We start from the raw sequence: 57,671 nt of genomic DNA, 5'->3' as shown, positions 1-57,671 counted from the left end.
GGTTTTAATAACATAATCCCTCATTCCCTTTCAACTTTCTAACTTTTCAACCTGTAACCCTCTAAGCAGGCACAAAATTAACAGAGTTCTGCTAAATAATGCTAATAATTAATTAGTTTAAACGTTAATTACGTGTGAATTAGGCTGCTGTAATAAATGTTTTGTTTTAAATTATTTTATGCCGAATTTTGTGTCTTGCACCTAATTTTAAAAAAGGAGCTTTTAAGCTAAGAATGCAACAAATTACTGCTCTGAAGGATCTGCTTCAGGAACCAAAGGAGATTCTAATTACCACGCACCATAAACCCGATGCTGATGCCCTGGGTTCTTCGCTGGGTTTAGCCGGATATCTCAAAAAGAAGGGCCACGTGGTAACGGTAGTTACCCCCTCTGATTATCCGGATTTTTTGAATTGGATGAACGGCAATAACGATGTTATTACGTTTGACCCCGCCACCAACGCGGAACTGGTTCAAAAATTAGTTAACCAAGCCGAAGTTATATTTTGCCTCGATTTTTCGTCGTTGAGCCGCATTAACGAAATGGGGCCTTACGTACAAGAATCACCGGCTACCAAAGTCCTCATCGATCATCACCTGGATCCGGAAAATTTTGCCCAGCTTGTTTTCTCCGATACCAACGCCGCTGCTACCGCCGAGTTAGTATTTGAGCTAATCCGCGATTTAGGCGATCAGGATTTGATTGATGTGCACATTGGCGAATGTTTGTACGCCGGCATCATGACGGATACCGGCTCGTTCCGGCACCCCAGTACCTCGCGTAACGTGCATTTAATTATTGCCGAATTATTGCAGGTAGGGGTTAATACCTCTAACATCCACCGGCTTATATACGACAGCCACACCGAAATGCGTTTGCGTTTTTTGGGTTACGTGCTCAAAGACAAATTAACCGTACTGCGCGAATTCCGGACCGCCTACATTGCTATTACTGCCGACGAGTTAAAGCAATACGACTCTAAAACCGGCGATACTGAAGGTTTAGTAAATTTTGCCTTATCTATTGAAGGCGTGGTATTTGCTGCTTTAATCATCGACCGGGGCAATGCTGTTAAAATGTCGTTCCGGTCGGTAGGTAATTTTTCGGTGAATGATTTTGCGCGGAAGCATTTTCAAGGGGGAGGCCATCGCAACGCAGCCGGTGGTATAGCTTACGAACCGCTTTCGGCTACCCTGTCGCGGTTTTTACAAATCTTACCTGAGTATAAAGATCAACTATTAAAAGATAATTAATTCGTAAACCTAAATTTAAAATGTTTAAAAAAGTAAAGTTTTTCGTGCCGGTTTTAGCCGGATTTTGCTTGCTGCAGGCCTGCAACAAAGGGTCGGTAGATTTCAAGAAAGCTGATAATGGCGTTGAATATAAATTATTTGCTAAAAATAAATCCGGGGAATTTGAGCCTAAAGATGCCCCTACCAAAAACGATACCGTAGGCAAACCTAAAGAAGGACAGGTTCTTACGATGCAAATGAAATACTTTACCCAATCAAAATCGGGTAAAGACACTTTATTGTTTGATACCCGCCAGAATGGCTTCCCGGTTCAAATTCCGATTATGAAGTCTACTTTTAAAGGTGGTTTAGAAGATGCTTTTTCGCTTGTTAGACCCGGCGATAGTGCTGTTTTCCGGATTAGCGCCGATTCATTATTTGCTAAAACTTTTCAGCAACCTTTGCCTCCATTTATTAAAAAAGGCTCGCAGTTAACCTTCCACGTGCTGGCGCAAAAAGTACAGTCGCAGCAAGAAGCCATGATGGACCAGCAAAAAATGATGATGGAGTTCATGGAGAAACAGAATAAAAAAGACGAAAAGATAATCCAGGATTACGTTAAGAAAGAAGGCTTAAAAGCAGAGAAAACGGCATCGGGCTTATATTATGTTGTTAATCAACCAGGTTCTGGCGCTCCGGCCAAAGCGGGCCAAACAGTAGCCGTTAAGTACAAAGGCACTTTATTGGATGGTACTGAATTCGATTCGTCGGAGAACCCCCAACTAGGTGGTAAACCTTTCGAGTTTCCTCTGGGTCAAGGCCAGGTAATCCGGGGCTGGGACGAAGGCATTGCTTTATTAAACAAAGGCGCAAAAGGTACTTTATTAATTCCTTCTACCATGGCTTACGGGCCACAAGCACAAGGCAAAATTCCGGCTAATTCTGTGCTTCGTTTCGACGTTGAACTAGTAGACGTGAAATAATTGTTTGTTCTAATAGGATAGTGTAAGATACTGATCCCGAAACAGTTAATGCGCAGGTTATGTTAAATTCAGAATTAAGGGCGGCAATAAACACCCTACCCCACCGTTCCGAATGTAGCTTAGCTTGCGCTAAAAGACCGGGAAATTAAATCCTATTTTCAACAAAATTTTAGTCACATTTATGAACCTCAAAAACACCATCACCTCCATTACCCGTAATCGTTTATTAACTGCTATTTTCTTCTTTTTAAGTGTAACTGTTTTTTACAGTTGCAACGATAATAGCGAGTTAGAAGATGAAGCCCGTCGCCAAGAAGAAGCGTATAAGCGCCAACTAGGCATTGATACCGTTCTGATTCAGAACCATATCTTAACCAACAATATTGCTAACGTGCGCCGTACGCCTTATAAAGGCTTGTATGCTGCCGTGCAAACTCCTGGTACCGGCGATAGTGCCAGAATTGGCCGAACCGTAGTTACCCATTATGTTTTAACTAACTTTAAAGGCGATACCCTGGATACATCCCGGAAAGTACGTACAGGCCAAACAGCCATTCAGCCTTTAACTTTTGTACTAGGCCAGTCTAACATTATTACTGGTTTTCAGCAAGGTGTTTCGCTGATGCGCGTTGGGGAAAGAACTAAATTTTATTTATCTTCTGTATTAGCATACGGGGAGCAAGGCAGCGGCACTTCTATTCCACCGAATACTAATTTGATTTTTGATATTGAGTTACTGCAAGTAAAATAATTTAATTTTATGCTCCAGCCTTTTAAAATGGCCCGTTTTAGTCTGATTCTTTCTTTGCTTTTAGTGCTTGGCTTTGCGGGCTGTAAAAGCGAAGATCCGTATCAGCAATACGCTAACCGGCAACGGGAAGCTGATGATGCGTTCATCCAAAAATACCTGGCTGATAATAAAATAACCAATTTCACTAAATCCACTACAGGGTTATATTACCTGCCGGGTCAGCCTGGTTCGGGGGATAAAGCCCAAAAAGGGAATACTATTACCATGCACTACATTGGCCGGTATTTAGTAAATGGTCAGAAAATGGAATCTACTTACGACTCCGGAATACCATCTACTTTTGTAGTGGGTGCAGGTAGACTTGCCGGTTTGAATGAAGGCGCTACTTTAATGAACAAAGGAGAAAAAGCTACTTTAATTCTTCCTTCGCATTTAGCATACGGTACCGATGTGATTATGTATGAGATTACCGTATTGGATATAAAGTAATTTTTTAAATTTTACTATTAATCATAAAAAGCGTTACCGAAAGGTGGCGCTTTTTTGATTATAAAAAGGCGATTACAGCATTCAGAATTTTAATTTTTTAAAAATTTACTTAACCCGCACCAATTTGCTAATCCGAGATTTATTAATCCGAGATTTGCTAATCCGAGAGAACTTCTGATAATACCTGGAGTGACTTAATTTCGCCGAGTTTTTCTACGTGCAACTGATAATACCGGATTAAGATCAGAAGCAGTTCTTTTCTGATTTTACTGTTCATAAATACATCTTCGGAGCTTTGCAATAGCGCATCGAAGTAAGCTTCAAACATTTGAAAATGCAGCACCGAACCCCGGCTTTGCGTGGCAGTTCCGGCCGAAAAAGCTACCTGCGACGTTATATCGGCTCCGGAGGTAGGCCCAAAGCCCAGGTAATGCGATAAGCGCAACAAAAAGAACAAATGAAAATTGCCAAATCCCTGCTCCTGCTGATCAAAGTAAATTACCGATTCGTACAGAAAGTTAAATAAAGGCAGGTTTTCTTCTTCTTCCAGAATGGTATGCGAGAGCATTTCCGAAAGAAATAATGCAATGCTGCTTTTAAAGGTATTAAACGGAATATTGGTAAACGGATAGCTGCACTTGTACTCCGAAATGCGGGTTAATCCGCCTTTCGGCGACGTATACACCACCATATCCAATAAAGTAAGCGGCTGAAACAAGGCAATACGGGCACCGGGTCCTTTCTTCCGGACACTGTTTACAATGTAAGATTGCAAGCCCAGTTGCTCGGTATACACCCGCGCGATAATAGAGGTCTCCCGAAATTTAATAAAGTTTAGAACAATTCCGCGGGTTTTTACCAGCACCGTTTAAAAGTTTAGAGTTTAAAGTTATAAGTTAAACGAATAGCACCGGAGAAGGATTTTACGATCACGAGCTACCCAACTCAGCTACTTAACAAAACCAGAAGCAAGTTTAACTATTTACCCTTTACCAGCTTCTTCATTTTTTAAATCTGGCTTTAATATAAAAGCTGCTTCTGGCAAAATAGTGTAGTGGCAAATGGAAGAGAACCAGATAAATTTTTAAATTTTTCACTTCCAGCTTTTAAACTGTAAGCTGCCACTTAATCTATAACGGCAATTTTACTCACGCAACTTTGGCTACCATCAGGGGTAGCGCTAAAGACTAAGTATACTCCCGTTTTTACGCGTTTTCCGGCGCCGTTACGGGTATTCCAGGCTACAGTACCGCCCGCGGCTTTGGTTTCATAAACTAACCGGCCGGCGCTATCGGTAATTTTTACATGCGCATTATTGGGCAAACCGGAAATTCCCACTAAACCATCGTACTCGGGCCGAACCGGATTCGGAAATACCGCAGCACATGCCGGTTTCTCTTCGGTAACGGTAGCGCCACCCCGGTAACTAACCAAACCGGCCTCGGTAGCAATAAATACTTCTCCGGATTTATGGTTAATGCTGATATCGATTATTTTATCGGACAGTAAGGGACTATTTTGCGTGGTAAAATTAGCCAGTAGTTTATCGGCCTCTTCGTTAAATAACCACAAGCCAGCATCGGTACCTACCCATTTCCGGTTACCACCATCAACGGCGATGGCCCGTACCACCTGCCCTTCGAGAGCCGGCCGACCGTTAATTATGGGCAACGTTGCGGTAAAATCTGTAGTAAAAGCCTGCGCCGCATCATAAAAACCAGCCAAGCCGTTATTAGTACCTACCCAAACGGTGTTATTCCGGTCTTTAGCTAAAGCGTGTACCTCCAGGCCGGGTAAATTAGCGTTGTTCGGCGTTAAATGCTTAAAGTTATTAGTAGCTTCATCAAATACCAGCATTCCTTTTGCGCTGGTGCCGTTTTTACTTAAAGCCAGCCATTTTAAATTAGAATCATCAATAACTATACGCTCCAGGTTACTGCCATCGGCAAAGCCCGGAAAAGCAAAAGATTGCCAGGTATTATCGGCTTTTAAAACATGCAAACTTGGCAAGTTGGGTAGTTGGTGCCGGTTTAACACCCAGATATTACCCGCAGCATCGGTAGTTACATCGGGTACGCGGGTAAAGTTGTTATTTGCCGCCAGCGAACTTATTAAAGGACTGTTAGCTGGATTGTAAATTTTAAAATTTCCTAATCCGCCCCACTCCAGTAAGCCGCCGCCGTACGAACCTACGTATAATTTGCCCGAAGCCGGGTCCCTGACAGCACGAGTTAAATCGGTAATGGCCGGAAACTGGTTCGGATCGGTTTGTACCCAAGCAGTATAATTTGCCCACTGCCCGTTCGTGTATTCGTACAAGCCAGCTTTGGCTCCCCGCTGCTCGTACGATTGGTTGTATCCGCCTTCAAATACAAAAGTAGATTTGTTATCGGAGTACACGCTAAATGCCTGATTGGAGTACGGTCCGGCTGGCACGAAAGCGGTATAAGTATTATTTTGCAGTTGAATCAAGCCCCGGCTGTAATCCGCAAACCAATAAGTTTTGCTATTACTTTGTAATGCCGCCCTTGGTTGCACCAGTAAATCATCATCGAGAACCTGCAGGTTGTTGTTGGCATTGAGCAAGAGTATGTTGGTTGAAGTAGCAACTAATAATTGCTCCGATGTTGCATTTAACTGAATAGCTTCGGTACCCGTGAGGCTGACGGCGGTAGGAACCCAATTTTGCCCGTTAAATTTTAAAATTTTATCTTGATTAAGGCCCGCGTAAATGCTATTGGCAAAAGCGGCAATGGTTTTACTGGTATACGTTTCGGGTAAGCCATCGGCGGCAGTAAACGTACGCCAATTTTTAAAATCTAAAAGATTAGTGCCCGTCAAAGTCGCGGCCATTAGCCCGTTTGAAGTTGCCAGATAAAGGCTATCGTTCAGGGAAGTGCTGGCATATACTTCTAAAACTTGCCCGGCTGGGCCCAAATTGCTGTACGTTTCTTTAATTTCCAGCTTTTGCAGATCCAGTACTACTACCCCAAAAGAAGTAGCCAGATAAGCCAGTTTATTCTGGAAGTAAATATGGTGAATGGTTTTATTACCCGGAATAGGTTTGCGGGCAATATCGGTGATGGCAATTATTTCGCCGTTACGTAGTAAATCCAGGTGCGTATCTTCGTAGGCAATTACCAGCGTTCTGGTGCCAGGCTCATAAGCCAAAGTACTTACATTGATGTTGTGAAAACCGTCGGATTTGGTTAGGGTTTTTAGTTGATTAAACTCTGGGTCGTAAGAAAAAAAACCATCTTCGGTGGCGCAGTAAATAACACCTTCTTCGGTTTCGGCAATGGCTTTGGCGCGGTTATACGGCACGTGTACCTGCCACTGCCCTATGCCAATGGTACTTTGCTGCGCCCAGGCAACTTGCCCCAAACATAACCCGAGCATTAACCCGAAAAGATATTTAAACGCCTGATTTATCATGTACCGAATGCTTCTTGCACTTTTTAATAACATTTAAATCAGGCAAAAAGTATTTTGCTTATTCCTCTGAAGATACGAATTGAATACCGCCAATCCGGCCATCTTTTAAAATATCCAGCACCACCATTCCGCGGTCGGCATCTTCCAGAATTAAATTTTCTTTAAACTGCCACTCCGAGCCGGGCAAATCCGGATTTTTAATGCTCACAAAATAAATGTAGTTCTTTTTCTCCCACACGCCCCGGGTGCATTGCTTCGCTGCTTCTATCGTATCAACTTTATCTGGTAATTGCTCCTGTAACAAAGCAACCAGCCAACCCGGATTATATTTTACCCACATACTTTTTTAAAAATATCGAACTAATACACTTATGAAATTGCCAATTATTCCTTAAAAATAAATTACCCTAACCTGACCAAGGCGTATAATCAACAACTTAACTAGCAGAAATTTTGATGAACTTATTATTTTAAACCTTGCCGCTGCATGCCCTCCAGAAAACAATTACGGCAACGCGCTTCGTACACGTCGGTTTCGCCGAGCAAGATCTTATCCTGGGCAGTTGCTACCCGGAACGAATAAGACGCAATATCACCGCAGCACACGCACACGGCGTGCACTTTGGTAACGTATTCGGCAATGGCCATTAAAGCCGGCATCGGCCCGAACGGTTTACCCAGGTAATCCATGTCTAACCCAGCGGCAATTACCCGGATGCCCCGGTTGGCCAGGTTAGCGCATACTTCAATTAAGCCTTCGTCAAAAAACTGCGCTTCGTCGATGCCCACCACGTCGCAACTACTGCCCAGCAGCAACATATCGTGCGCAAATTGTACTGGGGTAGAACGAATAGCAGTTGCATTATGCGATACCACATCTTCGAGGTGATAACGGGTATCGACCACAGGCTTAAAAATCTCGACGCGCTGGCGGGCAATCTTAGCCCGGTTCAGCCGACGAATCAACTCTTCGGTTTTACCCGAGAACATGGCGCCGCAAATTACTTCAATCCACCCCCGTTTAAAATTATGCTTTACTCCAACCCGTGGCTCTATAAACACCGTATCAAAATTAAATTAGTTCTTAACTCTTGCTACCAGATCAAATTTTTAAAAAAATTTAATCTGGCGAATCCCCACATCTCGTTTATTCTGAATAATTTATGTGCGGAAACTTGGTTTGCTCTGGTATGTAGCCGCTTACTTCGCCGTGGGGCAACATACACTGGCACAATAACCGTTCGTTATCTTTTAACCGATCTTGGTTCCGAAATTTTTGTTCGGCGGCGCTTAATGCGGTTAAATACTCGTTGCCGCTGGTAACAATTAACCGGCAAGTGGTACAACGGCCTTTGGCCCCGCAAGCGTGCATCCAGTCGAGGCCGCTTTCCAGAATGGCTTGCAAAACTGTTTGATCACTAGCTACGTTTATGGCTTTGCCAAACAGGTTTTGTATCCTTAGTATCGGCATTCTTTTATATATTTACCAGCCAAACCTAGTCTAGTTGTAATGAAAGACAAATATAATCAAATAAGTGTAGAGCGGTATAGTCGGCAATTAGCAAAAGTCTTCTCGGATCATTACTTCAGCGCTTCCGAAACGGTTAACGGGCAGCAACTCATTCACTTTTCGCCTATCAAACAAGTTAATCTTTTTTTGATAAAAGAATTACTGCAACAATGGAACAACGAGATGGCCAACCTAAAAAGTCCTTATTTTGATTTTGAAAATGAGGAAGTAAAAGAAGCCTTGGTGCAGTTTATGAATGTGCTTTCGCGCAAAATACTAATCCGGCGCCCGCATTTCGAACCTTTGTTAGCCAAATCCATTGCCGATACTTTTTACTGGGTTTTAGATCCCATTACTACCTTCGAACAAAAGTTTTTACAAACCCCAGATGCCTTATCGGCCGACGCGCTTACCTCGCAGATTAAGTACCTGAGCATCGATAAAGAATTAATCCGGGGATTTATTAATACCTTGCCCAAACGAGCCAAGAGCAAAGAGTTTATTATTAAAGAACTGGAAGAATACCTGGAAAGCCACGCTACCGAAAGTACCAAATTGGAAGCCTTACTTACCGAGTTTAACGCTTTGCTGGCCATTAAAGCCGAAGATATTCTGGTTGAAACGCCGGCCCCACCCGTGCCCACCACTACCCGCACCGTAGAGGAGATAACGGTAGCGCCAGAGCGGTTTACGCCGCAGCCACCGGCTGCTGTACCTGTAAGTGCCCCCAAAGAGCCGGCACCGGTTCCGGTTGCCTCAGTGAGTAGAGCCAATGGGGTTGCCGAGGGTAATTTAAATGAGCGGTACAAAGCGGAGCGCGCTACACCTACCCTAAACGATAAATTTTTAAAACCCTCAGTAGCCAATATTGCCAATAACCAAATGAGTAAAAAGATAGAATCGTTAAAAGATTCTATTTCTATTAATCAGCGGTTTAGTTTTATTAACGAATTATTTAACGGCGAAAACCTGGAATACTACCAGGCCATTCAGGCCCTGGATAAATTTGAAGATGCTACCCAAGCTAAAAATTACGTTACCCAAGACCTGGCCACCCGCTATAACTGGACCCGCAAAGAAGAACACGTTAATAAACTATTGCGCCTGATTGACCGGAAGTTTGCGGATAATTAAAAACAAAAAATTTAAAAAATAAGGCCGGAGTTAGTTCCGGCCTTATTTTTTAAATTTTTTGTTTTCTGGAAGACGGCTATTTAAATCGCCCGACCTAAATCTTGCTTGCGGTGCGTATCCAGAGCCAGTAAAATAAAGAGCAAAATAGTAAACGACCACAACGAAGATCCCCCATAACTGAAAAAAGGCAACGGAATACCCACTACCGGCGCTAAACCTATCGTCATGCCGACGTTTACCAGAAAGTGGAAAAAGATAATGGACGCCACGCAATACCCGTAACTGCGGCCAAATACCGATTTTTGCCGCTCCGCTACAAAAATTATGCGGGTGAGTAAAGCCATAAACAAGAAAATAAGCAGCATGCTGCCCAACCAACCGTGTTCTTCCCCAATGGTGCAGAATATAAAGTCGGTGCTTTGTTCCGGCACAAAGTCAAACTTCGTTTGCGTGCCCTGCAAAAACCCTTTACCCAACATACCACCCGAGCCAATCGCAATTTTAGATTGAATAACATTCCAGCCATCGCCCAAAGGATCGGCTTCGGGGTTAATAAAAGCATTGATACGGCTTTGCTGGTGCGGCTGCAATACATTGTTTACCATAAAGTCAACGCTCAGGATAATACCAATGGTAGCGGCATAAAGCAATCCAATTAATTTAATTTTGCGCAGCAACCGTTGGTTTAACCACAAATAAGTACCCAGCAATACCGTAATAACCCCAATCAGGTAAAACTTCGGAAAAATTAAGGTTAAGATAAATATAGCCCCAGCTACGGCCACTACAATCAAAATCAGCGGCGACATGCCTTCGCGGAAAAAAGCCAACAAAAAAGCCCCAAACACCAACGCCGAACCGGTTTCGTTGGATAAGATAATCAGCAAAGGCGGTAGTAACGTAATAGCCGATAACTTGGCATGATCGCGCCAGTTTTGCTGTTGCAAATCTACGCTGCTCATAAACTTAGAAACAGCCAAGGCGGTAGCAAATTTAGCAAACTCAGCGGGTTGCAAGCGCAACTCCCCAATAACCAACCACGACCGCGACCCTTTGATAGGCGTAGCCAACACCAGGGTAACAAGCAGCAAAAATATAGTGAACCCGTAAATAAGGTAGGCAAACGAATCGTAAGCTTTATAATCAATCACCAGCAGCACAATAATTAAAATAACCGCAGCGCCAATCCAAATTAATTGCTTGCCCGAATTGATAGTAAAATCAAAAATACTTAAGTGGGTATCAGGATTATAAACAGCGGCGTACACGTTTATCCAGCCCAACACGACCAGCGCGGTGTATAAACCCACGGTCACCCAATCAATATTGCGCGATATTTTATCTCCCTGCCGCATCTCTTAATGTTTCGAGTTTAAATAATCCTGGTTGATCAGCCAATTTTCCCAGCGTTCCCACTGCGCTCCGGTTATTTTACCAGTCAGATATTTCTGGATCATTAAACTAGCCAACGGAGCTGACGAAACCGAACCAAACCCGGCATTTTCGATGTACACCGCAATGGCAATTTTTGGGTTCTGCCGGGGAGCAAAGGCCACAAATACCGCATGATCGCGACCGCGTTTGTTTTGTACCGTACCCGTTTTACCAACAATTTCAATGCCCATACTACTTAAGTTGGCCCACCAGCCCGTGCCCCGACGCGAAGAAACAACCTGCGCCATGCCATTAATTACCGGTTCAAAATGTTTGGGGTGAATGGAGGTGTAGCATTTATCTTGGTACTCCGGTAAAGGTTGTTTGTTTTTACCTATCCCTTTAATAATGTGCGGGGTAATATAATAGCCCTTGTTCGCGATAATAGACATGAGGTTAGCCATTTGCAGCGGCGTCGTTTCGGTTTCGCCTTGCCCAATGCTCAAAGAATAAATAGTGGCGTATTTCCAGTGATTACGGCCATGCACCCGGTCGTAATAAGACGAACCCGGAATATTACCCCGGCTTTCGTAAGGCAAATCAACTCCCAGTTTGTTGGCAAAGCCAAAAGTTAAAACTTGCTTGCGCCAATCATCTAAACCCAAGCGGGTATCCGCAAAAATATTACGCGATTGCCCCCGATTTACCACATTTTTAAAAACCATATAAAAATAGGGGTTGCACGAATTCTCGATCCCAATAGCTAAATTACTGGGGTACGGATGGCCGTGCGCGCATTTAACCAACGATTGATTACAAGGGAAACCAGTTTCGGGCGTAATTACGCCTTTTTCTAAGGCAATAAGTGCCTGCACTAATTTAAAAATAGACCCCGGCGGATACTTAGAACTTTGCGGACGGTTCAATAAAGGCTTTTCCGGATTTTTTAAAAGCGTCATGTAGTTCTTACCCAACTCTTTACCGGTTAATAAATTAGGATCGTAGAACGGAGCCGAGATAAAAGAAAGAATTTCGCCGGTGGCGGGTTCGATGGCTACTACAGTACCCCGCTTACCAGCCATAAGCTTTTCGCCGTATTGCTGCAGTTCTAAGTCAATGGTACTTACTAAGTCTTGGCCCGCAACAGCCAACGTATCGTACTCGCCATTTCTAAAAGGACCTTTATCAATACCGCGCACGTTCACCATTTTATATTTCACTCCCTTTTTGCCCATCAAATACTTTTCGTACTTCAGCTCAATGCCGCTCTTACCAATGTAATCGCCGGGTGTATAATCGGCGTATTCGGGTTTAGCTAATTGCGTAGGACTTACCTCGCCAATGTACCCTAAGGCATGGGCCAAACTTTGGTGCGAATAACCGCGCACCGTACGGGCATTTATGTAAAAACCCGGAAATTCAATTAAGTTATCCTGGATGGCGGCAAATTCCTGGGTGGTGAGTTTGGGCAAAAAAGGCGAAGGTTTTACGTACGAATACATTTTAGCTTCTTTTATTTTCTGCCGGAAATCTTCGATAGAAATGCGGAATAACTGACAAAAGCGAAGCGTATCAATTCCTTTTATTTCTTTCGGAATTACCATTAAATCGTAAACCGGAATGTTTTGCACCAGCAACTTACCGTTACGGTCGTAGATTAAACCCCGGAAAGGATATTGTACAATTTTCTGGATGGCATTATTCTCGGCGGCAAGCTTGTACTTGGGATCTAATACCTGGATGTAAAACAACTTAAGCGCAAACACAATCCCTACCGTAAAAAATATTGCTTGAACTACATATTTGCGACTTTCTAAGTATCTCAATTTTTTAAATTATTACTCCGTTTACCAATAAAACGCGCCCGCTTTGGCAATAAAACGCACACAATTTTATTTAAGTGCAAAGATACTTATGATTTAGTTATAAGTTGGAAAGTTGAAAGGTTAAAAGGTTGAAAAGTTGCAGGTTGAATTGAAGGTTACAGGTTTGAAGGTTACAGGTTACAGGTTGCAAGTTACAAGTTGCAAGTTGTTGTTAGATTTAGAGAAATACATTTCAAAAATTAAACTTTGCAATTGTATGATCTTGTATCTAGCGTTTTTGAATGGAATGAATCAAAACAGTGTTCATTTAATTTTCCAACTTATTACCTGCAAGTTGTAACCTGTAACCATTTGCTACCGGCTGGAGCGGCGGCGGGAAAAGAAAAGCAGTTGAATAATAATCAAGACAATACCGGTAAATAAAGTACTTACTACAATCTTGAGTAAAGTAAACCCAATGAGTTTAATGCCGGCTAGTTCCAGGAAAAAGAAGGTAAGATGATGCAGAAATATTAAAATAAAGCTGTATACCAAAAACCAGCGCCACCCCATGATGTGCAAGTTCACCGAGTCGTTTTGGTCGTATCCATCGCGAGGCGTTAACAACAATAGAATATACGGGCGCAAGTAAGCCAGCAATACCGTTGCGGCTGCGTGTATGCCCCCCGTATCATAAAAAATATCTAAAGTAAACCCGGTTACAAAGGCCAGCAACAGCAACAACACCGGCGGCATCTGGATCGGTAGAAACAACAAAAAAGCCAGGTAAATAAAACAAAACCCAGTATCAAATAGCACCAGGCTATGCATAAACAACACCTGCATTGCCATTAACACAACGAACCGGAAAGCATGACCAATGATGCGAATACTATTCATCCTGTTTCATCCCGCTGTTAAGTTGCAATGAATCTTGTTCGGCTTGGTATTTATTTTTAACCACGTACACATAAGCTAATCGCGTAAAATCGACCGCTAATTTTAGTTTTATGGTATAAAAACTCTTATCCGGTTCCCGGCTTGCCGAAATAATAGTACCAATCATTACTCCTTCGGGATATACCGCATTATAACCCGACGAAATAACGGTATCTCCTTTCACAATTTTTTTATCCAGGGGTACGTAATCCAGTAAGCCAATCTGGGGGTTATCGCCGTTCCACTTTACTGTACCAATGGTGTTGTTGGTACCCGGCAAGCGACTTTTAATTTTAGCCGCTACAAACATTTTACTATGCAGTAACGACGTAACCGTTGCAAAATGCGCCGACACTGTTTTAACGCGGCCGATCAACCCCTCTGCCGAAATTACTCCCATTCCGGGTCTAATACTATCTAAAGCCCCTACATTTAAAGTAATAAAATTGTCGAGCTGGCGAGTAGAATTATTAATAACTTTTGCCGGAATGTAGGTATGAGCCAGACGAATCTTCAAAGAATCGTAGGTAGGAATACTATCCGTTTGAATAAAAACTGAATCAGAAAAAGAAGGAATACTGTCGTGCTGCCGGATAGTTTGAAAGCGGTAGAGCTGCTGCCGTAATTGCGTATTTTCCTGCACTAAGGTTTGGTTTACCTGCACCAACCGGAAATAATCGTATATCCGGCTCCGGAAAGCCAGCACCTGCCCCGCGTAAAAGTTAGCCGAATTAAAAAAAGCTGCGTTGTGGTATTTGTTATTCCGGATTATCAGGTACACGCTCCCGATTTCCAGTAAAATAAAAACCAGAAACGCTCGATAGCGATATATGAACGCAAATAAATTCCGCATTCAAGGGTTTAGGTGAGCAACACGTTCTTAAACCCATTGATATTTTTAATGGCAGCGCCCGTACCGCGCACTACTGCCCGTAAAGGATCTTCGGCAATATGAATGGGTAATTTGGTTTTAGCCGCTAAGCGTTTATCCAGGCCGCGCAGCATCGCTCCTCCCCCGGTTAAGTGAATGCCATTATCGTAAATATCCGCAGAGAGTTCCGGCGGCGCTATTTCTAAGGCTTTTAATACGGCTTCTTCAATTTTAGAAACCGATTTATCCAGGGCAATGGCAATTTCGGTGTAAGTAACTTTAATAACCTTGGGAATGCCCGTCATTAAGTCGCGGCCCCGGATTTCGTAGTCTGCCGGTGGGGTTTCTAAATCAGTGAGGGCCGCTCCTACTTCAATTTTAATTTTTTCGGCGGAGCGTTCGCCAATTAACAAATTGTGCTGGCGCCGCATGTGGTCCAGAATATCTTTGTTAAACACATCGCCCGCTACCCGGATAGATTGATCGCACACAATACCCGACAGCGCAATAACGGCAATTTCGGTAGTACCGCCGCCAATATCCACGATCATGGTACCTATGGGTTGCTCTACGTCAATGCCAATGCCAATAGCGGCCGCCATGGGTTCCTGAATCATCCACACTTCTTTGGCGCCGGCGTGCTCCGCGGAGTCGCGTACGGCCCGTTTTTCAACTTCGGTAATGCCCGACGGAATGCAAATAACCATGCGGTGCGACGGTTGAAACAAACGGTTACCGGTATCAATCATTTTAATCAATCCCCGGATCATTTCTTCGGCGGCGTGGAAGTCGGCAATTACGCCGTCTTTTAAAGGACGAATGGTTTTGATGTTATCGTGGGTTTTTTCGTGCATTTGCATGGCACTACGCCCCACGGCTAATACCTTGTTGGTAGTGCGATCGATAGCAATAATCGAAGGCTCATCGATTACAATTTTATCGTTATGGATAATTAGGGTATTGGCCGTACCCAAATCAATGGCTATATCGCTAGTTAAAAAATTGAATAATCCCATGTTATCATCAGCTACCCGGGGCAGCGGCAGTTAAAATTTTGGCTACACCAGCTTTACCTGGCGTTATTGGCTGCGAAATTAAACAATTTTTAAATAATACTGGTAAACTGTTTTATATCCTACGGATTAAATTAGAATTTCTGCTGCAAAAATTAAAAAATCAGATTGTAACCATTTTGGGGCAACACCGGGCAATAGCTACATGATTATATATTACAAAAACACTATTATAGGAATTTACCTAGAATAATTAACTACAGCCATTCTAAATAACTAATACGAAAAAGGCGCCGAACTAGCAGAAGTTCGGCGCCTTTTTTAAATTTTTGCAAATTTGATTAATGCAGGAAGTGGCGTACGCCGGTAAATACCATAGCCATATCTTGCGAATCGCAATAATCAATAGAGTCCTGATCTTTTACGGAACCGCCGGGTTGTACTACTGCCGCAATCCCTACTTTAGAAGCAATTTCTACGCAATCCGGGAAAGGGAAAAACGCATCGGAGGCCATTACGGCACCTTTTAAGCTAAAGCCAAAGCTTTCGGCTTTTTCAATGGCTTGCCGCAAGGCATCTACCCGGGAGGTTTGCCCTACCCCGCTCGCCAGCAATTGGTTCGCCCGCGCCAGCACAATGGTGTTGGATTTAGTGTGTTTACACACTTTAGCCGCAAATACCAAGGCCTGGTTTTCTTCGGGAGTAGTGGCACGTTTGGTTACTACTTTAAAATCGGCTTCAGTTTCGGTTTTTAAATCTTTATCTTGTTCAATAACCCCGTTTAGCAAAGTTTTAAATTGCTTTTCGGGTAAGGCAATGTTTTTACGGCGCAATAAAATGCGGTTCTTTTTGCCTTGCAGAATAGTTAAAGCCTGCGGCTCAAACTCCGGCGCAATGAGTACTTCAAAAAACAATTTGTGCAGTTCTTCGGCAGTCGCTTGATCGATGGGTTTATTCGCCACGATTACACCCCCAAACGCTGACACCGGATCGCAGGCTAAAGCATTTAAATACGCTTGCTCTATGGTAGGCGCTACGGCCACGCCGCAGGCATTGGTGTGTTTAATAATAGCTAAGGCAGGTTCATCGGTAAATTCGCTAATTAAGTTTACGGCAGCATCTACGTCTACCAGGTTATTATAAGATAATTGCTTACCGTGTAACTGATCAAACAGCGCCGTTAAGTCGCCGTAAAAAGCACCTTGCTGGTGCGGGTTTTCGCCGTAGCGCAAAGGCGTACGCTGACGCAGGCTGGATTTGAAAACCGGCGTTTCGCCAGCGTTTAAATAATTAAAAATATGGGTGTCGTAGTGCGACGAAATATCAAAAGCTTTGGCGGCAAAACGTTTGCGGTCTTCCAGGTCAGTAGCACCTTCTTTTTCAGACAATAATTCGGCTACTTCGGTGTATTGCTCCCGCGACGATACCACCAGCACATCTTTAAAATTTTTAGCTGCCGCCCGGATTAACGAGATACCGCCAATATCAATTTTTTCAATAGTATCTTCTTCGCTGGCTCCGGAGGCTACAGTTTCTTCAAAAGGATATAAATCCACAATTACCAGGTCTATGGCCGGAATTTCGTAACGCTCCGTTTCGGCTAAGTCAGTTTCATGATCCCGGCGGTGCAGAATGCCTCCGAATACCTTCGGGTGTAAGGTTTTTACCCGACCACCAAAAATAGCCGGATACTGCGTTAAATCTTCTACGGCTGTAACCTGGGCACCCTGCCCTTCCAGGAACGTTTGCGTACCACCCGTTGAATACAACTGTACATTATACTTGTTTAACAAAGCTACAAGCGGCTCCAGTTTATCTTTATAATAAACCGAAATTAAAGCTGATTTTATTTTTTTCATTTTTATATAGTTGCAGGTTACAGGTTGCAGGTTACAAGTTGGTTTAAGGGTTGTAAAGTTAAAGGGTTGCAAGTTACAGGTTGCAGGTTGTAAGTTATTTTAGGTTTTACATTCTCCTGACAGTTCTACAATTGCACCATTGAACCATTTAACAATCTACCCATTTAATCTATGGTTTGTGGACTGTCGTCTAAGGTCCATCGACTATGAACTAGATAACAGCAATTCTTCAATTACTTTGGGTAGATACGTATGTTCGAGTTCCAGTACCCGGGCGGCTAATTGTTCGGGAGTGTCGTCGGGGTTAACCGGACAGGTATGTTGGTAAATGCTGGTGCCCTGGTCGTAATGCTCGTTTACGTAATGAATGGTAATACCCGACTCTTTCTCCTGAGCTTCAATTACTGCCTGGTGCACGTGCAAACCGTGCATGCCTTTACCGCCGTATTTGGGCAATAAGGCCGGATGAATGTTAATGATTTTATTAGGAAAGGCTTGCAGAAAATCCAGCGGAATGAGCCACAGAAAACCCGCTAAAACCAACAAGTCCGGTTTAAAAGACTGCACTTGCTGTAGCAAAGCCCCGTTTTTATATTCTTCGCGGGTAAACGAGAAAGCCGGAATTTTAAAATTTTCGGCTCTTTGTAGAGCGTAGGCATCGGCCTTGTTCGAGAATAATGCCACCACCTTAATTTGTGGGTGGTTTTGAAAGTACGCCATAATCTGCTGGGCATTACTGCCGGATCCAGAGGCGAAAAGTACAATATGCTTTTTGTTATCAGCCAAACCAAGTTGTTTTTAACGCCGCAAATATAGCTGAATATTCAGGTAGTTCAGAAAGCAAAAGTAAATTTTATATCCTGCTTCCCTCCGCTCTTGTTAAACAAACGCCCTTAAGCCAGATAAAATTTAAAAATTTTAAAAATTTGGTATTCTGGACCGCCGTCTACCGAAAAGCTGCTCTTATCAGAGGCTATAGAATAGCATTACCAATAACATCTTAACCCACACCTATTTTCTACCATAAGTATTTTTATATTTAAAACCACTCTGTTTTAAACTACAGGTATGTTGTTCCGGCGCGATTTTAAAAAATTCTCTTTTGGCGGGCGTAAGCACTCCCGTTTCGCCCACTTCGCTTACCGCAATCCGGCGGTTTAGTTATAGGTTGCAGGTTGAAAGGTTAGAAAGTTGGAAGGTTGAAAAGTTTTTAAATTTTAACAATCCTAGCATGTAACAAATAAACCCATGATCCATGGACTATGGTCCATCGCCTATCAAGTATACCGGAACAAAAACATGGATAGCATGCCTGATAGCATAATCCATTTTACGACCCTGCTTAGGTAGGTAAAATCTTTTTTACGGTCGGCCCGGTAGATGCGGTAGGTTAAATAACCCATAGGAAAAATCACCAGCAACAAAATGTACGCTGTAAAGTACACAGCCTGCACCCGGTAAATAACGCCCGAAAGTAAAGTAATGGCAAAAGCCAGAATAAAAAAATACAGAAACCACTTGGCGCCGGGGATACCCACCACAATAGGTAAAGTACGGCAATCAAAAGTAGCATCGCCTTTTAGGTCTTCCATGTCTTTAATAATTTCCCGCACGATGGTAATTAAAAACACAAAAGCCCCGTAGGCCCATACGGCTTTATTATCAGCATTTTCAAAAACTGCTACTACCAATACCATGGTGGCCGAAAGCAGGGCAATAGTAATGTTGCCGATTAAAAAAGTTTGCTTTAAACGGGCCGAATAACCCCATAACAACAAAGTCGAGCCCAAATGAATAAAGCCAATAGGTAAACTTAACTCAAAGCCAATAAATACGCCCAGCCCCGATAAAAGCAAATGCGCCAGCATGGCTTTGCGCCGGTTCACGAATTTACCTACCACTACCCTTTTGGGCTTGTTAATAGCATCAATTTTAATATCGTAATAATCGTTGATGATGTACCCGGCGGCGGCAATACAGAGGGTAGAAAAAACCAGTAATGCAAAAGGCGCATCAAACACAATTTGCGACCAGGATTGGTGGGGCAACAGCAAACAGGCCCTTACCAGTAACTGGCAAAAAGCCACCATAAGCAAATTTGTAAACCGGATAAGTCTAAGAATAGTTTTCAAGCGCCAAAACCGGTTATACAGTTAATAAAACTAAGTTATAACAAAGTACGCAAAACTGACCCACATAAAAAAAGCCTCTTACTGGAAGAGGCTTTTAAAATTTACCAGGATACCTAAATATCTTGTTATACTTTTTTCACGTTTACCGCATTTACACCTTTTTTGCCCTCTTGCGTATCAAACTCAACTTTATCGTTCTGCTGAATCTGACCACCGCTTAATCCGGTTACGTGGACAAAGAAGTCTTCTTTGCTTAGATCATCAGTAATAAATCCGTAACCTTTGGATTCATTAAAGAATTTTACTGTTCCTGTTTTCATAAAAATTTAAAGAATTTGAATTAAATGATTTCGTAAAGATAAAAGTATTTTACAAAATCGCAAGTTTTAAACCCTTTAAATAAATAATTATTCTAATATTTTTAATAATTCACCATTTACTATGTGTCTTCATTATCATTTCAATTAAATCACGTACGGCGCCTTTGCCACCCAGAGATTCAGACACATAGTGACAGATATCCAGTACATCCGTAGCGGCATCGGCGGGGCAAGCCGCTAACCCGCATTGTTGCATTACAGCAATATCAGGCACATCGTCGCCCATGTACGCTACTTGCTCCGGTCGCAAGTTCTGCTCTTGTAAAAAAGCTTGAAATACCTCGTCTTTATTGTCTACGCCCAGGTAAATATGCTGCACATCCAACGACTGCAAGCGCTTGTAAACGCCCTCTTCTTTGCGGCCCGAAATGATAGCTATAACATATCCTTTTTTAATAGCGTGCCGAATGGCAAAACCATCTTTTATGTTAAAGGCCCGTACCTGCTCGCCATTAGCAAAACACAGCATGGTGCCATCGGTTAATACCCCATCTACATCAAAAATAAAAGCTTTGATATCAGAAAAAGCTAGTTGTTTGTTCATAAAAGTGGTTTGTTCGTGCTCCATTGGTTTTTCTGACGGAACTGCCCGGACAAAATCGCGAAAATTAGGCATGAGAAAAGACGAATTTTTAAAAATTTTAAAATTTGAGCAGGATCCGGTTCCTATCTCCGGATGATCTACTACTTAAAAACTGTAAGTTACCAGGAATAGCTTGAAAGTTTTGTGCCGTGCTGCTTGAAACCACTATAATCTTTTAGCAATTCAGGCTGCTTTCTGAAAACAAAATTAAATCTTGTTACTGATCTAACTTGGCTATTTCCTGTGCCTTTTTCTGGATATGCTCCGTTAATAAAGCGTAAACTTCGGCATAGTCTGGTTTATCCTGGAGTAATTGCTGGTGTTGTTCTATTATTTTTTGATCAAAGCGCACCGCTGGCCCCGTTTGCACCTGAAAAGGCGCGTGCGCAAAAGCTTTCTGAATGGTTTCAGTTACTAAAGGCTGTAAAACGGTAAAGTTAAGCTGTTGCTGGGTTAATAAGTCGTGGCTAATACCCAATAAATGATTCGTGAAATTACACGCAAATACCGCCGCTAAATGAATTACTTTACGAGCATCGCTTGGTAAATCAAATACCTTTTCACTAATACTGAAAGCCAAATTTTTTAATAGAGAAACATCATCCGGCGTACTGGCCTCAATGCCAATAGGGGTTTGTTTTAAATCCATAGCCACTGCCCTGCTAAAAGTTTGCACCGGATAAAAAACACCACCACGAATAGCTGCATGCTGTTCAAAAATAGTTAAAGGCAAACTTCCGGAAGTATGTACCACCAAACTGCTCCTGGGGAAAACAGCTTTTTTTAAAAATTCAACTACCACATCATCTTTCAGGGCTATAATAAACACATCAGCGGCTACTAAACTAAAATCAGGGTTTTGGGTAGGGTGCGCATGCAATAAAGTTTCAGAAAGGAACTCGGCTTTAACCAACGTACGGCTATATACCAGAACAACATGGTTGCCAGCTTGCTCAAGAGCCCGCCCTAAATGCCAGGCCACATTGCCGGCCCCGATTAATGCAACAGATAACGGAGATGCCATAACTTAAATTAATCACGTAAAAATAAAAAAGCGGAGATAACTCCGCTTTTCTGTAAATCTATAAAATTTTTTAAATTTTGCTTAAGCTAATTGCTTATTACGCACTACCCGCTTCTTAGAGCTGCCGGTTTCCGGGTTGGCTACTACTTTTGCTTCTTTGTAGCGTTTTATAATAGCCATCCCCATGCCAATAGACATAACAAGGGTTCCGATCCAGAGAATATTGATGAATGGTTTTTCTACGGCAGCCAAAATAACATAGTCTTTCTGGGTAGTATTTACGCCAATTTTAAACTTGTTATTTTTAGTATCAATGTTCACGAAGGTTAAACGTAATCCCAGATCTTCTACCTCGTCCGGAATGCGGCCCACTAGGTTGTCTTTAATTACAAATACCGGATGCGCGTGGTAGTCTTTGTCTTCGCCCGAAATAATAAAATCAGCTTGTACGGCTACATCGTTCGCTGTTAGCTCTACTCCTTTTACCTCGCGGGTAGGTTCAATATTTTTTAATACCGCAAAGTAATCATTCAGGTACAAGGTATCGCCAATAGCTAAATCCTGTTCTTTCAGCTCGCTCCATTGTTTATCTTCTTCCGAAGCCGCCACCCGCACGTGGGTATATAAATCTTTATCCGCAAACATCTTAATCGCCGGCGAAGCAATAAAGCCCATTTCGGGGTTTACCTGCGCCCGGGGGTACAAGGTAAAAGTTTTATCTGTTTCCCGGTTTTTAAATTCTACCTGGTAATATGTATTCTCCGGATAAATATCTACGGTGTCGCCGGTTTTAAAGTATATCTTGTCTTTATACTTAATATCGGCCCGGGCAATAGCTTTATGTATATCATCTAATTGATGTAGCAACTGCTTATTTACGTATTCTGGAAAATCTTTTACTTCGAAATAACGACCCCGGTAAGCCACATCGTAAGGGCCCATTTTTACTTTATCGTTCCGGAACAGCAACACGTTATCGCGGTTAATATCATCCGGGAAATCGCGGGAGTATAACAAGCCTGAGGTATTTTGCGAGATAATGTTGGAGTACCCCGACGAGAATAAAATACCAAATAACATTAATGCCACGCCAATGTGCGAAACAGCCCCTCCCGATAAATTTACTTTGCGCCGGATAAGCGTAAGTACCATGCTCAGGTTAGCGAAAATAGCAAACAGCGTAACAAACAACAGCACAAAATAAGAGAGGGTATCTACTTTCGGGATCAGGTTAATTTTGCCGAGCATGTACACCAAACTCACAAAAAGGAAAGTTAAAATAAGCGGCACGGCTAAAGCATTCGCCACTTTAGACTTATCGTTCTTTTGCCACCAAAGCAACTGAGCTAAGCCCGACAACAACGCGATACCAACCCCCATCCATAACTGGAATTTGGTATAGTGTGCAATCTGATCGGCCGGCAAAGCCATATTGGATTTAATACCAATAAAGCCCAGGAAAGAATTATATACCGGGATGGAAGTAGTTACCAACACCTGGAAAGCGCCTAAGCATAAAACTACCACCCCAATAAACACCCAAAATTCGCTGTTGTAAGTAGTTAATTCTTTTTCGGTAGCCGGAATGGCTTTCCAATGGCGAACTAATAAAAGCACCGCCAATACCACAAAAGCCGCTAAATAGGCAAATAACTGACCAGATAAACCTAAATCGGTAAAAGAGTGTACTGAGGCATTACCCAGAATACCGCTGCGGGTTAAGAAGGTAGCGTATAATACAAGCAAAAAGGTAGTAATTACCAGAACAAACGAAGTACGCAATGCGTGCTTGCTACGCTTGTAAACTACCATGGTATGCAAACCAGCAATGAGCACCAGCCACGGAATGTAAACCGCATTTTCAACGGGGTCCCAGTTCCAGTAACCGCCAAAGTTCAAGGTTTCGTAGGCCCAGTAAGCGCCCATCATAATACCCACGCCCAATACTAAACCTCCGAACAAGTTCCAAGGCAGAGCCGGTTTAATCCAGGTAATGTAATCTTTTTTCCAAAGGCCGGCAATGGCAAAAGCAAAAGGTACCAAAGTAATAGCAAAGCCCAGGAACAAGGTTGGCGGGTGAATTACCATCCAGTAGTTCTGCAGCAACGGGTTTAAACCAGTACCATCCTTCGGAATAAAGTTCGGGTTTAATTTAAATACCGGCGCATCGGTCATGAAATCGCGCAAGAGAATAAACGGCGACGAACCAATTTTTAAATCTCCGATAACTACGCCCAAAATCATGGAGGTCAGGAAAAGCTGCACAAAAGCAAAAACCGCCATAGTAGGCGCTTCCCATTTTTTATTAAACCAGATAATGGCTAAACCCAGCAGCGTATGCCAGAAAATCCAGAGTAAAAAGCTTCCTTCCTGACCTTCCCAGAAACACGAAATCATGAAGTGGGTAGGCAGGTAATTAGACGAGTGGCTCCAGGCGTAATAGTATTCATAACGATGATTATAAATAATATTAAACAAGCTAATAATGATACTTAATACCGCAATGGTATGTACGTAAAAAGCGCCCCTACCCAGGTTGCGCCAATTAATATCCGTTTCGCCGAGCGGTCTGCCTTTCGCCGCCATAAAATAGGCCAGAGCTGCCACGATAGCTGCTACAAAAGCTACAATCACACTCGCATGCCCCAGATCCCCAATGAACGTATTTATCACTTCTTGTTAGTTAAAGGTTGAAAGGTTTTAAAGTTGAAAAGTTAAAAGATGGAAAAGTTAGAAGGTTGAATTATGAGTTTACTTTAATAGATTTTAAGGGATGTTCGGAACAACCTTTAAACTTTAAAACCTTCCAACTTTTAAACCCATTTACAGGCTTGCTGTTTGTTTAATTTCTTTTTCGACGTATTTAGACGGACACTTGAGTAAAATTTTATCGGCCACAAAGGCATCTTTCTGCATATTACCCATTATTACTACTTGCTCCGAGCGCTCAAAATCCTGCGGTTTAGGTTGAAAATAAACTACTTTTTGTTCGTTTTGCAGCGTATCTACCAGCACAAAAGTAAAATAGTTGGGGTCCATAACGGGGTTGTAGTTCATCCCTACGATGTGGCCTTGCGCATCTTTCTTTAAGCGGCCTACCACGTGTACTTTACTCGTTTTGCCTTCGGCAGCTAACTCGCGGGCTTCTTTAAACGATACGTACATGCTGGCATCACCCGCCGACGAAATAATGATACCTATAGCTAAAGCAATAATAGCAATTCCAGTAATATGCGACTTTTTCATTTGTTTATTTAAATGCGAGAAAGCAATTTTCTCATTTTTAACACGTAATTACTCCTATAAAATTCCAGCAGCCAGATGATTTCTATCAGCTTTTCAGTTGTTGTTCCAGATTGCTTACTTTGCGGTCCAACCGAATCAAATATAATATCAACCCGGCTAATACCGTAACTATAACGGCTACCACCACGTAAATCTTGCCATCGCGACGTAATGCATCTGCCATTTCTACTTCAGAGGTACTACCGGCATCGGCAGCTTGTACCGTTGTATTAGCGGTAGTTTGAGCCAGGGTGTTAGCCGCCGGCACCGCCGCCAGCAGCATTATAAATATAAATAAGTACTTAAGCATGTTGTTCATGTAATTTGTATTGAAGTAATTCCAAACGCGATTTTACGTTTACCATCCATACGCCCAGCAAAGTCCAAGCAATTACGGCCGGATAAAAAACCATCCGCATGTTATTATCTAAATCGTAAGAGCTAAAACCTGGATTGCCGCCATTACCAGGGTGCAGCGAATCGGTTAAGCGGGGCAAAATAAAGAGTAGCGGAATAAGCGCCGCAAAAGCAAAAATATTATATACCGCACTAATACGCGCCCGCTGCTGCTGCTCGGCAAAAGAACTGCGCAATACCAAGTAGGCAAAGTAAATCAGCAAGCCAATGGCCGAAGCATTTTGTTTGGGATCGTTACTCCAATACTCACCCCAGGTAAAACGCGCCCATTCCATACCGGTAATAATACCCAGCACGCCCAGCAAAACCCCAATTTTAGCCGCCGATTCCGCAATAATGTCGTTTTCCACGGTAGGCTTGCGCAGGTACTTAATGGAGTAAATAACCGAAACCGTTAAAATAATAATCATCCCGAACCACATGGGTACGTGAAAGTAAATGTTGCGAATGGTTTCGTTGAGGATGGCCAGATGCGGCACCTTGTTTAACAAACCGGCTACTATTGTGTACAACAACAGCACTACCGTTAATACTTTCCACCAGGTTAATTTCATTGGATTACAGATAAACCAGAATTTTACTTCTTATAAGATAACAAACACTTTTGGCATTTTATTTAATTTAAAATCAAATTATTTTACTTAGTCCGTTAAGTGATTTTTTTAAATTTTTAAATTTTAGCTACTTAAAAATAACATTTCTTTACAAATGGCTTAACTGCGCCATAAGTACGGGAATAAAATATACGACACACTTACCACAATCAGGTTAATGGCCAGTAAGGTTAACAATTCATCAACGCTCACCGAGCGATCCAGGCCATCAATCGCGTTTTTAGATAATTTCATCAGCATTAAAAGCATGGGGATAATTACCGGAAAGCTTAACACCGCCATTAAGGTGCTGCTATTCGATGCTTTAGCCGCAATGCTCGAAATCATGGTAAGGGAAGTAGAAAAGCCCAAAGCTCCCAACAGAATAGTTAGCAGAAACAAAGCATCATCCTGCACCGGGTTACCCAATACAACCGCGTAAAACCCGTAACAAATTAGCGCCAAAACCAGCATAAGAATCGTGTTGTACACGATCTTCGCCAAAATTATTCCTTGCGGACTTACCAGGGAATAGTAATACAGCAAGCGCCCCCGGTTTTCCTGAATAAAGCTTTTAGCAATGGCATTTACCGAGGTAAACAATAAAATTATCCAGAACAACGCATTCCAGACGGGCACTTCTAAATTGGCAAACCGCAACCGGAAACTTAAGTAACAGACAAAAACGGTGCTCCCCACGTACAACAACATGCCATTAAACGCATATTTTTGCCGCAACTCCAGCAAAAAGTCTTTTTGTACTAAGTAGGCTACTTCTTTAAACAACTCGTAATATTTTCGGGCAAATTTACAATAGAAAAATCGGGAATGATAATAAAATAAGGAATATTACTCCTATTTGCTCGAAATCCCTTGTAACGCCGTTGTAAAGCACTTTTTTAAAAAATTGCTATTTAGGTATTATCTACCCAAACCCTGAAACATAGCAACTTAACAGTAAGATAACATACCACTCCGGAACATAACAATAACATAACGTACCGGTAATTTTAAAATAAACTGATCAGGATACTTTTGCCGCCGAGACTAATAACGCACTATCCCATTCAAGTTTATTTATGAAAAAATTTTTATTACTACTCACTTTATTGAGTACCAGTATTTTTGCGTTTGCCCAGCAGGGCACCTTAGCCGGAAAAGTAAAAGACAAAAAAACCGGCGAACCAATCATCGGAGCCGTAGTTTTTATTACCGGTTCTAACAAAGGATCTACCACCGACCTGGAAGGTAACTACTCCATTCAACTGGAACCTGGCGTTTATAAGATTACTGCTTCTTACGTATCGTACAAGCCCCAAAACTTTGAAAGTGTTCAGGTTACCGCGGGCAAAACCACTACCTTAAATATATCCATTGAAGAGGCTACTACGCAACTCGGTGGGGTAACCATTACGGGTACCAAGCAAACCAACACAGATATTACCTTAATTAAAGAGTTAAAACAAAGCGAAGTAGTGGTAAGCGGGGTTTCCGGCGAACAAATTACTAAATCGCTGGACCGGGATGCGGCTGAAACGGTAAAACGGATTCCGGGGGTAACCATCATGAACGACCGTTACATTTACGTGCGGGGTTTAAGTGAGCGCTACAATACCGTTATGCTCAACGATGCCTTAACGCCCAGTACCGAATCAGATACCCGGGCATTCTCATTCGATATTTTACCAACCAACGTTATCGACCGGATTTTAATCTTTAAAGGTGGTTCGCCGGAACTGCCCGGTGAATTTGGCGGCGGGGTTATTAAAGTATACACCAAAAACTTCTCCGACCAAAACAGCACTACTATTAATATATCCTCGTCGTTCCGGAACAATACTACTTTTAAAAATTTTGCTTCTTACAACGGCGGTAAAACCGATTTCTTAGGTTTTGACGATGGAACGCGCGCCCTTTCCAATTCATTTCCGGAGAACCTGAACAATGCAAACAATACAGAAGTTGCTAATGCCGCCCGCGACCTGCCCAACACTTGGCTGCCCAACCGGGCAAAAGCCTTACCCGATTTACGGATGTCGCTGGGGCTTACCCGTCGCATGGATATAGGCGATGTAAAAATCAGTAACATTACGTCACTTTCTTACTCCAATACCCGCCAGTATTTTAATGCTCTACGGAACGATTACCAGGATTTCAACCAAAGTACCCAAAACAGCCCTTTAAATTACAGCTACCAAGATCAGCAATCAAATTCTAATGTGCGGTTGGGCGTACTGCACAACTGGGGGGTTCGGTTTAATGAGCGTAACCGCTTAGAATTTAGAAACCTGTTTAACCAATTAGGTAGCAGTCAGGTAACCGAGCGGAGTGGCACCGACCAGACCAATGGCGTACAAGAGCAGAAAAACTACGCACTCCGCTACGAAAGCCGTACCATTTACTCCGGCCAATTACAGGGCACGCATACCTTACCAGATTTAAAAAATACCTTTAGCTGGACCGCTGGCTACTCTTACACGAACCGCAACGAACCAGATTTTCGGCGGGTACGCACGCAGCGCGAAGCGGGTTCTGATGATCCTTTCGCCATTTTAATCCCGAACGTACCCAGCTTACGCGATGCCAGCCGCTTTTATTCTAAGCTCCACGAAAATATTTACATGACCAGTGGCCAGTACGAGCACTTGTTCGGCCAACCCGATTCCTTATCCGGCGAAATTGAAAATGCGCCTAAACTGCGGTTTGGATTTTACACCGAGTACAAAGACCGTGACTTTAACGCCCGGTACATGTCGTATGCACCTGGTTCTACTTATAATCCTGGTTTGGTTTACCAGCCCTTGGATCAAATATTCTCTCAGGAAAACATCAATAACAGTAACTTAATTCTGCGTGAAGGTACCAGCCCGAGCGATCACTATACCGCTTCTAATTTACTCACAGCTGGTTATGCCGGCATTACCATTCCTTTGGGCGTTAAATTTAATATTTCGGGTGGGGTACGGGCCGAATTCAACCGCCAGCAATTGCACAGCCGTCGTTTAGGTGGCGCGCCGGTAGAGGTAAATAACCCAATCACCCGGGTACTGCCCTCCGTTAATTTAACCTATAATTTAACACAAAAATCATTGCTCCGCTGGAGCTCCAGCTTAAGCGTAAACCGTCCGGAGTTCCGCGAACTGGCCCCATTCACTTACTATGATTTCAACACCAACTTTGAAATTACCGGTAATCCAGACCTGAAAACTGCTACCATTTACAACTCCGATGTTCGTTACGAGTTTTATCCAAACCCAACGGAGATTATATCGTTCGGCGCTTTTTATAAATATTTTAAAAATCCGATTGAGAATACTTTCCTGAATACGCCTTCTGCTAACTCCTATACCTTTGGTAACGCCGATCATTCTACCAGTTACGGGGTTGAAACCGAAATCCGGAAATCGTTGCTAGACCTTTCAGCTTCTAAATTTGTGCAGAACCTGTCGTTGGTTTTAAATGCCAGCTACATAAAAAGTCAGGTAAGTTTAGGTGATTTAGCTACCGTTCAGGATAAAGAACGGCCTATGATGGGACAATCGCCTTACATTATCAACACGGGAGTTTATTACCAGGACGATGACCGGAAATGGCAGGTAAATTTACTTTACAACGTAATCGGCCGCCGCATCTTTATTGTGGGTAATGCTCAAAACCCCACTATTTACGAAATGCCCCGCAATGCCATCGACCTAACCATTACCAAAGGTATCGGCGAGCGCTTCGAAATCCGGGCGGGCGTTCAGGACTTATTGAACCAACGTTACCGCTTTATCCAGGATTCTGACATTAACTCTAAAATCAACAAAATCGACGAGACTATTTATGAGTACCGCCGCGGGCAATACGCTACGTTTGGTATCTCTTACAAACTATAATTTCTTACTCAAGCACAACCAACTTAATATTTAATTCTCATTTCTCTAAAATCATGAAGAAATTTCAAAATTGGACCTTATTAGCCATTCTGGCGATATTCTCCTTTGCCTGTTCCGACGACGATAGTGGTTCGAATTCAGGCGGTAACGGGAACACCCCTAAAACCGAATTTAAAGTAACTGAATCCAACGGTGTTGCTACGGTAGAAGGATCTACGGATCAGAATTTTACTTTTGCTGCTAATAAAAAGTACTTATTAAAAGGCTTTGTTTACGTGATGAACGGCGCCACCTTAACTATTGAGCCTGGCACCGTTATTATGGGCGAAAAAGCGTCTAAAGGTACTCTGGTAATTGAGCGGGGTGGTAAAATTATGGCCGAAGGTACAGCACAAAAACCTATTGTATTTACTTCGGCTCAAGCTAAAGGCAACCGCGCTGCCGGCGACTGGGGCGGAATTATTGTTTTGGGAAAAGCGCCTATTAACTTACCTAACAACAATGGCCGCATTGAAGGCGGTGTTGACCGGGATTTTGGTGGTACCGAAGCAGCCGATAACTCTGGTATTTTAAAATACGTGCGTATCGAGTTTGGCGGGGTAGCTTTTCAGCCCGACAATGAAATTAACGGTTTAACCATGGGTGGCGTAGGTTCCGGCACTACTATCGATTACATCCAAGTGTCGCATTGCGGCGACGATGCCTTTGAGTGGTTTGGCGGTACGGTAAATGCCAAGCACTTGATTGCTTACAAAACCGTGGATGATATGTTTGACACTGATAACGGTTTTTCCGGCAAATTACAATTTCTGGTAGGTTTAAGCGATCCAAACGTAGCTGATGTTTCCGGTTCTAACGGTTTTGAATCAGATAACGATGCTCAAGGTTCTAATGCCACCCCTAAAACCAGCGCTATTTTCTCTAACGTATCTTTGTTTGGTCCTAAAGCCACCCCTGATGCATCTGCCTTTAATTCTAACTTTAAGCGGGGCATGCACATTCGCCGTAACAGCAGCATTTCGGTGTACAACACTTTAGTAGCTGGTTGGCCCACCGGTTTGTTATTAGACGACCAAAGTGGTAACAGCTCCACTACCGAAGCCAACGCAACCAGTGGTTCTTTAAAAATTAAAAATGTAGTTATTGCGGGTTCCGGTTCTAAAGCTTTAGCGGTTTACGCCGGCGATGCCACGGTAACCCCTAATAAACCGGCCAGTACATTCGATATCTCTGGCTTCTTTAACGCTACCGGTAATAACAACAGCATTATTGCGGATTACGCCACCTTGGGTTTACCAAACGCCTTTAGCCAATCGGCACCAAACTTTTTACCAGCTGCTGGCTCTGCTTTATTAACGGGTGGTGCTACTACTGGCCTGGATTCTTTCTTTGAAAGTGCTACGTACATCGGTGCTTTTGGTACCACCGACTGGACTGCCGGCTGGACTAACTGGAACGCTAACGAAGTAGAGTATTAATAAATTTTTAAAAATATGATGGAGCATCAGAATGGGTGAGAATATGATGCTACCATCTTGTGTTAAAGCAGCTTAGTCTCCTGCTTTAACAATCTAAAGCCTGCCAGAATCGGCAGGCTTTTTTATTTTAGGACAGGTTAGCGGCAACAAACTGGTGGCAATACGCTTTAATCTGATCGCGTACCTGGGTAAAGGCAGCCTGTATTTCGGTTTCGGTACCAGTAACCTTAGCGGGGTCCGTGAAGTTTTGGTGAAACCGTGCGGCTGCCGCTGGGAAAAACGGACAATTTTCTTGGGCATGGTCGCAAACGGTAATAACGTAGTCAAAAGGTATGCCTTGGTACTCGTTGATGTGGTTAGAAGTATGCTGGGATATATCTAACCCATCTTCGGCCATGGTGGCAATGGCTCTGGGATTAACTCCGTGAGTCTGGATACCCGCGCTGTAAATATTTGCCCGAGCTTGGGCAAAATGCCGCAAATAACCTTCGGCCAATTGGCTGCGGCACGAATTGCCGGTGCAAAGAACCAGGATGTTTTTCACGTAAGTAGCTATAAATTTTAAAAATTTAAAAAATCACTTTAAATTAAAACTAACAACAACCTGGTTCGCAGCAGGCAGTAGCAGGCTTTTCGGCATATACGGTAATGCTGTATATGCCGGTTCCACTAGCTTTGTAAGCTTCTAATTCAGCAGCAGATAGATAATTCCCTAATAAATCATCCGGTAGGTTAATCAGCCTTTTTTTCTGTACCTGCACGTTTTCGAAACCTACTTTTTTAATAATACCCAGGTAGTCGCCCTGCTGCATAGCTCCGGATACACAGCCAGCGTACATTTCTGCGGCTTTTTGTAAACCAGCGGGCAGTTCGCCTTCTAACACCACATCCGAGATACTAAAATGGCCACCTGGTTTTAAAACCCGGAATGTTTCTTTAAAAGCCTGGGCTTTGCTGGGTACCAGGTTCAGCACGCAATTACTCACCACTACATCTACCCGATTAGCGGCTAAAGGCAAATCTTCAATCTCGCCTAAGCGAAATTCCACGTTTGCAAAACCTAGTTTCTGCGCGTTCTCTTTGGCTTTTTGTATCATGGCTTCGGTCATATCTACGCCGATTACTTTGCCGGTTTCCCCCACTATGGAGCGAGCCACAAAACAGTCGTTACCAGCTCCCGAACCTAAGTCGAGTACGGTATCTCCTTCTTTCAGGCGTGCGTACTCGGTGGGTAAACCGCAGCCTAAGCCTAAATCTGCTGTGGCTTGGTAGCCGGAAAGATGGGAATAATCTTCGGCCATAATAGTAAGGTCGGTAACCCCGCAACTGGTAGCGCCGCAGCAGGAGCTTTCGTTTTGAGTCTTACTTTGCAGCGCTATTTCGCCGTACTTTTCTTTTACAATTTGTTTTAGTTCTTCAGCGGTTTGCATGATTTTTATATTTATCGGTTTATTGTTTTATTACGATGAATCAAAGCAAAAATTTAAAAAATTGATCGGCACATGACAGTAGCAGATGAAGGGCACACAGAACCAAATTGAGCTGTTTGTTGAATAGCTAAGGGCACGCGGGAACGTTCTACGGGAGCAAATCCTCTTTTTTCAAAAAAGTTGGCAGCAGTATTCGTAATTAAGTACACTCCTTTTATTCCTCTTGTTTTAGCTAAATCCAGAGTAGCTTGTAAAAGAGCAGCTCCTAAACCCTGATCTTGATGATGAAGCGCTACGGCTAAAGATCGCAAAAGAGCTAAGGTTCCATATAGCTCCAGCCCACAACTCCCTAGCAAGGTTTCCTGCTGCTTAGCAACCACAAAACTATCCAGCACCAGCGGTAAATCTACTGTTGGTAATTGGAGTGAATTCAACAATTGGATGATTGCTGGCCGATCGACGGTTTTGGCTAATTGGATAGTTTCTATGGCGTTCATATTCTTACTACTTAGCAGCATTTAGGACCAGAAAGTGGAACCGTAAACAAATTCAGTAACATATCCCGGGATTGCTCCCATACAGGTTCATTAATGCAGTAACAAACGCTGGTTCCTTCTATTTCGCCTTTTATTAGCCCTACCGCTTTAAGTTCTTTTAAGTGTTGAGAAACGGTAGCTTGGGCCAAGGGCAGTTCGTCTACAATATGGGTACAAATGCAGGATTGGCGTTTCAATATCACTTCCAGTATAGCAATGCGGGCAGGATGGCCTAAGGCTTTCGCTAAGTTGGCTAACTGATTCTGCGCCTCCGTAAAGTTTTGGGTTTTAGTAACGCCCATAGCTTATCTAATTGTTTCATCGTAATATTACGATGAAACAATTAGATAAGCAAATAGTTGAGTCCTAATTTTTCAATTTTATAACCGAAATCTTACTCCTTACTAACAAGTTTGCTCTATTGGGGCAGAATTTGGCAGTTCTTTAAATTTAGTTAAATGCCTATAACGAGAGGACCTCGGTACTGCTTTATAATTATTATGACAGGATTACTATGATAGGCAGTTAACCTTATATTCTCACTAAAACTATACACTGGCGCTATTGATGCAAAAAGCCGGTAAGCTGCTGCGCACAACTATACCGGCATTTTTAATTTTTTAAATATCTAAAATACTAACTGATGGGCACTTTGCGCAGAATGGCTTCGATAAAATCTTTGGTTTTAATATCGTCGGCTTCGGCTTCGTAATTTAAAATAATGCGGTGATTGAGCACGTCGGAGGCTACTTCTTTAATGTCTTCGGGTAACACGTAATCGCGTTCGTCGAAAAATGCCACGGCTTTGGCGGCCAGGTTCAAAGCAATACTGGCCCGCGGCGACACCCCGAACTGGATGTAATCGGCAAACTCGTTCAGGTCGTACTCGGCCGGCCGCCGCGTGGCAAACACCAACTCAATAATGTACTTTTCGAGCACTTCCGAAATCTGCACCTGGTTTATTTCGTTGCGGATGGCAAAGATATCTTCTTTGGTTAAGATGGTATTTACCACCCCGGCAAACGACATATTGGCCATGCGGCGCATTACCTCCAGCTCATCCGATTTTTTTAAATAATTTACATACACCTTCATCATAAAACGGTCTACCTGGGCTTCGGGTAGCGGGTAAGTACCTTCGTGCTCTACGGGGTTTTGCGTAGCCAGCACCAGAAAAGGTAAATCCAACTTATAGGTGTAATCGCCAATGGTTACCTGCTTTTCCTGCATAGCTTCGAGCAGCGCCGATTGTACCTTGGCAGGCGACCGGTTTACCTCATCGGCCAAAATTAAATTCGCGAAAATAGGTCCTTTTTTAACTTCAAACGCCGACGAATTCTGGTTATAAATCATGGTCCCGATTAAATCGGACGGTAACAAATCGGGGGTAAACTGAATGCGCTGAAAGTTTAAGTGCAAAACCCGACTGAGGGTATTAATGGTGAGCGTTTTAGCCAAACCAGGCACGCCTTCTAATAATATATGACCGCCGGTAAATAATCCGATTAACAAGCGGTTTACCATGTATTGCTGGCCCACCACTACTTTACCAACTTCGGCAAATACTTGTTTAATTTTTTTCTGATGTTCCTGGATTCGCTCTTGATACGAAACCTGTGATTCAAATTCCATGCTTTATATCCGGAATAATTTTAGTGTTGTAACGATGAAAGCCGAAAGTGTGGTACTTGCTTCACCATTTTTTAAAAATAAAGTAAACTGCCAGCACCATAAAAAGAAAACCAACGGCGTGGTTCCAGGCCAGCTTGTCCGTCCGGAAGATAAAAACTGTTACCAGCGTAAAAACCACCAGCGACACTACTTCCTGAATTATCTTGAGTTCGAACATCGAAAAAGGTCCACCGTTTTCCTCGAAACCGATTTTGTTGGCCGGCACCTGAAAAACGTACTCAAAAAGGGCTAATCCCCAGCTAATTAAAATTACGCCCACTAAGCCCACCTGCTGCAGCCAGCTTATTTTTTTAAATTGCAAGTGCCCGTACCAGGCAAACGTCATAAATACGTTGGATAGCAATAAGAGCGCGATGGTGTAAAATCCTTTCAACGAATGCAGCGTTTAATTTAAAATTTAAAATTACAGAAAACTCCCGGACTTACACCGATATCTCAATTGGTTTCCGGAAATTCAACTAGAACAAACGCTATAATTTAAAAAACTTGTTGGCGCTTAAATCAATATAGATCAGTAGTTTATTCTTTTTTCCTTAGAGGCCGCCGCATTTGTAAACCTTGCTGACGCTACCGCCGGGTGAATAGTTTAGATAAGCCTTGCTTCAGTAATATTGGTATTACACCTCAAGCAGACATTACTCCTTACCCGCGGCGGCAATAAGCGCAAAGTATCGGCGTTAATCTTGATAAAGTCAGCGAATTATTGCATTTTAGCGTATTCTAATATAATTCACTTTAACTAACTAAAACTATGTTAATGAAACAATTAAGAGCAAATTTATTACTGTGTTTATTTTTAGCCGTTACTACCCTTGCCTTTGGTCAGGATGATAAAGCCAAACGGCCCAGTCCACCCGCTACGGCCTCCGGTAAAATAGGCGCCGCTCAGGTTACCATTAACTACAGTTCTCCGGCGTTAAAAGGCCGCAAAATGATTGGCGAGAAAGAACCTTACGGCAAAGTATGGCGTACCGGCGCCAATGAAGCTACTACCATTACTTTTGATAAAGACGTGATGATTGAAGGACAAGCTTTAAAAGCCGGCACTTACGCGTTGTTTACCATCCCGAACCAAACCGAATGGACCGTTATTTTTAATAAAACCGCCGAGCAATGGGGCGCTTTTAAATACGACGAAGCCCAGGACGCGCTGCGCGTAAAAGTAAAACCCGTTGCCAGCAAAGCCTTAACCGAAAACCTGAAATTTGAAGTAACGCCAAAAGGTAAAAATGCCGGCGTAATTACCATGAAATGGGAAAACGTAGAGGTGCCGGTTAAAATTAAAACTGCGGGTGCTTCGGCTTAATTAGAATTTTAAAAAATTTAAAAAACGGCTCCGGTTCATTTGAACTGGAGCCGTTTTTTTATCATGAAGCTGTTTAGCATTTATTAAAAGTAGAGGCAACATTCGCCTTTGGGGTGTCTCCACCACCAAAACGGGATAGCTCCACAAAATACTACTCGCTTGTAGTTGATACCTTTAATGATTTGATTTTAGAATACTAAACAGCTTTAATGTGAACTTTTAGTTACCTATTTTAAAGTTTATAAGAATATACTTGAAGTAGTTCTTTGGAGCCTTTTCAAGCCTCCATTCACTGGTGCTATCTAATTTGTTAGCTTCAAGTTTTGCCTCGTGGCCGGCGGGCCTCGTTTGGCTCTCTCGCACGGGCTAGCCTTCCTTTCCTCGCTCCGCTGCGGAATTTTGCTGCGCAAAACCGGAATCCTAGCAGGTGCTCAACAGCCAAACTGGTGTCAGAGGCGCTTAGCCACGGCTTTTCTGATGGAACAGGTAGAAATTAGAAAAAGAACATCGATCAAGTATTAAAGATACTTATGGAGCGGAAGTTACTTCCGCGTCTTTCTGCTTTGCTGTCTCCTCACCTGCGCTGAACACTTGCTCCTACTTTATTTTAACATATTTTAAAAGATAGGCAGTAGCTACTTGCGACTGACACCAGTTTGGCTGTGGAGGGCCTTCTAAGATTGTGGTGCGAAGCATTCCGACGTCAGGAGGAAAACAAGCTTAGACCAGCCCGGAAGAACCAAACGAGGCCCGCCGGCCATGAGGCAAACGGGTTACTGTTCAAACTCGATAGCACCTGCGTCTGGAGACTTGTAAAGGCTCCAAAGAAGAAGTTTTAACCGAGCTAATTTCCTAATCCAAATAGCATTTTAATACTATAGAAGCATCTGATTACAAATCAATCCGAACCACATCACCAACATGCAAAAAACCACCTTGCAAAATGCGCGCGGTTAAACCGCCGTGGCCGCGCATAGCATTATAGCCCCCTGGCCCCAGGTTAGCCTCCATACGGGAACACGGATGGCACAAACCCGTGACTTGCAGCAACACGTCGCCTACCCAGAATTGCTGATCTTTGAGCGCCAGTAAATTGATGCCTTGCACCACTAAATTCCGCCGGAGCAAACCCGGATCTATTTCGGAGCGATGGAGCATAGAAGCTACTGCCGCAATATGTTCTGCTTGAATCAATGTAACCTGCCGCTTGCTGCCCGGTTTACCACTGTAATGATCGCCGGCTAAATTTTTATCCGTAATAGCTTCTACGGTTTCTAAGGCTTGCAGCGGGGCAGAACGGGCTGGCCGGACACCAATCCAGGTAAGCGTGCCGGTTTGCGGTAAGGTGCGGATTAATGTACCCAGCGAAGAATCTTTAGAATTAAAAAATGCCATGTCTTTTTACTAGGCTTTAAACCTGGACTGCTTGATTTTTTAAATTTTCCTATTTCTGCAAGGCCGTAATGGCCGCAAAATCTTGTTTTAACTTCGGATATAATCCTTCGTAAATGGCGTAGAGTTTCTGGTAAATAGCGTGATTTTCCTCCCGGGGTTGGTAGGTACGAGCTACGGGTACCAGCTTTTCCACACCTTCAAAATCCGGGATTATTTTTAAAGTCAGCATGCCCATAATAGCGGCACCCAAAGCCGAACTTTCTACGCTTTCGGTTACGCGAATTTCCTGGTTAAATATATCGGCCAGCATTTGCACCCAAATATCGCCTTTGGCAAAACCACCGTTGGCGTAAATTACATCGATAGAACCGGTAACCTGCATTAAAGCGGTAGCCACGCTGTACAAACCAAACAAAATGCCTTCGAGCAAAGCGCGCAGCATGTGCGCCCGGGTATGCGTTACGTTTAAGCCGAAGTACACGCCCCGGGCATTCGCATCCCAGATGGGCGCCCGTTCCCCGAGCAGGTAAGGTAAAAACAATAAACCCTCCGATCCGGCCGGTATACTGGCCGCTTTTTGCAAGAGCAATTCGTAGGCATCCGACGATAAATCCTGGGCCAGTTGCGTTTCGGGTAAGCCAAACTGATCGCGGAACCAGCGCAGCAAGATGGCGCCATTGCTAACCGGTCCGCCCAACACGTAGTGCTCCGGGGTAAGAATATAACTAAAAATCCGTTCCTGGGAGTCGGTGGCGGGATCGGCGGAAATTACCCGGATAGCGCCGCTGGTTCCAATAGTAAGCGCGGCACTTCCGGGCCGAATGGCGCTGCTACCCAGATTAGCTAAACAGCCATCGCTGCCGCCCAAAATAAACGGCACCTGCGGGTCAACGCCCAGATTTTTGGCTTCTTCCGGCGAGAGGCCCCGTACCACGTGCGTGCCGGGTTGGGGCTCCGATAAATTGGCTTCGGTAATACCGGCTAGTTGCAATGCTGGGCCAAACCACTGCAAAGTAAAAATATCGAATAAACCAGTGGCGGAGGCAATGGAGTAATCAACGAGGTACTGGCCGAAAAGCCGGAAGAAAACGTATTCTTTTATCGAAATAAACTTGTGCGCTTTTTTAGCTAGTTCGGGCTGCTCGGCCTGCAACCAAACCAGTTTACACAACGGTGACATGGGATGGATGGGTGTACCGGTGCGGCGGTAAATATTATGCCCGAGTGCGCTGTTTTTAATCTGGGCGGCATGGTCGTTGCTGCGGGTGTCGGCCCAGGTAATGCTGTTGGTAAGCAAATTGCCGGCCTCGTCCAGGGCAATGAGGCTGTGCATGGCGCTGCTAAAACTAATACCCGCTAAGCCGGCTACCGTAAAGCCCGTCTGGCGCATAGCCGATACTACCGTTTTAATGGTATCGCGGACCGCTTGCAATACCTCGTCGGGGTTTTGTTCGCTGTAAGCGGGTTGCGGCGTTAGTAAGGGGTATTCTACGGAATGGTCGGCCAGCACCTGGCCTTGCAGATTAAAAGCTACGGTTTTTGTGCTGGTAGTGCCAATATCAACGCCGATGATGTAATGCATAGGTCCGGTTGGTTCGCGAGTAATGAATCCGAAATATCGGAGTTATTACCCACAACTAAGTTGTAAGTTTTAAATTATAATGGGTAAATTTTTACCAAAACTACAGCCCCCGCTTGTAAAGCTCTTAATACCTTTTACAGGCAAAGGGCGCTTAACAAATTTTTAAAAATTTGCCTGCCCTGCACGTAAAATTCAAACCCAATAACTTGGTTCAGCGCTAGCTTAACGGAGCGGGAGCAAAAACGAAAATACAATTTTACTTTTCATATCCGGAATAATAACGTGGTAATATATTTTACTTACCACCACCTCTTGCTTTGCTCCCGGAATACTAGTAAGTTGTTTTTCAGATAATTTTGTTAAGCCTATGAACGGATGGGTGCGCGGGCAGCTTTCTGCCATGATGTTTCTGCAATTTTTTATTTGGGGCGCCTGGTACGTAACCATGGGCACCTACCTGGCCAATGCGTTGCAGGCCGACGGCGTTGCTATTGGCGATGCCTACAGTGCCATGTCGATTGCTACCATTATTTCGCCATTTTTCGTGGGCATGATTGCCGACCGATTTTTTGCCGCGCAACGGCTGCTCGGGGTATTGCATTTACTGGGTGCCGCCGTTTTGTATTACCTCACCACCATCCAGGACCCGGCAGTTTTTTACTGGTTTATTTTATTGTATTCGCTTTTATACGCGCCCACCCTGGCGCTCGTAAATGCTATTTCGTTTAACCAAATGGCTGAACCTGGTAAGCAATTTGCCGCAGTGCGGGTGTGGGGCACCATTGGCTGGATTGCCACCGGCTGGCTCATCGACCAGGTATTTCACGTGGCCCCCGCCGATCTTGCTTTTACTTTTAAGATGGCGGCGGTAGCTTCGGTGGCGCTGGCGATTCTGAGTATTCTTTTACCGAACACTCCTCCCAAAGCCAAAGCGGCTACGGTACGTACTTCCGATATTGTGGGCACCGAAGCATTTGTTTTATTAAAAAACCGGCCTTTCCTGGTTTTCTTTCTGGCTTCCATTTTAATCTGCATTCCGCTTTCGTTTTACTACAGCCAAACCAACCAATTTCTGGTAGAATCGGGCATGGAGCACGCCACCCGTAACATGACTTTCGGGCAAATCTCCGAAGCGCTTTTTATTCTGGCCATTCCCTTTTTCTTCCGGCGGTTCGGAGTAAAATACATGATTTTAATCGGCATGCTTTCCTGGGTACTCCGGTTTTTGTTGTTCGGTTTTGGCAGCACAAACCAGATGTGGATGTTATTCGGCGGGATTATTTTACACGGCGTATGCTTCGATTTCTTTTTTGTAACCGGCCAGATTTACACCGACCACAAAGCCGGCGAAAAAATTAAAAGTTCGGCCCAAGGCATGATTACCATGGCTACTTACGGTATTGGCATGTGGATCGGCACTAAACTATCGGGTTACGTGGCCAAGAACTACACCATCTCCCCCACCGAACATTACTGGCAGGAAATCTGGCTGGTACCGGCTGCCATTGCCGCTGTGGTATTTGTGTTATTTGCTCTGTTCTTCCGTGAAAAGCAAGCCGACCGCAAACAAGTGGCCGCTGCGGTGCATTAATATTATTTGTTTACTTTTACCTCCTGTGGCCTGTAAAAAGGCTAGTCTATCAAGATAATTGTGTTTTTTAAATTTTACCCGAAAGCCTATGCTTTTTGAAGAAATCTACGACCGGATACTACCCTTGTGGGGCGATACCATCGATTTTTCGGATGGATACATTATCCAGCCCGAACGAAAATTTAAAAATTTAAAAAAAGTAACGGATAATAGTGACTACTTCTATTCCAAACAACTAAGTAATCAGTGGAATGCTTTGGAAGCACACATTGCCGAAGAAGATGCGGAAGGCCGATTAATGCTTTGGACGATGTTTCAAGTATTTCAGCAACATGCCCGTAAAAAGTTTGAGCAAAACGTACTTACTTTCCTGCCTCAGGAAATAGATAAAGCAGAAATTGAAGAACAGTTTCTGAAGAATGTGCGCGAAGAAGAATGGGAAGACGAGTAACATTCTAAAAATTGAATTATGATCTATTTGTAAACCTGCTACAGAACTTTGTATAAAAAGCACGCGTTACTGTAATAACTTTGTAATTACATTATTAACATAAATGGAAGTAGCAATTATTCAAATAGGAAATTCGAAAGGGCTTCGCTTAACTAAGTCTATCCTGGACAAATACAACATCAAGGACAAAGTAGAACTAATTCTAGAAGAAGGGCAGATTATTCTGAAACCAGTAGAGCAGCCCCGAAAGGGCTGGGAGAAAGCTTTCCAAAAAATGCATGAAAACGGAGACGATCAACTTCTGCTGAACGATGTATTTGAGGAAGAAAACTTTGACGAATGGAAATAAACCAGTACGAGATAGTGCTGGTGAACTTAGACCCTACTATCGGCAGCGAAATTCAAAAAACCAGACCTTGCGCAGTTATATCACCTAATGAAATGAATCATAATCTCCGGACAGTAGTTATTGCTCCCATGACCACCAAAAGCCATAGTTATCCCACCCGGATTAAAGTAAATCATAATAACCAAACTGGCTGGGTAGTAATAGATCAGATCAGAACAATTGATAAAACCCGGATAATAAAAGTTTTAGGCCGCCTGAGTACCACCGAGGCAGCGACCTGCAAAAGAATAATTAAAGAAACCTTTGTTGACTAAAATCAACCTACGCGATAACACAACACTTAAGAAACTATGCAAACCATTCGTTGGGGAATAATTGGCTGCGGCGACGTAACTGAAGTAAAAAGTGGACCTGCTTTTAATAAAATACCAAATTCGCAACTGGTAGCAGTAATGCGCCGCGATGCCGCTAAAGCCGAAGATTATGCCCGTCGGCACCACGTACCCAAGTGGTACGCCGATGCTACCGCCCTTATTAACGACCCCGAAGTAGATGCCGTTTACATTGCCACCCCGCCCGACTCGCACCGCGATTATACGTTGCAGGTAGCGGCGGCAGGCAAACCCGTTTACGTAGAAAAACCCATGGCTCGCACCTATGCCGAATGCCAGGAAATGATTGCGGCTTGCGAAAAAGTGCAATTACCTTTATTTGTGGCGTTTTACCGGCGACGTTTGCCTTCTTTTTTAAAAGTAAAAGAATTAGTAGATACTGGAGCCATTGGTGAGGTGCGATTCGTGAACATTCAACTATATCATCCTTTACAGAATAATTTAGAAAAAGATAATTTACCCTGGCGCGTGCAACCCGAAATTGCCGGTGGAGGATTATTCTTTGATTTGGCTCCGCATCAATTAGATATTCTGGATTATATTTTAGGCCCGATTGCATCGGCTTCAGGGCAAACGGCTAATCAAGCTGATCAATATCCGGCGGAAGATATTGTAACGGCGCAGTTTCGTTTTGCATCGGGCGTATTAGGCAGTTGCACCTGGTGCTTCACCGTAGCCGATAACCAACGCACCGACCGCATGGAAATAATTGGTAGTAAAGGCAAAATTACGTTTGCTGCTTTTGATAAAGTACCGGTGCAACTGGAAACCACAGAAGGAATTAAAAAGTTTGATTTACCGCCCCCTACGCATATTCAGCAGCCGTTCATTCAAACCATTGTGGAGCAATTAACCGGACAAGGCGAATGCCCCAGTACAGGAGTTACCGCCGCTCGCACCGCCTGGGTAATGGATCAGATTGTAGGCAGGTAGAATTTAGATGCTAGATTTAGTTTAGTTAGCGCTTTTGCAAATGTTGGCAGTGAGGACACTGCCAACAGCCAGTTTAAAGTTCAGCGCCGTAGTTTCAAGTTGGGTACCGTCGATTGTTGTATTCTGGTGCCGTCGTTTGTGTCTTCACAAACGACTTCGACTTTGGTTCTTTCGTAAGCTCCTATTGTAAATAATCTACTCTAAAGACGCACACAAATGCGTCTTTTTAATTTTCAGGCTTCATCGCGGTTACCTAGCCTTTTATCAATAATAAAGTAATACAAAATCAAGCTTAATCCCCCGAGCATCACGCCTAGTGGCACCCCAATGGCGTAACGAAACGGAATCATATCGCCAATGGTCATACCCAGCACTACCGAGAAAATAAGCATCCCGTACTTGAGAGCAGTGCGGCGCGGCCGGAAAAAGTTGGGATCCAAGCCTCGTTCTACCAAAGCCAACCGCTCACGGGTACGGGAAGTAAAATACAAATAGCAAATACCGAAGATAGTGCCGAAAAACAAAATGGCGACGATGACGATGAGCACGGGGCCGAACAAGTTTTGCATAATTTTAAAATTTTAAGTTTTATGCTCCTTGGACGCCTTGCAATAACTGGCGGTTACAAGTATGTGGTAGGTTTTAAGTTAAAAGTTATAAGTTTTATGTTCATTTAAATTGTCCGGGAATTGCATTCACACCCAAGGAGTTCATTTTAATTATAAGCATCTAAACAAAAAATACAAATTTCTAAAAATTAGATTTGACCCTTTACTTATTACTTATTACTTAAAACCTAAGACCTACCACTTACCTGTAACCGCTTCTAAAGTAGCAGCGTCTAACCCGCACACATGGAAAAGCAGCCTGATATTTACTACATACAGCAAGTGCTTCGCGGGAATACGGCGGCGTATGCCGTTTTGGTAGATAAGTACAAACATTTGGCGGCCACTATTGCCTACAAAATCACCGGCAATGCGCAGGACGCTGAAGAAATTGCGCAAGATGCATTTGTGAAAGCCTACCGGGCTTTACCGGGCTTTAAAGCCGAGGCTAAATTTTCGACGTGGTTGTACCGCATTGTGTATAATACCGCTATCTCTAAAACCCGCCGTAAAGTATTTTTTGCCATATCCCTGGAAGATGCCGAACTCACCGAAACCAGCCTGGAACAAACCGGTTACCAGTTGCTAAACCTGCAGGCCGCGGAACAAACCAAGTACCTGGAGCTGGCACTAGCCCAATTACCACCCGACGAAAACCTGCTGCTGACCTTGTTTTACTTACACGAAAAATCGGTGGAAGAAATTAAAGAAATTACCAACTTAACGAAGGCCAATATTAAAGTAAAACTGTTCCGGGCGCGGCAGAAAATGTACAGTTACCTGCAAGGCCTGTTAAAGCAAGAATGGAAGGAAATAATCGGATGAAAAAAGTAATAGAAGTAAACCGCGATTTACTTACGCAACAGCTAATCACCCAAGCTACTCCGTTGCCAGAGTTGAAAGCAGATTTTACCGGCCAGGTTATGGCGCAAATAGACGTGCAAACCCAAGCACAAAGGGACAAAATATATGAGCCATTGCTACCAGCTAAGGTTTGGCGTTGGATCGGAATTACTTTGAGCAGTATGGTTTTACTGGTGCTGGCTTTAAGTGTACTGGTTTTGGGACCAACGCTGGACTTTGGTTTCGGGCAAGCGTTCGATTCTAGCATAAAAGAAGTATTGGATTTGAACCAGTTTGGCTACATTCCTCAATTAACTCTGGCTGGCGTCATCTGTTTTTGCTGGCTGTTACTGGATTATTTGTACGGCCAGCTCCGGAAGAGCTAGGCAGAAATTGCCAGAGTCCTGTTATTAGTTAGCTTTTTGCAAATAGGCTGTTCTAGCCGTTTGTGAAGACACAAACGGCGGCACGGCTCTTTGCGATAGTGTAGAAAAAACCCAAATTTGATAATGGCAATTGTTAGTGTCTGCCTTGGCTGCTTTTGCCAAGATAACAAACAACCCTACCCCTCCTAATCGTAGGAGGGAAGCCTTTACCCGGCTTATTTAGTAGGTATCATTTAATTTGATTCTTGACTCCCATATATAAGTTTAGAACAAGCCAGCAGAGAGTAGTTTAGTTGAAGAGGATCGAAAAAACTTCTTCTGATTTTTAAATTTTACCTCGTACTAAAAAGAAAAACAACAGAAATAGCCAGCTCCATTTTACCGGAACTGGCTGTTGCTAAATCTAAAATCCCAGGTAGTGGTAACTACTTTTGCAGCACCATTACGTCGTTCATCATAAAGGTAGTGCCGGCGGCGGCTTCAATGTTATACACTTTTTGCACGCCACCCGCGTATTCGGCCTTGTTTAATACCGTGAATGGTTCGTATTTACCGGTTTTGCTGTTGTAGCACAATACTTCTTCGCCCAGGTTTATTTCGCCCATTTTGCGTTTGCCGTCGCGGGTTTGCATCGGGTGGTTCGGGGTTGCTTCCAGCACTTTGCTGCTTAAGTTAACTTCTTTACCCAGTTTACTCGTTTTTTCCGAAGCGCTCGCTACCAGTAAACGGGTGATAGCGTAGTTTTTCGCTTCGTGCGAAACCAGTTCTTTTACCAGTACCGTGGTTGATTTTTTCGTAGCCGGATCAATGGTTAATACTTGGTCGCCGGCTTTTACTTCTTTCAGTAATTTTTGCTTGCCATCGGCCATGGCCACCAGTTGGTCGCCGGGAAAGCAAATGTCATTGCCGTAGGTAGCCGATTCGGCTTTTAAATCTTTGCCCTGGTTTAAAGCTTTGTATTGCTGAAACGCCAACTCTTTCGACAGCACGTAAGATAACTTCAACACAAAGTTTTTTTCTTCTTTATCAATCGCGTGAATGTCTTCAAAGTAGTTTTCCCACACCTTACCGTCAGTGGTAAAGTTAGGTAGTAGTGCTTTATATAATTTGCCTTTTTCGTTGGTGTAGAAAATCATGGTACCGAGTTCCTGCATACCTTCTTTGCTTACCAAACGGTACAAATCCATGCGTTTTTTCAAGCCATCGTCGCCGGTAATAAAGTAGGGTTTACGACCTTCGTACCGGTCCAGAATGTAAGTATTTTCAATTTTAACGTAGGTATCGTTATCCAGATCTTTTACGGCAAAAGTTTTGGCTTTCTGGTATTCGGCCATGGTTAAAGGCCGCGAGGTGCCATTGCTCTGCGCGTGCGCCACGTACATATTACCAATTAGTACAAACGATAAGAATATTTTACGCATAATTGTAAATGTTAAAATGAAAGATTTTTTAAAATTTAAGCTTGCCTTTGTGCCAAAAGCTGATCTAAATACTTAGCAAGCACTTTCGGCAATAGGCAGCTTTGATATTGTTTTGTTTTTGTTTCAGGTATTTTGCCCGGTTTTCGGGCCGGGTTAGATTCAGTAGTTCAAATTGTTGAGCTAGCATACTAATAACCAACCGCTGGTGCGAGCTTGTAGCTCGTACCTATAATCACTTCAGGATTTTTCCTAGAAATAAGGTACGAGCTACAAGCTCGCACCAGCGGGGTTTATTGTAAATTCAGAACCTGAATCCTAGTAAAATTTAAAAAAACAGGTTCAAACTCCCCTTCTCCTGGAGGAGAAGGGGCCGGGGGTTGAGGTGTTCCTACGATATCTGGCGGAAGGCATCGGCGAAAGCTTGCATTTCGTCCATGCGGCCAATGCTGATGCGGCACCATTCCTGGTTACTAAATTTCCAGTTACGCACGCTCACGCCACGTTTCATGAGTTCGGCAACAAATTTATCGCCTTCCATTTTCAGCGGGAACATCACAAAGTTGCTCGACGACGGAATGTATTCGTAGCCTTCTTTCTTCAGCACATCGTACAAAAAGTTCTTAGAAGCCAACGTTTTCTTTAAAGCATCCTGCAAGAAAGCTTTATCTTGGTAAGCCACTAAAGCCGCCTGCACCGATGGGGCCGAAATGCTCATACCGCCGGCGCCATATTTACTTAATTCCTTAATAACATCAGGTTGGGCAATGATGTAACCTACCCGCAGACCGGCAAAACCGTAAAGTTTGGAGAAAGTACGGGCGATAATAACGTTCTGGCCTTTTTTCACGCAATCCATCATTGAGGCAGCTTGCGGATCGGGCAAGTAATCAATGTAGGCCTCGTCGATAAATACGGGTACTTTTTGCGAAACGCGACCGCAAAAAGCCCGGAGCTTTGCCGAGTCTACCACGGTACCGGTCGGGTTGTTGGGGTTACAGATGTACATGAGCGAAGTGCTGGCATCTACCCGCTTCTCCATGGCATCCAGGTCTAACTTATAGTCGGCAGTTAAAGGTACTTTGTTCCAGGTAGTATTAAAATCTTCGGCGTCGCGGGGTAAGCTGGCGTAGGTGGGATCGCCGGAAACAATATTAGAACCGCTTTTTTTACTGTAGTACATGGCGGCCGCTAACAACAAAGGTCCGGAACCGGCATCCATTAAAATGTTTTCTAATTTTACACCTTCGTAATCCGCAATTTTCTGAGCCAGCTCCCGGGTGTATTTCATGGGGTATTGGTAACTGGTATTCAGGGCATCCATGGCGGCTTTTTTCGCCTTCTCGGAAGGACCAAAAGGATTTTCGTTGGAGCTCAGGCGGGCTTTGAGTTCGGCCGGAGCACCCAGAATAATACTTTCTTCTGTAATTTTCTTCTCGAGGGTACGGGCCGCCGGCTTAGCTACCAGCTGGTTTAACGAGCCGGAAAAGAAGGTGAAACCTCCGGCTAAAAGAGCACTGGACTTCAACCAGTTACGTCTGTTCATTGATTTTTCCATGAGAGTAAAAGTGCGTATAAGTGTAAATTAAAGGTGAAAGTTTATTTTTGCGTGAGAGATGATTTTAGCCTTTGGAAGTAACCGGATATTGTACCCGTTGCTCCGCTAACCGGGAGTGAATAGAAGCTACCACGCTGCGGGCCGATTCAAAAGCACCGGCCATCCAGGCGGTTAAGTAGGTGGTGTGTTCGCCGGCGAAGTACACGTTTTGGTCGGGTTTGAGCAACGCCGGATATAAGGTTTTGCGGGCGTCGCTGTTGTACACGGCCCAGCCGCCCATGTTGTATTTGGTTTTGTGCCAGCTTACCGAAAACGAGGTTTCAAATTCTTGCTTATACTGCGGATGAATAAGGCTGCCTTTTTCCAGGGCCAGCTTTTCCCGATCGGCCATGGACATATCGCCGACCATTTTAGCTTTCTCGTTAAAGTTATAATACCCCAACAGAATGCCTTTCTTGCTTAAGTAGTCGTAAGACGGATAAAAAATCTGGGTAAGCTCGTTGTTGGTGTGGGTAATGCCGCCGTAAATCTGCTCGTCTTCTTCCCAGAAGCGGCGTTTAAACTGCAAGCCTATTTTACCGGTTTGGATATAAGGCACAAAATCAATGGCGCGGCTCACATCCGAAGCAAAGTTATGGTCGATGTTGCTGAGCACTGGTAACGGCAAAGTACAAATACAGATATCGCCGGTTAACTCGTGTTCGCCTTGTTTATCTTTATAAATAACCTTTACGCCGGCAGGTATATTTTGCACGGTTTTTACCTCGGCTCCCAATTTCAGTGAACCTGCTACTTTTTTCTCCAGGGCTTTGGCGATATTATCCATGCCACCTACGGCCTGGAACATAGTCATTTGCAGTTCGTAGGTGTATTCGGCTACGTTATAAAAGTCCGGGTCCAGTAAACCCGACTGAATAATATCGGCCAGCTTGTGCGGATCACCTACTTTTCCCGATTTTTCGCCGGCACCCGGCGCTTCCAGGTAGCCTCGGCGGGCCGAAGCTTTGTATAGTTTATCAATATCGAGGCCACCTTCGGCGCGGAGGTATTCCAGTACTTTGGCGGCGTCTTCTTTATTTAAAGCTAAATCCAGCTTATCCTGGTCCAGGGCTTTAGCGAGCAGCTCGGTCATGTAGCCGCGCATGTCGTTGTGAATTTCGCGGGCACGTACTTTTTTGTTCGATAAAGGTCCCTTTCCTTCGCTGAAATAATACGTTCCTTCGTTTACGTTATTATATACTTCCAGTGGCACGCCTAACTCTTTGCAATAATGCATGGTAAGCTGGTGGTGGTGCGGAATCCGCGAAGGACCGGCATTATAATACAGACCGTTATCGAAATTAGCGGTTTGCACCGGACCATCCCCTTCCTGGTTCGTAGATCCTTTCCGGACACTGAACACCCGACCACCGGCCCGGGTACGGGCCTCCAGAATGGTAGTGCGGTAACCTAATTTATTTAACTCGTAAGCGGCCGTCATGCCAGCTAAACCACCGCCCAAAATCAGGACGTGTTTGCCTTTACCATCACCGGATAAATTAAAAGCGTGGGCCGGAGCACCGGGCAATAAACCTAATGCCATCATGGCCGGGTAAGCACTTCCGGCGAGTAACGCGCTCTTACTCAAAAAAGCTCTTCGGGATAGATGTTTCAAATTAATTCTATTTAAATTTTACTAAAACTCCATATCTAAAGGTAAAAATTTTATAGTATATTGCCGAAAAAACAATTATAAATTTCAAGATACCCTTAAAATTTACACTTGTTTCAACAAAAAACATTTATTTTTTACTTGGCACCCTTAAAATTTAAACTGTTTTTAATAAAGCCTTTGATTTTCGCCGGCATGTTATCTAATTTAAATTGTACAAACTGGTTTAAAAGCTAAAAAAATGCTTGATTCTTTTACTTTTCTCATACATCTGTTGCGTTTTAACCTGATTTATCCATGAAAAAGTGTTTTTTCCTATTCGGTGCTGCTGTTTTTCTATCAGCCACGGCCAGTTTCGGGCAGACTTCCAGCAACCCCAATCAACCCGCAAAAAAGATAATTAAAACCGATCAGGCTCCTTTACCCGTTGGGCCTTATAGTCAGGGGGTTTTGGTAGATGGCTTTTTGTTTGTTGCCGGCCAAGTGGGGGTAAATCCGCAAACCCGCCAGTTAGCTTCGCAAAGTTTTGAAGCCGAAACCGACCAGGTGCTTAAAAATTTACAGGCCATCTTAAAAGGAGCCGGCATGGATTTCCGGCACGTCGTAAAAGCTACTATTTACTTAAAAGACATGGGCCAGTTCGCGAAAGTGAATGAGGTATACGGCAAGTACTTCACCGTAGAACCACCTGCCCGCGAAACGGTGCAGGTATCCAGTTTACCCAGCAACGCTAACGTAGAAATTTCGGTAATCGCCGCGATGCATTAGAGGTTAGTCGATAGTCCATGGTACACAGACGATGGACGACAGACAAAGGACAAAAGATAATAGACAGCGAAGAAGTAATTATAACTTTTTTAACTGAGAACCATTTTAACTGGCACCAGCCTTAGCGCAGCGAGACTGATGACTAATAAACAATTACAGGCATCCTTAATGATGGGCCAAATTTTTAGATAATTCGGTCAAAAGATATTTCGCTGGTGCGAGCTTGCAGCTCATACCAGCGAAATATCTTGATAAAAAATAAGATACGAGCTACAAGCTCGCACTAGCGTTAAGAATTTAAAAAAATCAGTCTGGAAAGAGACTTTGAGATATTTAGAATTAGTAACCCCTTTCTCAACACGGCTGCTGGTTGTTTTATTTAGTAACAAAAACCGGCCTGCTCTTCTTCGTTACCATTTTGGTTAGGAAGAAAAGCAGGCCGGTTTTTAAATTTCATGAAGTTACGCCGCGGTAATTGCGTTGCAAAAACTTATTTTGTGCTGGTGCGGTTGGCGGCGGTTACGTTTTCTTTGGCAATGGCGTGAATGGTATTTACCAGCCGGTCTAAATCTTTTAGAGGCGTGTACACGTGCGGGGTAATGCGCACCCCGCTGATATTTTCCCAAACCGTAGCCGACGTATGAATGCGGGCCCGTTTAAATAATTCGCTGGCTACCTGGCTGGGCTCTACGCCTTTTAAGGCAAACGTACATAACGCTCCCGAAAATTCTGGTTTCAGGGAAGTTTGCGTAGAGAAGCCGGGCACGTTCATACATTTCTCTACCCAGTAATTTTTTAAAAAATGCAGTCGTTTTTGCTTACGTTCGTTGCCAATGGTATTATGAAAATTTATCGCGTGCCCCACGGCCATTTCGGTCGGGAAAGAACGGGTACCCAGCCGTTCGAACTTGCGGATGTCCGGGCTTTGCGGATCTTCGGGCGCCAGCAACGGCCACAAATCTTTAATTTTCGCTTGCTTTACGTACAACATGCCGGTGCCAAACGGTGAACACAACCATTTGTGCAAACTGGTACCGTAGTAATCGCCTTCCAAATCCGGAATTTTATAATTAATGTGGGCAAAAGAATGCGCCCCATCAATAACCACTTGAATAGCCGGATTATGTTTTTTCGCCGCCCGGCTAATGAGGGCCGCCGGTAAAATCTGCCCTGACCAGTTCATCAGGTGGGTAATCATGACGGCTTTGGTTTTGGGCGTAAATGCTTCTTTAAACTTAGAAACAATAAGCTGATTATCCTCGATAGGTAAATCCAGAGAGATAAATTTTAAAATAATGCCGTCGCGCTTTTCGCGTTGTTTCCAGGCGTTAATCACGTTGGGGTAATCTTGCTTGGTTAGCACCACTTCGTCGCCGCGCTGCAGGTTTATGCCGAAAATAATGGTTTCCAAGGCTTCGCTGGCGTTGCGGTTAATGGCAATTTCTTCGGGCGAGCAACCGCCTAAATCCGCTAATTTCATCCGCACCGATTCGCGGGCTTCGTCTAAGGTGCGCCACATGTAATAACTGGGCGCCTCGTTGCTCATGCGGTTATACTGGTTCAAGGCATCCTGCACCACAATGGGTTGCGGACTTACGCCCCCGTTGTTCAGGTTGATAATGTTCGGCGAAACCGAGTAGGCCTGCTGAATAAAACCCCAGTAATCTTCGTCTTTCGTTACATCTTCGGCGGCGGCTACTTCCGGAATCACTAAACCCGTTTCGCTTTTCCAGGCCGCTAATGCCGGACTAACCGTCAGCAAACTAGCCAAACCACCTATTTTTTTAACAAAGCTTCTTCTGGAATTGGAGTTATTCGGCATAATAAGTATTGGGTTATAGGTGATTTGTTTTACCGGTTAAAATTTATCTATTTTATACTTCTGCGGCTTGAAACGTTATTTTAACTGCTATTTGCATTAAGATAAAAAGAATTTGCGATAATTGCGACTGGTTATCTAACGAGAAGAGGATCAACCACCCCCAACCCCTCCTTATCTAAGGCGGGGAGCTTTTTTACATTTACCAGGCAGCATTTACTAAATAATATTCGTGGGGATTGGTCCTCCCCTATCCCCTCCGAAGGGTGACTTTTATCTACAACGGCTTCAATGGACTAGGTTTACATGTATCATAAAAAGGACTTTTACTTAAGTGAAAATCCTTTGCTGCGTAGCTAAATAGTTTCCTCCTGAATGACAAAAATTTAAAATTTTAAAAAATTTAAAATTCTACCAGCCTACTATGCAACAGATAACTTTAGCCAAGTGCAAAAAATGACGCTAAACTGTTCGAGCGTTCAGCGAGTTTTTAGCGTCTTGACTTTTTTGGTTCTTTTTGTGTCAAGACAAAAAGAACAAATACCACAGCTATGAAACAACTCCACTTTACAATAAAGCAACTGCTGTAGCTATGCGAACGAGAATCTATTGCTCGATTAGCAAGTCACGGAAGTAAATCCACATCATAGGAATTGAAAACAACAGCCGCAGCTATGGCAAAAAAGCTTTAGCTCCGCATTCCCATCATAGCATCATTCAATGCAGCAATTACAATCTTTGTTTGTTCCGGATTAGGCGTCGTATTCCAGTTATTGCGAATGGCATTACCACCCAGCACCAAACCATCTTTCCGAGGAATAATATACCCATTAGGCGTACTTAAGCGGTAATTAATTTCGGGTTGCGGAATCAGGAAAGACAATTGGCCGGATATAGGCATTAAGTTTTGGTCGTTAAATAAGGTTTTGGCGCCTAAACCGGTACAGTTCACGATGCAATCTTCCCACAGCGCATCTACTTCTTCCAAAGTTTTAAACTCCTGTATCTGAATTTTGCCGCCGAATTTTAAAAAATCATCGGTGAGCAGGCGCAGGTACGAGGGAATATTAAAAACCATATTGGGTTGATTCACCACTTCCTGGGCCCGGAACGGGTGCTGCCGACGGGTTAATTCTACTGGTTCCGGCAATTGGCCTTTGATGTGCAACTTGGGCTCTTCTTTGTGCGTGCGGCCACCAATAATAAAATGATCGATCCAGGTAACGATATCGCCTAAACCCAGCAGGTTCTGGTACGTCCGGAACGAATAAGCGCAGGCTTGCTCCCAGGTAGCTTTAAACGTCGGAGTAATGTGTTCGTCTTCGCAGAGCAAATGAGCCGGCGACCAGGTGCCGGTAGCCATGCTGGACGTAATTTTGGGCCACAGCTCCTTAGCGTAAATGGTTACGGTTTTTCCTCTTTCCTGCAGCAAACGGGCAGTTGTTAAACCCACAATGCCGCAGCCAATTACTGCAATTTCTTTTTTACCAGTAGCAGCAGCGTTGTTGGCGGCAATCTGGCCGGTTCCCCACGACAGCGAGAAGCCACTGCCGCCGTGCCCGTAATTGTGCACAATGGTTTTATTACCGAGCATCTCTACGTCTAACCGTGGGCCCAAAAGACGGTAAGGCCGCAGACCCACGGTTTCTTTTACCACCCGATCCAGGGAAATTTTAACCCGGGGTAAGCGCCGGGAGCCCGCATTAGCTGCGCTACCGCGGTAAATACTATTACCTGGTGCACAGGAACTAGCCCCCATGGCAAGGGCCAGCCCCAATGCGCCGGATTTTAAAAGAAAATCTCTTCTATGCATATGCGGTAGCGGTTTCGGAATTTATTTTACTACTACCCGGCTCGTTTTCGTAAAAGCTTGTCCTTTGTGCGAACCCGACCATTCCAATACCAGAAATTTACCCGGGGTAGGAGCAGCCAATCCCAGTTCGGCCCAGGTTTTTTCCATACTTACCTGGCCCGCTGCGTCGGTGGTTAATTCGGTGATGGCAGCGTTATTCAGCATTACCTTCACAGCTAAACCAGTTACCGGAATGGTATCAATACCTACTTTGTTATCCAGAATACCGCTTTTATCCAGTTCGTAAATACCCGTGGTTACTTTTACCGGCTCGGTAGCCAAAAAGCTGGAACCAGATACGGTAACTAAAACCGGAGACACCACACGGTCTACTACCAGTTCGTCTTCTTTTTCGCAGCTCATTAAGAAAAAGCTTAAGGCAAAAAGCAGGGTATAAAATTTATTTAGATGCTTTATTTTCATGATTGATACGCTTAGAATTTAGATTTTTAAATTTTTTCACACTGAGCACTATTCTGCCCACCACATTTTAGTTTTTTTGTCGTCGGCACCGCCGTTTAAAGAAATGCCGGCATCTAACTGCGATTTGTTTAGCGAGTACTCGGTAGATGGATACTGCAAACGGGTAGGTAATACGCCATCGTTCAGGAATATGGCCCGGGTATCGGGGGTAGGCAGAACCGGATAACCGGTGCGGCGGTATTCGGTCCAGGCCTCAATGCCCTGACCAAACAAGGCAATCCACTTTTGAGTCAGAATGTTTTCTTTCGTAGCAGGTCCGGCGGTGGTCAGGTAATCAGCCGGCATGGTTAAACCGTATTGACCAAACGACGCCGCAATGGCTTGTTCGTAATACATTTGGGCATCGCCGGCTATATCGCCATCAACGGCAGCTTCGGCCAGGGTAAAGAGTAACTCGGAGTAACTCATGATTACGCTGGGGGTAGTTGTTTGCAAAAAGTAAGTACCAATTTTAGCACTGGTAGCCAGGTACGTGGTCGCAATCGCATCGGGCAAACCGTTCGGGATGCCAATGTATTGGTTGTTTACCGGCTGGCCGTAAACCGCCAAGCGCGGATCGTTCAGGGCTTGCAGTTTATCTACCAAGGTTTTGCTCAGGTTCCAGTCTGTGCGGCTTTCCTGAATCATTACCTGGTTCCATTCGTTGTTGCTGGGTAAACCGTTAGCATTTTTAAGTACTGCAAAATCAGTGTTGCTAGTAAAAATCGGGTATTTAGTCGGATCGCTTAAAATTTCGGCCATAATTGCCCGCGATTCGGTTGGTTTTTTAGCGGCTTGCCGGTTGGCTAGTTTTAAGCGCAGGGAATTGGCAAATTTTTTCCACATGTCAATTTTACCCCCGAACATAATATCGCCCGAAATAGCCGGACCACCGATAGTTAACTTTTCGTTGGCGATTTTTAAATCTTCCAGTAAACCGGCGTATACCGCTTCCTGCGAATCGTATTTGGGCGTGTAAATGGGTGTTTCGGCGGTACCTTGCAGGGCTTCGGTGTACGGAATAGCGCCGTAAATATCGGTTAGTAAAGAAAACACCCAGGAACGCATCACCAAGGCAGCGCCTTCGTAGTTGGCATTAGGTGCGGTGCCTTCCGGGCCAGACTGAATAATAATCCGTTGAAAGTTTTGCAGCGCGTCGTTGTAAAAGCCCTTCCAGTTATTGGTGTAATAAGCGGGGCTCATGTTATAGTTATCGCCTTCGTCGGAGTAAATATTACGGGCCAGGTACTGCACCCACAACATGCCGCCATCCAGGTTAATGCGTTCAAAACGGGCCCGGTGTCCCCAGTAACGGTCCACGCTCGACTCAATGCCGTTGGGCAGCAATACCGCCGAACTTACCGCCGAGGGTTTGTTGGGACTAACGTTCATGGATTCGAAGTCTTTAGTACAGGCACTCGCCACAAAAGCTCCGGCTATCACGTAAGTGGCTATTTTAATTTTGGAATATATTTTCATATCAATAAGATCTTTTTTGAAATAAATAAGTGACTTAACTTTTACAGAACAGGAAGTACCCTGTTTCTATCCTCCCCCTACCCCCTCCCAAGGGGGACTTTTCTTTTCCTGGCCTTATAAAAGCTCTATTAGAATTTCACGTCGAGGCTCATCCCGAAGCTGCGGCTGTTAGGTAACTGGCCGTAAGTAAAGCCTTGCGCGTTACCACCCTGAGAGTCAACTTCTGGATCGATGTGCGGGGTATTTTTGAAAAGGATAGCCATGTTGCGACCCACAAACGAGATACGGGCAGATTGCGCACGAATGGCTTTGGTCAGGAAAGTGGGCAGTTGGTAACCTAAGCTTACTTCGCGTAACTTCACGTAGCTGGCATCAAAAATCGCGGATTCGTGGTAAGTACGCGGGTTGTTGTAGCTATAGAATAACTTGGCATCGGCGATTACATCGTTGGGCACGTAAACCGGCGCATCAGCAGTACCAACGTTTTTCACGCCTTTACCTATTACGCCTTCTTCACGACCTACCGCGGTTTCGGCGTATTGGCCGGTCCAGCGGGCAGTACCGGTGCCTTCGTCAAAAATATCGCCGCCTTTTTTTACGTCAATCAAAGCGCTTAAAGAAATACCTTTGTAAGAAAACGAGTTAGAAAGACCACCAATCCAGTCGGGTTGAATGTTACCTAGTACTTTCTGACCCGGTGCTACTAAGGGCGTACCCCGTTCTTTGTCGTACACAATTTGGCCATCGGGAGAGCGTAAAAACGCGGTGCCGTAGAAAGTACCGTAAGGCTGACCAACCCGGGCTTCGGTAGAAAGTCCGCGGGTGGTATACAGGGTGTAAGTGGTTAAACCTTCAGCGAGCTCTACTACTTTGCTGCGGTTGCGGGCATAGTTTACCGAAATATCCCACTGGAAACCATTCCCTAATTGTACCGGGGTACCGGTTAACATTAACTCCACGCCTTTGTTGGTAACTTCCCCGGCATTTAAGAACCGGCGGTTATAACCGGTAGCTTTGGATATTTCTACCCCCAGAATCTGGTCTTTGGTGCTCTTGGTGTAATACGTAGCGTCTAAGCCAATTTTACCGCCTAAGAACCGGATATCGGCGCCTACTTCCTGGCCGGTGGTAATTTCGGGCTTCAGGCCAGCGTTGTTAATATCGGTGCTTTCGCCGAAGCTCGGGATAGCGCCGTTCCAGGGCGATTTAGCGTCATAAACCTGGTACAATTGGTATGGATCAGCATCGTTCCCTACCTGGGCCCAGCTGGCTCTTACTTTGGCAAAAGACAAAGCTTTGCTGCTGATACCTAATAAATCGGTAACTACTGCACTCACCGATACCGATGGGTAAAAGAAAGAATTTTTGTTAATGGGTAAGGTACTAGACCAATCGTTACGGCCGGTTACATCCAGGAACAGCGAGTTGCGGAAACCAAACTGCGCCGCGGCAAAAAGACTTTGCACATTAAACTCCTGCGTTTCGCTTTGATTGGTGTTAGGGCTGGCGTTGTTGTTGAGTGTATAGAGCTTATCGATTACCATTTGCTCTACTTGGGTAAAGTTACGCTTGTAGAAATTGTTGCGGTAAATACCGCCTAACTGGCCATTAAAAGAGAAGTCCGGTCCGAAATCCTGCTTGTAGGTCAGCATCGCATCGTGGTTGGTTTCCTGGCTGCGCAGCACTTCTTCGTTAAACTGACCAGCCCGGAAGTTGCCCCCGGAAATGCGCTCGAAACGGGTAATATTGGTGCGGGTATCGCTCCAGTAATCGGTACCGCTTCTTACCATTAAGCTAAATTTATCATTGAAGTCATACGATATAGACATATTTCCTCTTAACCTGTCTTTATCATTCGCGTAGGTAAGAAACTCCTGCTCGTAAAACGGATTCACAAAGAAGGTATGTTGCCAGTTAGGTGGCAGGTTATCGCCCGGAAGCTGGTTGTGGACACCCACGTAATCGCGCCAGTTCTTCAACTGATCCCAGGAAACCGAACGGTGCG

General features: G+C 44.0%; 54 protein-coding genes (1 of these 54 cut by a window edge). 16 read left to right on the top strand and 38 right to left on the bottom strand.

Annotated elements, in window-relative coordinates; genetic code table 11:
* Positions 1-233: 233 nt before the first annotated feature.
* From HUW51_RS09450 to HUW51_RS09435, 4 genes are all read left to right on the top strand, one after another.
* Positions 234-1,253 carry a DHH family phosphoesterase gene (locus tag HUW51_RS09450; RefSeq protein ID WP_185273723.1) on the top strand — a complete coding sequence of 340 codons (1,020 nt, stop codon included), beginning with the start codon at positions 234-236 and terminating at the stop codon, positions 1,251-1,253.
* A gap of 20 nt (positions 1,254-1,273) precedes the next feature.
* Entirely contained in the window at positions 1,274-2,215 is a 942-nt protein-coding gene (locus HUW51_RS09445) for an FKBP-type peptidyl-prolyl cis-trans isomerase (RefSeq protein WP_185273722.1), read from the top strand.
* A 181-nt stretch (positions 2,216-2,396) separates the two neighbouring features.
* Entirely contained in the window at positions 2,397-2,966 is a 570-nt protein-coding gene (locus HUW51_RS09440) for an FKBP-type peptidyl-prolyl cis-trans isomerase (RefSeq protein ID WP_185273721.1), read from the top strand.
* A 9-nt stretch (positions 2,967-2,975) separates the two neighbouring features.
* Positions 2,976-3,455, top strand: coding sequence for an FKBP-type peptidyl-prolyl cis-trans isomerase (locus HUW51_RS09435; RefSeq protein ID WP_185273720.1), 480 nt, complete (start codon positions 2,976-2,978; stop codon positions 3,453-3,455).
* A gap of 157 nt (positions 3,456-3,612) precedes the next feature.
* Here HUW51_RS09435 and recO read toward each other — a convergent pair whose 3' ends face one another.
* The 5 genes from recO to HUW51_RS09410 all read right to left on the bottom strand — a co-directional run bounded on the left by recO (position 3,613) and on the right by HUW51_RS09410 (position 8,361).
* Positions 3,613-4,320 (bottom strand): DNA repair protein RecO, encoded by a 708-nt coding sequence (gene recO / locus HUW51_RS09430; protein WP_185273719.1) that lies wholly within the window; start codon positions 4,318-4,320, stop codon positions 3,613-3,615.
* Between the two features lie 260 nt (positions 4,321-4,580).
* The gene (porZ, locus tag HUW51_RS09425; RefSeq protein WP_185273718.1) at positions 4,581-6,890 is read right to left on the bottom strand and encodes a type IX secretion system anionic LPS delivery protein PorZ; all 2,310 of its coding nucleotides are present in this window, start codon (positions 6,888-6,890) and stop codon (positions 4,581-4,583) included.
* A gap of 58 nt (positions 6,891-6,948) precedes the next feature.
* Positions 6,949-7,230 carry a hypothetical protein gene (locus tag HUW51_RS09420; protein ID WP_185273717.1) on the bottom strand — a complete coding sequence of 94 codons (282 nt, stop codon included), beginning with the start codon at positions 7,228-7,230 and terminating at the stop codon, positions 6,949-6,951.
* A 125-nt stretch (positions 7,231-7,355) separates the two neighbouring features.
* Entirely contained in the window at positions 7,356-7,952 is a 597-nt protein-coding gene (locus HUW51_RS09415; RefSeq protein ID WP_185273716.1) for a thymidine kinase, read from the bottom strand.
* 85 nt (positions 7,953-8,037) lie between these two features.
* Positions 8,038-8,361 carry a 2Fe-2S iron-sulfur cluster-binding protein gene (locus tag HUW51_RS09410; RefSeq protein ID WP_185273715.1) on the bottom strand — a complete coding sequence of 108 codons (324 nt, stop codon included), beginning with the start codon at positions 8,359-8,361 and terminating at the stop codon, positions 8,038-8,040.
* A 39-nt stretch (positions 8,362-8,400) separates the two neighbouring features.
* Here HUW51_RS09410 and HUW51_RS09405 point away from each other — a divergent pair, with 39 nt between their 5' ends.
* Complete coding sequence (locus HUW51_RS09405; RefSeq protein WP_185273714.1) at positions 8,401-9,534, top strand: hypothetical protein; 1,134 nt, start codon at positions 8,401-8,403, stop codon at positions 9,532-9,534.
* Between the two features lie 80 nt (positions 9,535-9,614).
* Here HUW51_RS09405 and rodA read toward each other — a convergent pair whose 3' ends face one another.
* From rodA to HUW51_RS09325, 16 genes are all read right to left on the bottom strand, one after another.
* Complete coding sequence (gene rodA / locus HUW51_RS09400) at positions 9,615-10,889, bottom strand: rod shape-determining protein RodA (RefSeq protein ID WP_185273713.1); 1,275 nt, start codon at positions 10,887-10,889, stop codon at positions 9,615-9,617.
* A 3-nt stretch (positions 10,890-10,892) separates the two neighbouring features.
* A complete protein-coding gene (gene mrdA / locus HUW51_RS09395; protein ID WP_185273712.1) occupies positions 10,893-12,734 on the bottom strand; it encodes a penicillin-binding protein 2 in 1,842 nt (613 codons plus the stop codon).
* Positions 12,735-13,088: 354 nt separating this feature from the next.
* Positions 13,089-13,613, bottom strand: a complete 525-nt coding sequence (locus HUW51_RS09390; protein ID WP_185273711.1) for a hypothetical protein — start codon at positions 13,611-13,613, stop codon at positions 13,089-13,091.
* Entirely contained in the window at positions 13,606-14,505 is a 900-nt protein-coding gene (gene mreC / locus HUW51_RS09385; protein WP_185273710.1) for a rod shape-determining protein MreC, read from the bottom strand. The genes HUW51_RS09390 and mreC overlap by 8 nt, the downstream gene beginning before the upstream one ends.
* 8 nt (positions 14,506-14,513) lie before the next feature.
* A complete protein-coding gene (locus tag HUW51_RS09380; RefSeq protein WP_106932712.1) occupies positions 14,514-15,539 on the bottom strand; it encodes a rod shape-determining protein in 1,026 nt (341 codons plus the stop codon).
* Positions 15,540-15,877: 338 nt separating this feature from the next.
* Positions 15,878-17,401, bottom strand: coding sequence for a bifunctional phosphoribosylaminoimidazolecarboxamide formyltransferase/IMP cyclohydrolase (gene purH, locus HUW51_RS09375; RefSeq protein WP_185274478.1), 1,524 nt, complete (start codon positions 17,399-17,401; stop codon positions 15,878-15,880).
* A 198-nt stretch (positions 17,402-17,599) separates the two neighbouring features.
* On the bottom strand, positions 17,600-18,181 hold the full coding sequence (gene purN / locus HUW51_RS09370; RefSeq protein ID WP_185273709.1) for a phosphoribosylglycinamide formyltransferase: 582 nt from the start codon (positions 18,179-18,181) through the stop codon (positions 17,600-17,602).
* Between the two features lie 491 nt (positions 18,182-18,672).
* Positions 18,673-19,527 (bottom strand): geranylgeranylglycerol-phosphate geranylgeranyltransferase, encoded by an 855-nt coding sequence (locus HUW51_RS09365; RefSeq protein WP_185273708.1) that lies wholly within the window; start codon positions 19,525-19,527, stop codon positions 18,673-18,675.
* A gap of 125 nt (positions 19,528-19,652) precedes the next feature.
* Positions 19,653-19,847, bottom strand: a complete 195-nt coding sequence (locus HUW51_RS09360) for a cold-shock protein (RefSeq protein ID WP_106932708.1) — start codon at positions 19,845-19,847, stop codon at positions 19,653-19,655.
* Positions 19,848-19,956: 109 nt separating this feature from the next.
* Positions 19,957-20,523 carry a KdsC family phosphatase gene (locus HUW51_RS09355; RefSeq protein ID WP_228466981.1) on the bottom strand — a complete coding sequence of 189 codons (567 nt, stop codon included), beginning with the start codon at positions 20,521-20,523 and terminating at the stop codon, positions 19,957-19,959.
* Between the two features lie 184 nt (positions 20,524-20,707).
* A complete protein-coding gene (locus tag HUW51_RS09350; RefSeq protein WP_185273707.1) occupies positions 20,708-21,514 on the bottom strand; it encodes a Rossmann-like and DUF2520 domain-containing protein in 807 nt (268 codons plus the stop codon).
* 81 nt (positions 21,515-21,595) lie between these two features.
* Complete coding sequence (ccsA, locus tag HUW51_RS09345) at positions 21,596-24,187, bottom strand: cytochrome c biogenesis protein CcsA (protein ID WP_185273706.1); 2,592 nt, start codon at positions 24,185-24,187, stop codon at positions 21,596-21,598.
* A 150-nt stretch (positions 24,188-24,337) separates the two neighbouring features.
* Positions 24,338-24,760 carry a cytochrome c maturation protein CcmE domain-containing protein gene (locus HUW51_RS09340; protein WP_185273705.1) on the bottom strand — a complete coding sequence of 141 codons (423 nt, stop codon included), beginning with the start codon at positions 24,758-24,760 and terminating at the stop codon, positions 24,338-24,340.
* A gap of 85 nt (positions 24,761-24,845) precedes the next feature.
* Complete coding sequence (locus HUW51_RS09335) at positions 24,846-25,118, bottom strand: CcmD family protein (protein ID WP_185273704.1); 273 nt, start codon at positions 25,116-25,118, stop codon at positions 24,846-24,848.
* Positions 25,102-25,770 (bottom strand): cytochrome c biogenesis protein CcsA, encoded by a 669-nt coding sequence (gene ccsA / locus HUW51_RS09330; protein WP_185273703.1) that lies wholly within the window; start codon positions 25,768-25,770, stop codon positions 25,102-25,104. The genes HUW51_RS09335 and ccsA (HUW51_RS09330) overlap by 17 nt, the downstream gene beginning before the upstream one ends.
* A 159-nt stretch (positions 25,771-25,929) precedes the next feature.
* On the bottom strand, positions 25,930-26,595 hold the full coding sequence (locus tag HUW51_RS09325) for a heme exporter protein CcmB (protein WP_185273702.1): 666 nt from the start codon (positions 26,593-26,595) through the stop codon (positions 25,930-25,932).
* A gap of 293 nt (positions 26,596-26,888) precedes the next feature.
* Between HUW51_RS09325 and HUW51_RS09320 the strand changes: the two genes are divergently transcribed.
* Both HUW51_RS09320 and HUW51_RS09315 read left to right on the top strand, forming a co-directional pair.
* Positions 26,889-29,687, top strand: coding sequence for a TonB-dependent receptor (locus HUW51_RS09320; protein ID WP_185273701.1), 2,799 nt, complete (start codon positions 26,889-26,891; stop codon positions 29,685-29,687).
* A gap of 53 nt (positions 29,688-29,740) precedes the next feature.
* Entirely contained in the window at positions 29,741-31,165 is a 1,425-nt protein-coding gene (locus HUW51_RS09315) for a T9SS C-terminal target domain-containing protein (protein WP_185273700.1), read from the top strand.
* A 127-nt stretch (positions 31,166-31,292) separates the two neighbouring features.
* Here the strand turns inward: HUW51_RS09315 and HUW51_RS09310 are convergent, their stop codons facing one another.
* From HUW51_RS09310 to HUW51_RS09285, 6 genes are all read right to left on the bottom strand, one after another.
* The gene (locus HUW51_RS09310) at positions 31,293-31,709 is read right to left on the bottom strand and encodes an arsenate reductase ArsC (protein ID WP_185273699.1); all 417 of its coding nucleotides are present in this window, start codon (positions 31,707-31,709) and stop codon (positions 31,293-31,295) included.
* A 49-nt stretch (positions 31,710-31,758) separates the two neighbouring features.
* Positions 31,759-32,595 carry an arsenite methyltransferase gene (locus HUW51_RS09305; RefSeq protein ID WP_185273698.1) on the bottom strand — a complete coding sequence of 279 codons (837 nt, stop codon included), beginning with the start codon at positions 32,593-32,595 and terminating at the stop codon, positions 31,759-31,761.
* 53 nt (positions 32,596-32,648) lie between these two features.
* Positions 32,649-33,092 carry an arsenic resistance N-acetyltransferase ArsN2 gene (arsN2, locus tag HUW51_RS09300; RefSeq protein WP_185273697.1) on the bottom strand — a complete coding sequence of 148 codons (444 nt, stop codon included), beginning with the start codon at positions 33,090-33,092 and terminating at the stop codon, positions 32,649-32,651.
* 11 nt (positions 33,093-33,103) lie between these two features.
* The gene (locus tag HUW51_RS09295) at positions 33,104-33,433 is read right to left on the bottom strand and encodes an ArsR/SmtB family transcription factor (protein ID WP_185273696.1); all 330 of its coding nucleotides are present in this window, start codon (positions 33,431-33,433) and stop codon (positions 33,104-33,106) included.
* A 334-nt stretch (positions 33,434-33,767) separates the two neighbouring features.
* Positions 33,768-34,763 carry an AAA family ATPase gene (locus HUW51_RS09290; protein ID WP_185273695.1) on the bottom strand — a complete coding sequence of 332 codons (996 nt, stop codon included), beginning with the start codon at positions 34,761-34,763 and terminating at the stop codon, positions 33,768-33,770.
* A 61-nt stretch (positions 34,764-34,824) separates the two neighbouring features.
* The gene (locus HUW51_RS09285; RefSeq protein ID WP_185273694.1) at positions 34,825-35,196 is read right to left on the bottom strand and encodes a DMT family protein; all 372 of its coding nucleotides are present in this window, start codon (positions 35,194-35,196) and stop codon (positions 34,825-34,827) included.
* Positions 35,197-35,580: 384 nt separating this feature from the next.
* Between HUW51_RS09285 and HUW51_RS09280 the strand changes: the two genes are divergently transcribed.
* A complete protein-coding gene (locus HUW51_RS09280; protein ID WP_185273693.1) occupies positions 35,581-36,129 on the top strand; it encodes a DUF2911 domain-containing protein in 549 nt (182 codons plus the stop codon).
* A gap of 891 nt (positions 36,130-37,020) precedes the next feature.
* Here HUW51_RS09280 and HUW51_RS09275 read toward each other — a convergent pair.
* A complete protein-coding gene (locus HUW51_RS09275; RefSeq protein ID WP_185273692.1) occupies positions 37,021-37,524 on the bottom strand; it encodes an MOSC domain-containing protein in 504 nt (167 codons plus the stop codon).
* A 49-nt stretch (positions 37,525-37,573) separates the two neighbouring features.
* Positions 37,574-39,106 carry a gluconokinase gene (locus tag HUW51_RS09270; RefSeq protein WP_185273691.1) on the bottom strand — a complete coding sequence of 511 codons (1,533 nt, stop codon included), beginning with the start codon at positions 39,104-39,106 and terminating at the stop codon, positions 37,574-37,576.
* A 367-nt stretch (positions 39,107-39,473) separates the two neighbouring features.
* Here HUW51_RS09270 and HUW51_RS09265 point away from each other — a divergent pair, with 367 nt between their 5' ends.
* The 5 genes from HUW51_RS09265 (at position 39,474) to HUW51_RS09245 (ending at position 42,822) form a co-directional block, all read left to right on the top strand.
* Positions 39,474-40,697 (top strand): nucleoside permease, encoded by a 1,224-nt coding sequence (locus HUW51_RS09265; protein WP_185273690.1) that lies wholly within the window; start codon positions 39,474-39,476, stop codon positions 40,695-40,697.
* An 88-nt stretch (positions 40,698-40,785) separates the two neighbouring features.
* Entirely contained in the window at positions 40,786-41,148 is a 363-nt protein-coding gene (locus tag HUW51_RS09260; RefSeq protein WP_185273689.1) for a hypothetical protein, read from the top strand.
* A gap of 103 nt (positions 41,149-41,251) precedes the next feature.
* On the top strand, positions 41,252-41,497 hold the full coding sequence (locus HUW51_RS09255) for an AbrB/MazE/SpoVT family DNA-binding domain-containing protein (protein WP_185273688.1): 246 nt from the start codon (positions 41,252-41,254) through the stop codon (positions 41,495-41,497).
* On the top strand, positions 41,488-41,811 hold the full coding sequence (locus HUW51_RS09250) for a type II toxin-antitoxin system PemK/MazF family toxin (protein WP_185273687.1): 324 nt from the start codon (positions 41,488-41,490) through the stop codon (positions 41,809-41,811). Before HUW51_RS09255 ends, HUW51_RS09250 begins: the two co-directional genes overlap by 10 nt.
* 36 nt (positions 41,812-41,847) lie before the next feature.
* Positions 41,848-42,822, top strand: a complete 975-nt coding sequence (locus tag HUW51_RS09245) for a Gfo/Idh/MocA family protein (protein WP_185273686.1) — start codon at positions 41,848-41,850, stop codon at positions 42,820-42,822.
* A gap of 233 nt (positions 42,823-43,055) precedes the next feature.
* Here HUW51_RS09245 and HUW51_RS09240 read toward each other — a convergent pair whose 3' ends face one another.
* The gene (locus HUW51_RS09240) at positions 43,056-43,391 is read right to left on the bottom strand and encodes a DUF6249 domain-containing protein (protein WP_185273685.1); all 336 of its coding nucleotides are present in this window, start codon (positions 43,389-43,391) and stop codon (positions 43,056-43,058) included.
* Positions 43,392-43,676: 285 nt separating this feature from the next.
* Between HUW51_RS09240 and HUW51_RS09235 the strand changes: the two genes are divergently transcribed.
* Complete coding sequence (locus HUW51_RS09235; RefSeq protein ID WP_185273684.1) at positions 43,677-44,255, top strand: RNA polymerase sigma factor; 579 nt, start codon at positions 43,677-43,679, stop codon at positions 44,253-44,255.
* Positions 44,234-44,659: a hypothetical protein gene (locus HUW51_RS09230; protein WP_185273683.1), complete on the top strand. Its 426-nt coding sequence runs from the start codon at positions 44,234-44,236 to the stop codon at positions 44,657-44,659. The genes HUW51_RS09235 and HUW51_RS09230 overlap by 22 nt, the downstream gene beginning before the upstream one ends.
* Before the next feature lie 425 nt (positions 44,660-45,084).
* On the opposite strand, the gene HUW51_RS09225 is transcribed toward HUW51_RS09230, so the two are convergent.
* The 3 genes from HUW51_RS09225 to HUW51_RS09215 form a co-directional block, all read right to left on the bottom strand.
* Positions 45,085-46,080, bottom strand: a complete 996-nt coding sequence (locus HUW51_RS09225; protein ID WP_185273682.1) for a Hint domain-containing protein — start codon at positions 46,078-46,080, stop codon at positions 45,085-45,087.
* A 388-nt stretch (positions 46,081-46,468) separates the two neighbouring features.
* Positions 46,469-47,623, bottom strand: a complete 1,155-nt coding sequence (locus HUW51_RS09220; RefSeq protein ID WP_228466980.1) for a pyridoxal phosphate-dependent aminotransferase — start codon at positions 47,621-47,623, stop codon at positions 46,469-46,471.
* 76 nt (positions 47,624-47,699) lie between these two features.
* Entirely contained in the window at positions 47,700-49,262 is a 1,563-nt protein-coding gene (locus HUW51_RS09215) for a flavin monoamine oxidase family protein (RefSeq protein ID WP_317175621.1), read from the bottom strand.
* Between the two features lie 321 nt (positions 49,263-49,583).
* On the opposite strand from HUW51_RS09215, the gene HUW51_RS09210 reads away from it, so the two are divergent.
* Entirely contained in the window at positions 49,584-50,054 is a 471-nt protein-coding gene (locus tag HUW51_RS09210; RefSeq protein ID WP_185273680.1) for a RidA family protein, read from the top strand.
* A gap of 490 nt (positions 50,055-50,544) precedes the next feature.
* On the opposite strand, the gene HUW51_RS09205 is transcribed toward HUW51_RS09210, so the two are convergent.
* The 5 genes from HUW51_RS09205 to HUW51_RS09185 all read right to left on the bottom strand — a co-directional run.
* Positions 50,545-51,876 carry an aminotransferase class V-fold PLP-dependent enzyme gene (locus HUW51_RS09205; RefSeq protein ID WP_185273679.1) on the bottom strand — a complete coding sequence of 444 codons (1,332 nt, stop codon included), beginning with the start codon at positions 51,874-51,876 and terminating at the stop codon, positions 50,545-50,547.
* A gap of 685 nt (positions 51,877-52,561) precedes the next feature.
* Entirely contained in the window at positions 52,562-53,686 is a 1,125-nt protein-coding gene (locus HUW51_RS09200) for an FAD-dependent oxidoreductase (RefSeq protein ID WP_185273678.1), read from the bottom strand.
* 21 nt (positions 53,687-53,707) lie between these two features.
* The gene (locus tag HUW51_RS09195; protein WP_185273677.1) at positions 53,708-54,148 is read right to left on the bottom strand and encodes a hypothetical protein; all 441 of its coding nucleotides are present in this window, start codon (positions 54,146-54,148) and stop codon (positions 53,708-53,710) included.
* A gap of 48 nt (positions 54,149-54,196) precedes the next feature.
* Entirely contained in the window at positions 54,197-55,666 is a 1,470-nt protein-coding gene (locus tag HUW51_RS09190; protein WP_185273676.1) for a SusD/RagB family nutrient-binding outer membrane lipoprotein, read from the bottom strand.
* Between the two features lie 128 nt (positions 55,667-55,794).
* Positions 55,795-57,671: the 3' portion of a SusC/RagA family TonB-linked outer membrane protein gene (locus tag HUW51_RS09185; RefSeq protein WP_185273675.1), read on the bottom strand. Its footprint extends 1,321 nt past the window's final position; 1,877 of the gene's 3,198 nt are visible here — the last part of the coding sequence; its start codon lies beyond the right edge, outside the window — the gene reads right to left on this strand; the stop codon is at positions 55,795-55,797.

The sequence above is a fragment of the Adhaeribacter swui genome (genome assembly GCF_014217805.1).
GTDB lineage: Bacteria > Bacteroidota > Bacteroidia > Cytophagales > Hymenobacteraceae > Adhaeribacter > Adhaeribacter swui.
The sequence above is the reverse complement of the archived record's forward strand: the minus strand, read 5'-3'. Positions and strand labels throughout refer to the sequence as shown.

Excerpts from the sequence above, each read along its gene's own strand:
- HUW51_RS09450 (WP_185273723.1), top strand. The coding sequence starts at position 234 with ATGCAACAAATTACTGCTCTGAAGGATCTGCTTCAGGAACCAAAGGAG.
- HUW51_RS09445 (WP_185273722.1), top strand. The coding sequence starts at position 1,274 with ATGTTTAAAAAAGTAAAGTTTTTCGTGCCGGTTTTAGCCGGATTTTGC.
- HUW51_RS09440 (WP_185273721.1), top strand. The coding sequence starts at position 2,397 with ATGAACCTCAAAAACACCATCACCTCCATTACCCGTAATCGTTTATTA.
- HUW51_RS09435 (WP_185273720.1), top strand. The coding sequence starts at position 2,976 with ATGCTCCAGCCTTTTAAAATGGCCCGTTTTAGTCTGATTCTTTCTTTG.
- porZ (WP_185273718.1), bottom strand. The coding sequence starts at position 6,890 with ATGATAAATCAGGCGTTTAAATATCTTTTCGGGTTAATGCTCGGGTTA.
- HUW51_RS09420 (WP_185273717.1), bottom strand. The coding sequence starts at position 7,230 with ATGTGGGTAAAATATAATCCGGGTTGGCTGGTTGCTTTGTTACAGGAG.
- HUW51_RS09410 (WP_185273715.1), bottom strand. The coding sequence starts at position 8,361 with ATGCCGATACTAAGGATACAAAACCTGTTTGGCAAAGCCATAAACGTA.
- HUW51_RS09405 (WP_185273714.1), top strand. The coding sequence starts at position 8,401 with ATGAAAGACAAATATAATCAAATAAGTGTAGAGCGGTATAGTCGGCAA.
- rodA (WP_185273713.1), bottom strand. The coding sequence starts at position 10,889 with ATGCGGCAGGGAGATAAAATATCGCGCAATATTGATTGGGTGACCGTG.
- HUW51_RS09390 (WP_185273711.1), bottom strand. The coding sequence starts at position 13,613 with ATGAATAGTATTCGCATCATTGGTCATGCTTTCCGGTTCGTTGTGTTA.
- mreC (WP_185273710.1), bottom strand. The coding sequence starts at position 14,505 with ATGCGGAATTTATTTGCGTTCATATATCGCTATCGAGCGTTTCTGGTT.
- HUW51_RS09380 (WP_106932712.1), bottom strand. The coding sequence starts at position 15,539 with ATGGGATTATTCAATTTTTTAACTAGCGATATAGCCATTGATTTGGGT.
- HUW51_RS09360 (WP_106932708.1), bottom strand. The coding sequence starts at position 19,847 with ATGAAAACAGGAACAGTAAAATTCTTTAATGAATCCAAAGGTTACGGA.
- HUW51_RS09355 (WP_228466981.1), bottom strand. The coding sequence starts at position 20,523 with ATGCCTAATTTTCGCGATTTTGTCCGGGCAGTTCCGTCAGAAAAACCA.
- HUW51_RS09350 (WP_185273707.1), bottom strand. The coding sequence starts at position 21,514 with ATGGCATCTCCGTTATCTGTTGCATTAATCGGGGCCGGCAATGTGGCC.
- HUW51_RS09340 (WP_185273705.1), bottom strand. The coding sequence starts at position 24,760 with ATGAAAAAGTCGCATATTACTGGAATTGCTATTATTGCTTTAGCTATA.
- HUW51_RS09335 (WP_185273704.1), bottom strand. The coding sequence starts at position 25,118 with ATGAACAACATGCTTAAGTACTTATTTATATTTATAATGCTGCTGGCG.
- ccsA (WP_185273703.1), bottom strand. The coding sequence starts at position 25,770 with ATGAAATTAACCTGGTGGAAAGTATTAACGGTAGTGCTGTTGTTGTAC.
- HUW51_RS09320 (WP_185273701.1), top strand. The coding sequence starts at position 26,889 with ATGAAAAAATTTTTATTACTACTCACTTTATTGAGTACCAGTATTTTT.
- HUW51_RS09315 (WP_185273700.1), top strand. The coding sequence starts at position 29,741 with ATGAAGAAATTTCAAAATTGGACCTTATTAGCCATTCTGGCGATATTC.
- HUW51_RS09305 (WP_185273698.1), bottom strand. The coding sequence starts at position 32,595 with ATGCAAACCGCTGAAGAACTAAAACAAATTGTAAAAGAAAAGTACGGC.
- arsN2 (WP_185273697.1), bottom strand. The coding sequence starts at position 33,092 with ATGAACGCCATAGAAACTATCCAATTAGCCAAAACCGTCGATCGGCCA.
- HUW51_RS09295 (WP_185273696.1), bottom strand. The coding sequence starts at position 33,433 with ATGGGCGTTACTAAAACCCAAAACTTTACGGAGGCGCAGAATCAGTTA.
- HUW51_RS09290 (WP_185273695.1), bottom strand. The coding sequence starts at position 34,763 with ATGGAATTTGAATCACAGGTTTCGTATCAAGAGCGAATCCAGGAACAT.
- HUW51_RS09280 (WP_185273693.1), top strand. The coding sequence starts at position 35,581 with ATGAAACAATTAAGAGCAAATTTATTACTGTGTTTATTTTTAGCCGTT.
- HUW51_RS09275 (WP_185273692.1), bottom strand. The coding sequence starts at position 37,524 with ATGGCATTTTTTAATTCTAAAGATTCTTCGCTGGGTACATTAATCCGC.
- HUW51_RS09270 (WP_185273691.1), bottom strand. The coding sequence starts at position 39,106 with ATGCATTACATCATCGGCGTTGATATTGGCACTACCAGCACAAAAACC.
- HUW51_RS09265 (WP_185273690.1), top strand. The coding sequence starts at position 39,474 with ATGAACGGATGGGTGCGCGGGCAGCTTTCTGCCATGATGTTTCTGCAA.
- HUW51_RS09260 (WP_185273689.1), top strand. The coding sequence starts at position 40,786 with ATGCTTTTTGAAGAAATCTACGACCGGATACTACCCTTGTGGGGCGAT.
- HUW51_RS09255 (WP_185273688.1), top strand. The coding sequence starts at position 41,252 with ATGGAAGTAGCAATTATTCAAATAGGAAATTCGAAAGGGCTTCGCTTA.
- HUW51_RS09250 (WP_185273687.1), top strand. The coding sequence starts at position 41,488 with ATGGAAATAAACCAGTACGAGATAGTGCTGGTGAACTTAGACCCTACT.
- HUW51_RS09245 (WP_185273686.1), top strand. The coding sequence starts at position 41,848 with ATGCAAACCATTCGTTGGGGAATAATTGGCTGCGGCGACGTAACTGAA.
- HUW51_RS09240 (WP_185273685.1), bottom strand. The coding sequence starts at position 43,391 with ATGCAAAACTTGTTCGGCCCCGTGCTCATCGTCATCGTCGCCATTTTG.
- HUW51_RS09235 (WP_185273684.1), top strand. The coding sequence starts at position 43,677 with ATGGAAAAGCAGCCTGATATTTACTACATACAGCAAGTGCTTCGCGGG.
- HUW51_RS09230 (WP_185273683.1), top strand. The coding sequence starts at position 44,234 with ATGGAAGGAAATAATCGGATGAAAAAAGTAATAGAAGTAAACCGCGAT.
- HUW51_RS09225 (WP_185273682.1), bottom strand. The coding sequence starts at position 46,080 with ATGCGTAAAATATTCTTATCGTTTGTACTAATTGGTAATATGTACGTG.
- HUW51_RS09220 (WP_228466980.1), bottom strand. The coding sequence starts at position 47,623 with ATGAACAGACGTAACTGGTTGAAGTCCAGTGCTCTTTTAGCCGGAGGT.
- HUW51_RS09210 (WP_185273680.1), top strand. The coding sequence starts at position 49,584 with ATGAAAAAGTGTTTTTTCCTATTCGGTGCTGCTGTTTTTCTATCAGCC.
- HUW51_RS09205 (WP_185273679.1), bottom strand. The coding sequence starts at position 51,876 with ATGCCGAATAACTCCAATTCCAGAAGAAGCTTTGTTAAAAAAATAGGT.
- HUW51_RS09200 (WP_185273678.1), bottom strand. The coding sequence starts at position 53,686 with ATGCATAGAAGAGATTTTCTTTTAAAATCCGGCGCATTGGGGCTGGCC.
- HUW51_RS09195 (WP_185273677.1), bottom strand. The coding sequence starts at position 54,148 with ATGAAAATAAAGCATCTAAATAAATTTTATACCCTGCTTTTTGCCTTA.
- HUW51_RS09190 (WP_185273676.1), bottom strand. The coding sequence starts at position 55,666 with ATGAAAATATATTCCAAAATTAAAATAGCCACTTACGTGATAGCCGGA.